This window comes from Duganella sp. SG902, assembly GCF_013376005.1.
GTDB lineage: Bacteria > Pseudomonadota > Gammaproteobacteria > Burkholderiales > Burkholderiaceae_D > Rugamonas.
On record NZ_JABMJK010000010.1, the window covers coordinates 57,672 to 114,437 of the forward strand.

The following is a 56,766-nucleotide window of genomic DNA, read 5'->3' on the forward strand; positions in this document are numbered from 1 at the left end:
GATCGACAGCTATGCGACCCTTGACGGCTTTACGGATGAAACCGGGGTCGTCAACGCCGACATGCCGCGTTCGCGTTGGGACGTCACCTTTTCGGACCTCAAAGAACATACGCTGGTCACAACGGTGGTGCACTACAGCTCGCCGGAAGACGTGCAGAAAGTTATCGATATGGGCATGAAGGAGGGCATGACATCCACCCTCGACCGCCTGGATGAACTGCTGCTCACGCTGCGCACGTGAATCCCCAAGGTCGCTCGATTGTTGCAACTAGTGGAGCGGCCACCATTTCGGCTACCACCCGGGCAACTTCAACCACTTTTTGAAGTGTTGATGGTGACAAATCCTTGGCTACCGCCAGGAATATTCGCGGGTTAAATAGCACTGGGGTCTGCCTGGTGATGTATGCCTCGTTACTTACGACAACAAAAAAATCGGGAGGGCTGCCATCTCGCGCGCGTGCCAACTATTCCACTTCCCAGAGAGGTGCGGAAGCAGGGTCTCCCAGTATTACGTAAGCCTGATAAGTTCGCTCGTAGTTAAACATGGAGGCTGATGTGTTCTATGGATTCCGGCTTTCGCCGGAATGACCGGGGGGCGTTATTCGGTCGTTTGCGCTGTGGCGGCGCCACGGTCGGACCCGGAAACCGGCGCGGACGTGGGAATCTTGCTGCCCCGCAGCAACGTTGATAAATGCTCAAAACAACAACAGCCGCTTCCGCGGCCGTTGTTGTCTTGGTGTTGCAGGATTGGTACTAGTTGTCGCGGATGCTCCACGCGCGGTTGATGCTCAGCGCCGCCAGCGAGCTGACCGCGCCCGACAGCAGGTACAGACCGGCATACGCCAGGCCGAAGTGCGAGGACACGCCCAGCGCCACCAACGGCGCGAAACCGGCGCCCACCAGCCACGCCAGATCGGAGGTCAGCGCCGCGCCGGTGTAGCGGAAGTGCTGCGGGAAGTTGGAGGTCACCGCGCCGGCGGCCTGGCCGTACGACAGCCCCAGCAACGAGAAGCCGATCAGGATGAAGGCGTCCTGGCCATGCTCGCCGCCATCGATCAGGAACGGCACGAACAGGCTGAAAATACCAATCATGGTGGCCAAAGTGCCCAGCGTGCGGCGGCGGCCGACGCGGTCCGCCACGTAGCCGGAGATGATGATGCCGACCGCCATCAGCGCCACGCCCACCATCTGCACCTGCAGGAAGCCCGCCAGCGAGCGCTGCGAGGTGAGGGTGATCCACGACAGCGGGAACACGGTCACCAGGTGGAACAGCGCGTAGCTGGCCAGCGCGGCCAGCGCGCCGATGATGACGTTGCGCGACTGCGATTGCAGCAACTCGCCCACCGGAACCGGATCGAGCTGGTGCTCGTCCAGCAGGTGCGAGTATTCATGCGTGGTCACCAGGCGCAGGCGGGCGAACAGCGCCACCACGTTGATGGCGAACGCCACGTAGAACGGATAGCGCCAGCCCCAGTCCAGGAAGTCCAGCGAGTTCAGGTTGGTCAGCATGTAGGCGAACAGGCCGGCGGCGATGACGAAGCCGATCGGCGCGCCCAGCTGGCCCAGCATGGCGTACCAGCCGCGCTTGTGCTCGGGCGCGTTCAGCGCCAGCAGCGACGGCAGGCCGTCCCAGGAGCCGCCCTGGGCAATGCCTTGCCCGATGCGCAAGATGGCCAGAATGACAATCGACCACGTCCCCAGCGAGGCGTAATCGGGCAGGAAGGCGATGCCGGCGGTGGACACGCCCATCACCATCAGCGCCAGCGTGAGCTTGGCTTCCCGCGTGAAGCGGTGCTGAACTGCCATAAACGCCACAGTTCCGATCGGTCGCGCGATAAACGCGAGCGCGAAAATGGCAAAGGCGTATAGTGTCCCGTCAAGTCGGCTTTCGTACGGGAAGAACACGGACGGAAACACCAAGGCCGAGGCAATGGCGTAGACGAAGAAGTCGAAATATTCAGAGGCGCGCCCGATGACCACGCCAATTGCTATTTCCCCGGGAGAGATATGCCCATCCCTGGCGTTGATGCTGCGCGCACCAGGGCTCGTTTGATGATGTTCGTGGACGCCAGCTGCATGGACGTCACTAATAGAAGTCGTGTTAGCCATAGTCTCTTGTCTCGTGTTAGTTGTTATCACAAGGACCGTCCGGCGGGTAGGACAAAGTGTCCAATGGCAAGAACAGTCCTTAGTGAGTACAGTAGCATGTTCCCAATATTCTGTAACGTACATTACCGCATGATTCCTCCTATCGTTCGTCGTGGATTGCTCCTCGCACCGTTAATGTGGCTCGCTGGCTGCGATACGGTCGTGCTCAATCCGTCCGGGGATATCGCAGCGCAGCAGGCACACCTTGTCGTTGTGTCAACCCTGCTGATGCTGTTGATTATCGTACCTGTCATGTTCCTGATCTGTCTGTTCGCTTGGCGCTATAGGAAGTCAAATACCGCCGCCGAATACAAGCCGGACTGGGACCACTCGACCAAGCTCGAGCTGCTGATCTGGGGCGCGCCGCTGCTGATCATCATCGTGCTGGGCCTGATCACCTGGATTTACACCCACCTGCTGGACCCGTACCGTCCGCTGAGCCGCCTGGACGAAAACCGTCCGATCGCCGCCGGCGTCAAGCCGCTGGAAGTACAAGTGGTGTCGATGGACTGGAAGTGGATGTTTATTTACCCAGAGCAAGGCATCGCCACCGTGAACGAGCTGGTCACGCCGATCGACGTGCCGGTGCGCTTCCACATGACCTCGACCTCGGTGATGAACGCCTTCTACATTCCCGCGCTGGCCGGCATGGTCTACACCATGCCGAGCATGGAAACGCAGCTGAACGCGGTCATGAACAAGGTGGGCGTGTACGACGGCTTCTCCGCCAACTACAGCGGCGCCGGCTTCTCGGACATGAAATTCAAGTACCACGGCGTATCGCAGGCGGACTTCGACGCCTGGGTGGCCAAGACCAAGGCCAGCGCCGGCACTCTGAACCGCGCTGAGTTCCTGGCCCTGGACAAGCCGACCATCAAGCACCCGATCATGCACTTCGGCACCGTGGAAAAGGGTATGTACGACCTGATCCTGAACCGTTGCGTGGCCGAAGGCTCGGTCTGCATCAACACCCAGATGCACCAGGATGCCACCCGCATCAAGGCAGCCGCGGCAGCCAAGAAGCTGCCAGAAGACGTGTGCGAACCGACCACCACCGTCGCCGCCACTGCTCAACCTACCCGTAAAGAATGACCATGTCTGATCTGAACCTGACCAATCTGATCATTGGACGGCTCTCGCTGGAAGCAATTCCGTACCACGAGCCCATCCTGATCGGCACCTTCGCCGGTGTGGCGCTGGGCGGCATTGCGCTGCTGTTCGCCATGTTTAAATTCCGCCTGTGGGGCCCGCTGTGGCGCGACTGGATCACCTCCATCGACCACAAGAAAATCGGCATCATGTACATGGTGCTGGGTATCATCATGCTGCTGCGCGGCTTCGCCGACGCGCTGATGATGCGCGCGCAGCAGGCCATCGCTTTCGGCGACAACCCCGGCTTCCTGCCGCCGCACCACTACGACCAGGTGTTCACCGCCCACGGCACCATCATGATCTTCTTCGTGGCGATGCCGCTGGTGACCGGTCTGATGAACTACGTGGTGCCGCTGCAGATCGGCGCGCGCGACGTGTCGTTCCCGTTCCTGAACAACTTCTCGTTCTGGATGACCACCTTTGGCGCCATGCTGACCATGGTGTCGCTGTTCGTCGGCGAATTCGGCAAGACCGGCTGGCTGGCGTTCCCGCCGCTGTCGGGCATCGCCGCCTCGCCGGACGTCGGGGTCGACTATTACATCTGGTCCTTGCAGGTGGCCGGTGTGGGTACAACACTATCCGGTGTCAACCTGATCGCCACCATCGTCAAGATGCGTGCGCCTGGCATGTCGATGATGAAGATGCCAGTGTTCACCTGGACCGCCCTGTGCACCAACGCCCTGATCGTCGCGACCTTCCCGATCCTGACCATCACCCTGGCGCTGCTGTCGCTGGACCGTATCGCCGGCTTCAACTTCTTCACCACCGAACTGGGTGGCAACCCGATGCTGTACGTCAACCTGATCTGGATCTGGGGCCACCCTGAGGTGTACATCCTGATCCTGCCGGTGTTCGGCGTGTTCTCGGAAATCGTCTCGACCTTCTCGGGCAAGCGCCTGTTCGGCTACACCTCGATGGTGTACGCGACCGTCGTGATCACCGTGCTGTCCTACCTGGTATGGCTGCACCACTTCTTCACCATGGGTTCCGGCGCGAGTGTGAATTCGTTCTTCGGCATCACCACCATGATCATCTCGATCCCGACCGGCGCCAAGATCTTCAACTGGCTGTTCACCATGTATAAAGGCCGCATCCGCTTCACCGTGCCGATGATGTGGACCGTGGGCTTCATGCTGACCTTCGTCATCGGCGGCATGACCGGCGTGATGCTGGCCGTGCCTCCAGCCGACTTCGTGCTGCACAACTCGCTGTTCCTGATCGCCCACTTCCACAACGTGATTATCGGCGGCGTGGTGTTCGGCCTGTTCGCGGGCATCAACTACTGGTTCCCGAAAGCCTTCGGCTACAAGCTGAACGAATTCTGGGGCAAGGTCTCGTTCTGGTGCTGGCTGGTGGGCTTCTGGGTCGCCTTCACCCCGCTGTACATCATGGGCTTCATGGGCGTCACCCGCCGCATGAACCACTTCGATGATCCATCGCTGCAGATCTACTTCGTCATCGCCGCCATCGGCGCGCTGATCATCGCCGGCGGTATCGGCGCCTTCATCCTGCAGCTGTTCCTGAGCTGGAAAGACCGCGCCAAACTGCGCGACGTCACCGGCGACCCATGGGATGGCCGCACCCTGGAGTGGGCCACCTCGTCGCCACCGCCTGACTACAACTTCGCCTTCACCCCGGTGGTGCACGACAGCGACAGCTGGGCGGACATGAAGAAGAACAAGTACCAGCGTCCGCTGAAGGGCTTCGTGGACATCCACATGCCGAAGAACACCGGCGCCGGCTTCGTCATCTCGGCCCTGTCGTTCGCCTTCGGCTTCGCCATGGTATGGCAGATGTGGATCCCGGCGGTACTGGCCTTCCTGACCATGCTGGCTGCGATCATCGTCCACACCTTTAACTACAAGCGCGACTACTACATCAAAGCCGATGAAGTGACTCGTACCGAAGACGCCCATACTCGTTTGCTGGAAAGCCATGTCTGAAATTAACGCTAACGGCGCCCTGAGCGCAGATCCAAGCGCGCGTTACTACGTGCGTGACCACCATCCGGAGAACGGCACGCTGCTGGGCTTCTGGATTTACCTGATGAGCGACTGCCTGCTGTTCGCCGGCCTGTTCGCCACCTACGCGGTGCTGGGCCGCAGCTACGCGGGCGGCCCGTCCGGCGCGGAACTGTTCGACCTGCCGCTGGTGGCCCTGAACACGGGCTTCCTGCTGCTGTCGTCGATCACCTATGGCTTCGCCATGATCGCCTCGCAGCGCAAGAACCTGAAAGCCACCATCGCCTGGCTGCTGGTGACCGGCGCGTTCGGCCTGTGCTTCCTGTACCTGGAGGTGTATGAGTTCCTGCACCTGATCCACGAGGGCGCCGGTCCGCAACGCAGCGCGTTCCTGAGCTCGTTCTTCGCGCTGGTCGGCACCCACGGCCTGCACGTGACCTTCGGTACCGTGTGGCTGGTGACCCTGTGCTTCCAGCTGGCCAAGCACGGCCTGACCCATGAAAACAACCGCCGCCTGATGTGCCTGTCGATGTTCTGGCACTTCCTGGACGTGATCTGGATCGGCGTCTTCACCTTTGTCTACCTGATGGGAGTCCTGCCATGAGCGCACCACATAACCGCGACCACCACGGCCACGGCCACGACGATCACGGTCATGGCGATGACGGCCACCACGGCAGCCTGAAGGACTACGCGATCGGTTTCATCCTGTCCGTGATCCTGACCGCGATCCCGTTCTGGCTGGTGATGACCCACCAGTTCGAGAAATCGAGCACCACCGCCATCGTCGTGCTGGCGTTCGCGGCGGTCCAGGTGCTGGTGCACATGGTCTACTTCCTGCACATGAACGGCAAGGCGGAAGGCGGCTGGTCGATGCTGTCGACCGTGTTCACCGTCGTGCTGCTGGTGATCGTGCTGGCTGGCTCGATCTGGGTCATGTACCACATGAACAAGAACATGATGCCTTCCATGGGCAACGATGTTCACAACATGCAAGACATGCAATGATGACGGGCGCGAATAAGCGCCAACGTCCCCGCGCCCTGCGCGTCATCCTGGCCCTCGTGGCCGGGGTGATGTTCGCGGGGTTTTTTGCTTTAGGGACGTGGCAAGTCTTCAGGTTGCAGTGGAAGCTGGCGCTGATCGAGCGCGTGGACCAGCGCGTGCACGGCGCGCCGGTGCCGGCGCCGTCCCGCGCGCAATGGCCGGCATTGAACGCGGAGGCGGACGACTACCGCCGCGTGCGGCTGAGCGGGGTGCTGCTGGACGGTTCGACCACGCAGGTGCTGGCGTCGCTGGAGCGCGGCATCGGCTACTGGGTGGTGACGCCGCTGTGCACGGCGGATGGCATAGTGATGATCAATCGCGGCTTCATCGACGCGGGCGTGGGCGGCTGGAAGCCGCAGCCGGCGCCGGCGATGGCGCCGGCCGACGCTTGCGTCGCCGCGTCCGGGCCGGCGGTGACGTTCAGCGGCCTGCTGCGCATGAGCGAGAAAGCAGGGCGCCTGCGCGCCAACGAACCGGCCCGCAACTACTGGTACACGCGCGACGTGCAGGCGATCGCGCAGGCGCGCGGCCTCGACGCCGCCGCGCTGGCGCCGTATTTCGTCGACGCCGACGCGCCGTCCGCGCGGGCGGCCGGTCCGGTGGCTGGCGTGCAGCCGGTCGGCGGCCTGACGGTGATTTCCTTCGTCAACAACCACTTGGTTTATGCTATCACCTGGTACGCACTGGCCCTGATGGTGGCCGCTGCGACGGTATGGGTCATCCGAGATGCGCGCAAACAGAACTAATCCTTACGACCGTGGCCGGCCCGGCATGCCGGCGATCGAACCGCTGGCGGCGGTGAACGCTTCGGCCGACACCATCACCTCGGCGGCCGGCCACAAAAACATGCAGCAGCTGATCCAGCTGCGCTGGATCGCCGTCATCGGCCAGATCACCACCATCGCCACCGCGTCCATCCTGCTGGGCGTGCAGTTGCCGATGCCGGCCATGCTGAACGTGCTGGCCTGCCTGATCGCGTTCAACGTCGCCAGCATCCTGCGCTGGCAGGAGAACCAGGTGGTGTCCAACAGCGAGCTTTTGCTGGCCTTGACGGTGGACGTGGCCAGCCTGACGGCGCAGCTCTACCTGAGCGGCGGCGCCACCAACCCGTTCGTCTTCCTGTATCTGCTGCACGTGATCCTGGGCGCGGTGCTGCTGGAGACGTGGTCCACCTGGACCATCGTGATCGTCACCGGCATGTGCATCGCCGGCCTGGCGCTGTTCTCGGAGCCGCTGCCGCTGCCGCAGGACCATGCGCTGGGCATCTTCAGCCTGTACGTGCAGGGGATGCTGATCTGCTTTATTCTTGACGCCGCGCTGCTGGTGGTCTTCATCACGCGCATCACGCAGAACATGCGCAGCAGCGCGGCCAAGCTGGCGGATCTGCGCCAGCGGGCGGCGGAGGAAGAGCACATCGTGCGCATGGGTTTATTGGCCTCGGGCGCGGCGCACGAACTGGGAACGCCGCTGGCGACGCTGGCCGTCATCCTGGGCGACTGGAAGCGCATGCCCGAGTTCAAAGGCAATCCCGTGCTGCTGGAGGAGATCGCCGAGATGCAAACGCAGCTCAAGCGCTGCAAGTCCATCGTCAGCGGCATCCTGCTGTCGGCCGGCGAGACGCGTGGCGAATCGTCGGCCGCCACCACCATCAACACCTTTCTGGATGAGGTGGTGGCGGAATGGCGCGTGGGCCGGCCGGTGGTCGAATTCGAGTTTGAAAACCGCATCGCACCGGACCATCCGGTGGTGTCGGACTCCACGCTCAAGCAAATGATCTGCAACGTGCTGGATAACGCGCTGGAGGCATCGCCGCAGTGGCTGCGGATGGAAACCAGCGTCGAAGGCGACACGCTGGTGCTGCAGGTAACGGACAAGGGGACGGGCTTCGATCCGTCTATACTGGCGCAATTCGGCAAGCCATACAACTCCAGCAAGGGACGCCCGGGCGGCGGTCTGGGACTGTTCCTGGTGGTGAACGTGGCGCGCACGCTGGGTGGAGAAGTCACTGCGACCAACCTGTCGCAGGGCGGGGCGATGGTGCGCTTGACGCTGCCGTTGTCCGCGATAGAAATCAAATCGGAACAACAATGACGACTGAAGAAGAACGCGTACTGCTGCTGGTGGAGGACGACGCGGCATTCGCCCGTACATTAGGGCGCTCGTTCGAGCGCCGCGGCTACAAGGTGCTGCTGGCGGAGAACGTGGACGAGGCCAGCGCGCTGCTGGTCGACCACTCGCCCGGCTACGCGGTGGTGGACTTGAAATTGAAGGGCAACTCATCCGGCCTGGCGTGCGTGCAGATGCTGCACGAACACGACGAGGAAATGCTGATCGTGGTGCTGACCGGCTTCGCCAGCATCAACACGGCGGTGGAGGCGATCAAGCTGGGCGCGTGCCAGTATTTGGCCAAGCCATCGAACACCGACGACATCGAAGCCGCGTTCGAGCACGTGGCTGGCGCGGCGGAACTGGAACTGACCACGCGGGCGACGTCGGTGAAGACGCTGGAGTGGGAGCACATCCACGCGGTGCTGGCGGAGACCGACTTCAACATCTCCGAGGCGGCGCGGCGGCTGGGCATGCACCGCCGCACGCTGGCGCGTAAATTGGAAAAGCAGCGCGTCAAATGAGCCAGCAAGGATCCCTGTTCGACTTCGAACCGCCGCCGAAGAACACCGACCGCCTGTTCTTTGCGGTGATGCCGGACCAGGCGGCGGTCGCCTCCATCCGCGCGTTGACGACGGAACTCAAGACGCGGCACGGCATGACAGGCCGGCCGATCGACGAATCGAAACTGCACGCGACCTTGTGCGTGCTGGGCGACTTCGCGGGGATGCCGGATGCGTTGATCAAGAGCGCGTCAAAGGCGGCGGCGCTGGTGGCCGACAGCACGCTGCCGTTCAAGGCCGGCTTCGACACGGTCCAGACCTTCATCACCGGTCCGCGGCACCGTCCGCTGGTGCTGACTGGCGGCGATGGCGTGGTTGGGCTGACAGGCTTCTACAAGAACCTCTCTGGCGCGCTGCTGAAAACGAGCGGCCTGCGCAACCCGCACAGCTACACGCCGCACGTCACGCTGTTGTACGACGACGTCACCTTGGGGCCGCAAAGCGTGGCGCCGATCGAATGGACCGTGCGCGAGCTGGTCCTGCTGCACAGCCACATCGGCCAAGGCCGTCCCTACACCATCCTCGCCCGCTGGTCCTTCTAAAATCCGGGGTCAGGTCCTCCATTTCTACACGGCCTGTGCCGTAACGTGCGTTAGCGCTGAGCTCGTGTAGAAATGGAGGACCTGACCCCGGATTTATGATAGCGTTGTGGTATCGATTTCTGTCGGGGGCATCATGCTTGTCAGGCGTTGTGCTGTGCTGTTCGTGGAACCGCGCGAGGATCTAGATGTCGATTGGGCGGCGCTGTTCGCCGGCAGGGGCGCGATCGGCGCCACGGTGCAGTGGATCGCGCTGGCGCCGCACCTCGGCCAGGAGGTGGTGGTCGATGCCGCCGACCTGCCAGCGCTCGGCGGCGTCAGCCTCACGCTGTGGCAGGAACGGGAGGCTTGCGAGTCGCAATTCGGTGCCGCGACGATCGCCCGCCTGCTGGCCGCCGGCCTGCTGCTGAGCGACGCGCCCGAAGGCGCCGCCCCGCGCGAGCGCGACGAGGTGCTGCGCTCGCAACATTGGCGCCCGCTGTCCGCCACCGTTCATATGTTCAGCCGCTGGGCCGATATGCGGGTCGATAAGGGTATGCAGTTCCCCAGCTTCGAGGAACTGGTCGATAATTACGGCTCGCCGCCCGGACCGACCATCAGTCGCCGCGACGCCGACCAGGCCATCCATCTGCCGCCGCCAGAACGCGCCCGTCTCGACGATACGCTGTTCCACCGTTACACCGGCCGCAACTTCGACCCCGGCGCGGTGCTGCCGCTGGCCACCGCCTCCCGGTTGCTGCAACGCGCCTTCGGCGCGCAGGGCCAGCGCGAGATGGCGCCCGATGCCTATGTGTTGAAGAAGCTGAGTCCCTCCGCCGGCGGCTTGCACCCGACCGAGGTGTATGTGCTGGCGCAGCGCGTGCAGGGTATCGCGCCGGGCTTGTATCACTATCAGCCGGTGCGCCACGCGCTGGAACCGCTGGCGGAAATGGCGCCCGCCGAGACGGAGGAGTTGGCGCTGCGCATGGTGGCCGATCAGGATTGGTTCCAGCCGGCGCCCATGCTGGTGGTGCTGGTCACGCGTGTGGAACGCAATTTCTGGAAGTACCGCAATCACGCCAAGGCTTACCGCGCGGTGCTGCTCGACGCCGGCCATTTGTCGCAGACGTTTTATCTGCTGGCCACGGAGGCGGGCATGCCGGCCTTTGTGACGGCCGCCGTGAATGAGGTGGATATCGAACGGGCGCTGGGACTGGATCCGCTCAAGGATATGGTGGTGGCGGTGTGCGGCTGCGGCCCGGCGTCGGGCCAGCAAAATACGGTGGAACTGCGCTTCGAACCCTGAACACGCGCATTGCGCCGCCCCCGGCGCCGGAAGCGGGAGAGGGTGTTACTTGCGCGCGCGGCGGCGGGACACCAGGCCCATCAGTGCGATGCCGCCCAACAGCATGCCGTAGGTGCTTGGCTCCGGAACCGCCGAGATGGCCGAGTATGCGCGGAAGTTGCTGATGCCGCGCGGCAGGCCGCCGAAGCTGATTTCCGTGTTGGCCGCGACTGGCGTGCTGAAGTGGAACAGCAGTTCGCCCTTGCCGTAGTGGACCGCGAGGTAGCTATAGCTGCCATCAACGGTGAACACGCCGGACTTGGCATCCGCCAGGTTGCCCGAATCGGTCAGCACCAGCGAGCCGGCGCCGGTCGATGGCAGCGAGAATTTCGATTCCAGCAGCGATTCGATGGCAGCTTCGCTCTGGTTGCCAATGTTGGCGCCGTCGTAGACCCATACGGTGCCAGCGGTTACAGGGCCGTAGGTGAAGGTGCCGCTGCCCAGGGTGAAGCTGTTGCCCGGATTGGTCAGTTCCACCCAGCTGGCAGCCTGGGCTGCGGGGGCGAGCATGGCGGATGCTGCGAACGCGACGGCGACGATAGTCTTGGCGTAATACATCTTGACTCCTGATAAGAGTTGATTTGATAACGAATAATACCAAGAGATAACACTCAATGCAAGAAAAATAACTTGATTTTCATTTTTACAAAAAAAGCCCGACCCCACAGGGCCGGGCACTGCTGCCAGGAAGGAGCGCTTAGCGTTGGCCTGACAGGAAAAACGGAATCGCGCCGGCCGCGTTTTCCATTTTGCCCTTGATGGCGTGGCGGCTGGCGGCGATCACTTCCTTGGCCGGCAGGCTGCGGGTGGTCGGGATCTGGCTGGCGTCGAGCTTGATGCCCAGGCCGCCCAGGGCCAGTTGTGGATCCTTCAGGAAACTCTGGCGGAAGCTGTCATCGCCAGCGAGTTTGGATAGCAACAAATCGAGATCTTGTGGGGAATGCGTGGCCATGTCTTGCCCTTTCGTGTTGAGGAGGAGAACGCTGCGTGTGGGGAACGCAACTTCATCCTAAGACATGCACGATACGATCTCAAGGCATTTAAAAACTTGCAGATCGCTAGGGAGTTTGCGCCAGCTCGGTTTCGCGCACCGCGCCTTCCGCCCGCGCGCCCTGCATGACAACTTCGAACGCTTGGGCGAATGCGCGCAGCAGGTCCGCCAGCGCCACCGGCTCCTCTCTGAGGCGGTCCTCCAGCGCGGTTGACGTTTTAAAAAGTTCGTTTGCAGAAATATTACCCGCCGCGCCGCGGATTTTGTGGACCAATTCGGCCGCGCGTAACAATTCGCCGGAGTGGATTGCATCTTGAATCTGTTGCAAACTGGATTCAAAATCGTGGGCGAACAGGCTGAGCAATTGAGACAGCAGGGCGTCGTGGCCGCCCAGCCGTTCCATCGCGGCGTTGATATCGATGCCGGGCCGGGGCACCACCGGCGCGTTGCCGCGCCGTGGCGGCGGCTCGGCCTCGGCCACCGACGCGCGGTGCGGATCGGGCTTGACCCAGGTCGCCAGCACGGCGTACAGGGTGTCCGGGTCGATCGGCTTGGTGACGTAGTCGTTCATGTCCATCTCGAGGCAGCGCTCGCGGTAGCCGGCCACCGCGTGGGCGGTCATGGCGATGATGGGCAGGGCGGCGTGGCGCTGGTCGCTGCGGATCAGGGCCGTGGCCTGGTAGCCGTCCATGTCCGGCATCTGGATATCCATCAGCACCGCGTCGTAGTTGCCGGCGCCGGTCATGCGCGCCGCCTCCTCGCCGCTGCTGGCGAGATCGACGCGCACGCCGGCGCGTTGCAGGATCTCGCTGGCCACCTGTTGGTTGATGGCGTTGTCGTCCACCACCAGCACGTGTGCGCCACGGATGCGCTGCGTCGCCAGCGACGGCGGCGCGCTCATGGTCACGCTTTGCTGGGCGGCCTCCAGCCCCAGCGCGGACAGGATGGCGTTGCGCAGCAGTTGCGGATTGGTCGGCTTGTCGAGGAAGGGCATGCGACGGGTTTGCTCGGCGGTTTCCGAGCTGTGCTCGCGCGCGTAGGCGGTCACCATCAGCACCGCCGGCACGCTCGCCAGTTCCGGATCGGCGGCGATGCGGCGCAGGGTGTCGATGCCGTCGAGGTCCGGCATGTCGGCGTCGATCAGCAGCAGGTCGTAGGAATCGAGCTGCATGGCGGCCACCGCCGCCGCGCCGGAAGCGACGGTGCGCGCCTTCAACCCCATGAGCGACAGCTGGGTCTTGAGCATGTGGCGCGTGGCCTCGCAATCGTCGGCCACCAGCACGCGCTTGCCCTGCGCGGCGATCGGCACCACTGGCAGCACGGCGGTTTGTTCGGCCGCCGCCTGCAGGTGGACGGTGAAACTGAAACCGCTGCCCACGCCCGGTTCACTATCGACTTTGATTTCGCCGCCCATCTTGCGCACCAGCTGCTGCGAGATGGCCAGGCCCAGCCCCGTGCCGCCATACAGCCGCGTGGTGCTGGCGTCGGCCTGCGCGAAGGCCTGGAACAGGCGCGCCTGCTGCTCCTGGCTGATCCCCAGGCCGCTGTCCTCCACCGTGAAGCGCAGCACCAGCGGGCCGCCCGGCGTGACGGTGGGCGTGGCCGCGTCCAGCTCCACCCGCAGTTCGATGTGGCCGCGCGCGGTGAACTTGAGGGCGTTGCCTACCAGGTTGACCAGGATTTGCCCCAGCCGCAACGGGTCGCCCAGCAGGTTGGAGGGCACGTCCGGCGCCGACCAGATCACCAGTTCCAGCCCGCGCTCGGCGGCGCGCCACGAGAACAGGTCGGCGATCTGGTTGAGCGTGTCGGGCAGTTCGAACGGCAGGGCCTCCAGTTCCAGCTTGCCCGATTCGATCTTGGAGAAGTCCAGCACGTCGTTGATGATCTGCAGCAGGCTTTGGCCGGCGCGGCTGATCTTGCGGAAGTAGTCGAGCGGTTGCGCCGGCAGGTCGAGATGGGTGCCCAGGCCGGCGAAGCCGAGGATGGCGTTCATCGGCGTGCGGATCTCGTGGCTGATGTTGGCCAGGAATTCGCTCTTGGCGCGCGTCGCCGCCTCGGCGTTGGTGCGCGCCTGTTCGATCATGCGCATCGAGCGCGCCTTGTGGTAGGCCGAGACGAACGGCTCCTTCAGCGCCTTGAGCAGGTCCAGGTCGCTCTCGGCGAAGGTGGCCTGGTATTGGTAGTTTTCGAAAATGAGGTAGCCCTCGACCTGGCCATCGATCACCACGCGCACCGACAGCAACGCGCACACGTCGCCCGGGAGTGAATGCGGGTGGTGCACTTCGAAGATGTCCGGGGCGATCATGCTGTCCGGCGGCGCGTAGCGCATCTCGGCCTGGCGCAGGTCTAGGCGGTAGGCGTCGGCGGTGGCGTCGATGCGGCCCCACGCGGCGCGCAGGCTCAGTGTGTCGGTGCCTTCCTCGCGCACCAGTGCCAGCGCCGAGTCGATGCCCTTGATGATGGTCGATTCGTGCAGGATGGTGTGCAGCAGGGCGTCGAAGTCGATCTGCTCGTTGATGGACTTGACGATGGCGTTCAGTTTTTCCAGATGCTGGGTGCGCGAGTAGACCAGCGCCTGCAGGGCCTCGCCCCTGCGGTGCAGGTGGCGCACGCGCCAGCGCAGCAGGGCCCACGCCAGCACGCAGGTGATGATGAAGTAGCCCAGCCACGCCCACCAGGTCTGGTGCCACGCCGGCAGCACCACCACGTGCAGCGCCTGTTCATCGGCGTTCCACAGGCCGTCGCGGTTGCTGCCGCGCATGCGCAGCACGTAGTCGCCCGGCGGCAGGTGGCCGTAGGTGATGATGCGGCGCGTGGCGTCGACTTCGATCCAGCGCTGGTCGAAGCCCTCCAGCAGGTAGGTGTAGCGGTTGCGCTGCGGCGCCGAGAAGTCCAGCGCGGCCAGTTCCACTTCAAAGCTCTGGTTATCCGGCCGCAGCACCAGCGTCGGGCCCTCCTTGCCGCTGAGTTCCGCCGGCGTCAGCGGGTGCTGGTCGAGGCGCACGGCGCTGATCACCAGCGGCGGACGATAGGCCCAGTCGCTCAGGCGCCCCGGATACACCACGGCCATGCCGGAGGTGGCGCCGAAGATCAGGTCACGCTCCTGCGTGACGGTGCTGGCGCCGATGAAGAAGGTGCGGAACGCCAGGCCGTCGGCGCGCGTGAGCGCGCGCGCGCGCAGGGTGCCGGAGTCGATGACGGCGATGCTGTCCGAGGTGGCGGCCCAGATGCGGCCCAGCGGGTCCGCCTGCAGCGCCATGATGGTGCCGGCCGACAGGCCGGCGGCGGTGCCCACGCGCTGGAACACCGGCTCGCCCAGCGCGTCGCGCCCGGTCATGACGCAGATGCCGCCGCCGTAGGTCCCGACCCACAGGCGGCCGCGCCGGTCGATCACCAGGGAGCTGATCACCGCCTCGCTCAGCGCGTCCTGCTTGGCCGCGTTGGCCTTGATCTGTTCCACCTTGCCGCTTTCCGGATCGAGGTGGTTCAAGCCGTTGCGGGTGGCGACCCACAGGCTGCCGTCGCCGTCGGCCACCACCGCGTGGATGCGGTTGTCGGTCAGGCCGCCGCCTTCCTGCTGTCCCTGCACGTAGTGCAGGAGCGTGCCGGTGGCCGGGTTGTAGCGCAGCAGCCCCTCGAAAGTGCCGAGCCATAGCTCGCCCTTGCGTACCAGGATGGTGCCGATGCGCGGGTAGGGGTTCTGCTGCGGCAGCGCCACGCGCTTGACGGCGCCGCCATTGCGGCTGGTGCGGTACAGCCCCAGCTGGGTGCCGATCCAGGCCTCGCCGGCGTCCGCCTCGGCCAGCGACAGCACCACGCGGTTGGGCAGGGCGGTGTCGGGATTGTGCGGGTCCGGGCGCAGCGCGGCGCGGCGGGCGCCGTCGCGCGGGACGATGTCGATGCCCTGGTCGGCCAGGCCGATCCAGACCTCGCCGCGGCTGTCGGTCATCAGGGCGGTGACGCCGGCCTCCTGCGCGCCCTCCGCGCCGAACACGGAATCGATGGCTTCGCTGTGCGGGTCGTAGATGTCGACCCCGCGCTCGGTGGTGACCCAGATCATGCCGCTGCGGTCGCGCAGCAGGGCGGCGGTGCGGTCGTTACTGAGGCTGAAGGACACCGCCGGCTGGTGCAGGATGCGCACGCTGCGGCTGCTCTCGGTGCGGTACTCGATCACGCCGCCGCCGTAGGTGCTGGCCCACCAGATGCCGGGCACGGTCTCCATCACCGCCAGCACCATGTTGGCCTGCACGTCCTTGACGCCCTTGAGGGCGACGATGCGGCCGCTGTCGGCCTGCGCCTCGACGATGCCGATGCCGCTTTTCAGCGTGCCGAAGGCGATCTGGCCGCGGCTGTTCTCGCCCAGCGACAGCACGGTGTCGCTCCACGCGCCGGGGCTGTCGCCGTGCACCGGGATGCTGGCGATGGCGCCGCTCGGCCGCAGGCGCGCCAGCCCGGAGGCGGTGCCGATCCACAGGTTGCCGGCGCGGTCCATCAGCAGCGCGCGCACCTGGTTGTCGGGCAGGCCGGGCGTGTCTTCGTGGGTGTAGCGGCGCAGGGTCTTGTGGGCGATGTCGTAGTATTTGAGGCCGTTGGGGGTGCCGATCCACAGGTTGCCCCTGGCGTCGCTGGCGATGGCGCTGACCAGGCCGCGGCTCAATTCCTCGTTGAGGCGGACGAAGCGCTCGGTATGCTTGTCATACATGGCCAGGCCGGCGGCGGCGGTGCCGACCCACAGCCGGCCGCCCACGTCCACGTGCAGGGCCTGGATGAAATCGCCGGGCAGGCTGGCGGTGTTGGCGGCGTCGTGATGGAAGCTGCGCACGCGGTAGCCGTCCCAGCGCGCCAGGCCGCTTTGGGTGCCGATCCAGATAAAGCCGTCGCCGTCCTGCGCCAGCGCCATGCCGACCGGGTGCGGCAGCCCCTGGTCGAGGCCCAGGTGTTCGAACAACGGGGTGGCCAGCTGGTCCCAGCGCTCCGGGCTGGCGAGGGCGGCGCCGCAAACGCCCAGGCAGGCCGCCAGCGTGAAGGCGATGCGGCGCAACCAGCGCAGGGCGATGGTGAGCGTGGCTGCATGGGCGGCTGCGTTGGGGGCGTGATCGTTCAAATCAGGGCGCGCTCCTCTGTCTGGTAATTGAAGGATACGGAAATGCCGACCGAAAGTCCATGACTGGCAACGGGAAATCCACTGCGCTTGTACAATCACCACAAGCTAACCAGAGTAGGTATTGATATGAAACCTGAAGTATTGGTGATGGCGGCCAGCCCTTCGGCCAGCGTGATGGCCCAGTTGGACCAGCATTTTGATTGTCACCACCTGTGGCAGCAGCCGCGCGAGCAGCAGGCCGCCTGGCTGCGGGGCGTCGCCGGCCGCGTGCGCGCCGTGCTGACCACGGGCGCGATCGGCATCGACGCGGCGCTGCTGGCGCAACTGCCCAAGGTGGAAATCGTGGCGGTGAACGGCATCGGCACCGACGCGGTGGACCTGGAGGCCGCGCGCGCGCGTGGTGTTTTTGTCACCAACACGCCCGGCGTGCTGACCGACGACGTGGCCGACCTGGCCCTGACGCTGCTGCTGTCGGCGGCGCGCCGGCTGCCGGCGCTGGACTTCTACGTGCGCACCGGCGGCTGGGAAGCCGGCAAGCCGCTGGCGCCGACGCGCGCGCTGCGCGGCAAGGTGTGCGGCGTGTATGGTTTCGGGCGCATCGGCCAGGCCATCGCGGCGCGGGCGCGGGCCTTCGGCATGGCGGTGCGGTACTTCCAGCCGCGCGCCATCGAGGGCGTCGACGTGCCGCGCGCCGAGTCGCTGCTGGCGTTGGCCGAGGCCAGCGACTATCTGGTGGTGGCGGCGCCCGGCACGCCGGCCACGCGCCACACGGTGAACGCCGAGGTGCTGGCGGCGCTCGGCCCGCAAGGCACGTTGGTCAACGTCGCGCGCGGCTCGCTGGTGGACGAGGAGGCGCTGATCGCCGCGCTGCGCGCGCATACGCTGGGCATGGCGGCGCTGGATGTCTTCGCCGACGAACCACGCGTGCCGGCCGCGCTGCGCGAACTGGAAAACGTGGTGCTGACGCCGCACGTCGGCAGCCTGACGGTGGAAACCCGCCACGCCATGGGCCAGCTGGTGGTTGACAATCTGCTGGCCCATTTCGCCGGCAAGCCGCTGCTCACGCCTGTCGCCTGAGCCGGGCCGGCGAGGTGCTGCTCAGAGCTCGGCGATCGCCGCCTGCGCGGCCGGCAGCGGCAGCTGCGAATGGATTTTGACGCAATTGCGGCCGGCGCGCTTGGCGGCGTACAACGCCTCGTCGGCGCGGCTGTAGGCCAGTTCAAAGCTGGTGCCGACGCTGTTCCAGCTTACGCCCACGCTGGCGGTGATCTGGCGGTCGATGGGCGCGGCGAACACCTGGTCGGCGATGGCGTCGCAGATGCGGATCGCCACCGCGCGCGCCTCTTCCGTGTCCGCCGTCGGCCAGATCACGGAGAATTCCTCGCCGCCCACGCGGCCCACGGCGACGTCTGGACCGAGCAGGGTGCGCAGGCAGCTCACCACCGTCTTGATGACGGCGTCGCCGGCCGGGTGGCCGAAGTCGTCGTTGATCCACTTGAAGTGGTCGATGTCCAGCACGATCAGCGCCATGTCGACGCGGCGCAGGCAGGCCGTGGCCTTGTCGATGACGGCGGCGCGGTTGAGCGCACCGCTGAGCGGATCGTGGGTGGCGCGATACTCCAGCTGCTGCGCCAGTTCGTGCAACTGGCGGTTCATCTGGTTCATGTCCAGCTCCGCGCGGTCGCTGCGGCGGATCAGGCGGCGGCTTTCGCGCATCAGACGCTCGTAGTGGATGATCAACTCGGCCAGCGCGGCGCGCGCGTCGGCGCGCGGATCGGCGTGCGCCGCCCTGGCGTTGGCCAGCGCGGCGCTTTCCAGCGCAAACAGGTCGGCTTCCGCCATGGGGTTCATCAGTTGCTCACCGCGTGATCGTGGAAATCGAGGGCGCCGAAATCGTCCTGCAGTTCCTGGCCGAATTCGAGGATGGTGTCGTCGTCCTCGTCGTGGTACCAGTTCAGGCGCACCTGGTTGCCGGCCATGGCGGCGTTGTTCAGCGCCTCGAAAAAGGTGAACAGCATCTTGGTGCTGGAGCTGTTGAAGTAGGCCAGCGAGACGTTGACGGTGATCGCGGCGTCCTTGCAGCCCTCCAGCCAGGCCCGCACGCGCGCGATCACCGGCCCGTAGAAGGCGGCCGCGTTCTCCGGATAGGATTCGCCCTTGATCGACAACGTGTGCTGGTCGAAGCGGAAGTCGATTTCCGGCGAGGTCGGCGAGGCGGCGATAAACAGTGGTTCCATGGTCGTTCTCAATATTTGTTCAGATGATCGCTTTGATGCAGAAGATGGTGGCGTCCGGATTGTTGGGATCCCTGACGAACTCGAACTCCAGCGGCTCGCTGGCGTCGCGCGCCATGGTCAGGAAGCCGAGACCAGCGCCTTTGCTGTCGGCCGGCGTCTCGTCGCGCAGCGCTTTCTTGTAGGCCGACCTGATCTCTTCCATGGTCATGGTGTGCAGCGGTTCCAGGCGGCTGCTGATGCGCTCCACATTGGCGCTGTCGACCGGATTGGCGCACAGCAGGAAGAAGCTGTCGCCCTTCATGCCGATGCAGAAGGAGCCGCGGCGGATCTGGTTCTCGGCCTGCTCGTCGGGCGTCAGCGTGTCGGACGAGTAGTGCATGATGTTCTGCGACATTTCGACGAACGACGAGAAGATGCGGCGGCGCGTAGGCCCGGCCGCGCCGGCGACGTCAAGGCGCGCCTTGATGGTCTCGGAGATGGCCGCCACCACGTGCTGCGAGAAGTAGCCCACGTAGAAAAAGATGATGTGGCGCTTACGGGCCACGTCAAAGAAGTCGTTGAATTCTTCGTACAACAAAACGTTTTCCTCTCAGGGACGCAAACAGAAAAAGGTGAGGTCGTCGCGGCGCGGCTGTGCGCCTTGCCACGCCTGGTAGTCGTCCAGCATCGCTTGCGCGACGTGGCGCGCGCACTCGGTGCGTTTGGCCAGCAGCACATCGCGCATGCGGCGCTTGCCGTAGGCGATGTCCCTGGCGCCGCCGATCTGGTCGATCAGGCCGTCGGTGGTCAGGAACAGCAGGCTGCCTTCCGGGATGGCGATGGTCTTGTTGGTCCACTGGTAGTCCAGCGGCGTATCGGTGTAGCCGACGCCCATGCGTTCGCCGTCCACGGTTTGCACGGCTTGCTGCTCGGGATCCAGCTGGAACAGCGCCAGCTTGGCGCCGGCGAAGCGCAGCTGGCGGGCGGCGTGGTCGAACCACAGGAAGGCCGCGTCCATGCCGTCGTTGGATTCGGTGTGGCCGTGGCCTTCGACCTGTCCCAACATGCCCTTGACGCCACGGTTCACTTCCGCGATCAAACGGGCCGGATCGCGCGGGCCCAGTTGCTGCAAGGCCTGCGACAAGGTGGACGATGAAATCAGCGTCATGAACGCGCCTGGCACGCCATGGCCGGTGCAGTCGGCGATGGCGGCGAACCAGCCGTCCTCGTACCTGGCGAAGTGATAGAAATCGCCGCCGACAACGTTGCGCGGCTGCCATTCGAGGTGGGCATCGTCCAGCGTGTCGGACAGGGCCAGGTTGGACGGCCGCAGCAGCGAGCGCTGGATCACGCTGGCGTAGTCGATGCTGTGCATGATCTGGCGGTTTTTCTCGGCCTGCATATTGGCCACCACGTTCATCAGCTGCAGGCCGAAGCCGACACCGGCCAGCGTGCCGTCCCTGGTCACGATGAAGCCGTCGGCAAGCGCCTTTTCACCCGATTCGACGGCGCGGAAGGTCAGCGCCTCGATGCTCATGTTGGCGTCGACGATCAACGGCTCCTTGTCCATGAAGGCGATGCAGCTCTTTTTCCCGTACAGCTCGTGATAAAACGGCTTGGACATCTGCGACATGAAGATGTTACGGCTGATGAGGCCTATCGGACGGCCCATCTCGATCACGGGCAAGCTCATCAGGTCGCGGCGCTCGGTGAACAGTTCAAGCACGGCGAAGTTGGTGGTGTCGGACAAGACCGAGACCGTCTCCACGCACAGGTCGGCGGCGACGGACAGGCGAAACCGGGGCAGGTGCAAACGAGAGGCATTGAACTCCACGGAAGGGAACCTTTTATCAACACAGAGCGACACATGCTAGTAGGAAATTGTTACCCCTTCATTACATCTTAACGGGAAGAAAATACTGTTGTCGTAATTGCCTTGCGGTAACACCACTGTCACATTCCGTGTGTACATTGGAGAGATTCGTGCATGAGGCACTTTTCTTTTTTATCTAAGGGTCATGAAACTTCCTCAATTGAATACGGGTATGCGGGTGGTGGCGTCGTTCGCGGCGCTGATGCTGGTGATGGCGTGCATGTCGGGGGTGTCGCTGTGGCGCTTGCAGTCGGCCAATGACACGGCGTCCAGCCTGGTCAACGAAAAACTGGCGCGGCAGCAGCTGACCTCGGAACTGCTGGGTGTGACCGAGTTAAACGGCTTGCGCGCGATGTCGATCGGGCGCAGCGACAGCCTGGAAGTGTCGGACATCTTCCAGGCGCAACTGACGGCCGGCGAAAAGGTGGCCGCCGAGATGGAGCGCAAGCTGGCGGCGATGCCGGCCCCCACGGACGAGGCGGCATTGCTGCGTGTGGTGGAGGAAAAGAAATCCGCCTTCCTGGCCCTGCGTGCCGACCTGTTCAAATTCAAGGACGGCGGCCGCATCCAGGAAGTGGGCGACCTGCTGGACAACAAGTGGCCGGGCGTGTTCAAGGCCTACACCGGCGCGCTGGAGCAACTGCTCGCGTTTCAGACGCGGGAGGCCAGGGCGCTGGCCGAGCGGTCGGCCCGGCAGTTCGAAGGCAGCCGCGCGTTGCTGATCGGCCTCGGCGTGGGCACGCTGGCGCTCGGCGCGGCGCTGGCGTGGACGCTGACGCGCAGCATCGTCGTGCCGCTGACGCGCGCGGTGGCGCTGGCCGAGCAGGTGGCCAGCGGCGAGCTGCACGTGGCGATCGAGCACGGCCGCGGCGATGAGATCGGCAAGCTGTTCGACGCGCTGTCGCACATGACCGGGCGCCTGTCCGATACCGTCGGCCGCGTGCGCGACGGCGCGGTGGCGATCGACGCCGCCTCGCGTGAAATCGCCAGCGGCAATATGGACCTGTCGCGCCGCACCGAACATCAGGCTGGCGCGCTGGAAGAGACGGCTTCAGCGATGGAGGAACTGACGGCCGCCGTGAAGCAAAACAGCGGCAACGCGCGCCAGGCCAACCAGCTGGCGATGTCGGCGTCGGACGTGGCGGGCAAGGGCGGGGCGGTGGTGACGGAGGTGGTGAGGACCATGGCCAGCATCAACGAGTACGCGCACAAGATCGTCGACATCACCAGCGTGATTGACGGCATCGCGTTCCAGACCAACATCCTGGCCTTGAACGCGGCGGTGGAAGCGGCGCGCGCCGGCGAGCAGGGACGCGGCTTCGCGGTGGTGGCGGGGGAGGTGCGCAACCTGGCGCAGCGCTCGGCGGAAGCGGCGAAGGAAATCAAGAAACTGATCAACGACTCGGCCGAGCGTGTGGCGAGCGGCAGCGAACTGGCGGAAACCGCGGGCGCCACGATGGATGAAATCGTGGTCAGCGTGCAGAAGGTCACCGCCATCATTGGCGCCATCAGCGCCGCAAGCAGCGAGCAGGAGCACGGCATCGAACAAGTCAATGCCGCCATCAGCGACATGGACGGCGTCACGCAGCAGAATGTGGCCCTGGTCGAAGAAGCCGCCGCCGCAGCGGCCGCGATGCAATCGCAAGCGCGTGCGCTGGCCGAACTGGTGGGTTCCTTCAAAACCGAACCGGCGCGCGTCCACAGCATGCGACCTCATCATTCGGGGTCAGCTCTGACAATCGGACATTTGGCCGGCTCTATGGAACTTATCAAAAATATTTAGTTCCCATTTGTCTGAATGTCAGAGCTGACCCCGACTTTGAACCCGACTTTGGCTAGGCGATGGTGTCGACCACGCCACCGTCCACCCTCAGCGCGGCGCCGGTGGTGGCCGAGGCCTGCGGCGAGCAGACGTAGACCACCAGATTGGCCACTTCCTCCGGCGTCGCCACGCGCTGGATGATGGAGGTGGCGCGATGCGCCTTGACGAAGGCGTTGGCCTCGCGTTCGGCCGCCGCGTAGTCCTCGCCCGGCGCCACCAGGTCCTGCACGCCCTCCGACAAGGTCGGTCCGGGCAGCACGGCGTTCACCGTGATGCCGGTGCCCGCCACGGTCTTGGCCAGGCCGCGCGAGATGGCCAGGTTGCCGGTCTTGGTGAAGCCGTAATGCACCATGTCGGCCGGAATGTTCAATCCGGACTCCGACGAAATGAACACGATGCGGCCCCAGTTCTTCTGCCGCATGCCGGGCAGGTAGGCACGGCTGGCGCGCACACCGGACATGATGTTGATCTCGAAGAAGCGGGTCCACTCTTCATCGGGAATCTCGCTGAACGGCTGCAGCTTGAAGATGCCGAGATTGTTGACCAGGATGTCCGCCACCGGCTCGGCTTTTTGCAGGATGGCGAAACCGTCCGCATTGCCGAGGTCCGCCGCCACGCCGCGCACCTGCGCGCCGGGCACGCGGTCGCGCAGCCGCGCCAGCGCCTGGTCGACGTCGGCCTGCTTGCGGCCCGTGATGACCACGGTGGCGCCAGCGCCGGCCAGGCCCGCCGCGATGGCGTAGCCGATGCCGCGCGTGGAGCCGGTCACGATGGCGGTCTTGCCTTTCAAATCGATATGCATGACGTTTCCTTTCGGGTTGGAGGAATAAGCATCCATCCTATCCGAAATGGCCGGCACGATAATCCGCCTTACGGCTGATACGTTTTCTACCCTAGCGAGTCTGGATCGAGGCCTGCAGCGAAATCGCCCGCGGCGCCATCGGCAGGTCGAACGGCAGGTTCAGGCCCGGTGCCGGACTGGGTTCGCGCACGTCGGTGTTGAAGGCGTTGCGCAGCGCCAGTGTGTAGTTCCACTGGTTGCGCCCATTGCGCGTGCCCAGCGTCAGGTCCAGCGTGGTGTAGTCGTGCAGCGCCGGACGCAGGTCGCCGAAGGCGCGCTTGCGGCCCGCCACCCAGTTCACTTGGGCGCTCGACTGGTAGCCGCTGGCAAACGCCCACTCGGCGCGGCCGTACAGGTGCTGGCGCGGCGCGTAGCCGGCGTCGGTGTGCGTGGCCTCGTCGATGGAGCGCTGCCACGCGTAGTTGCCGGTCAGGCGCACGTCGCGGTTCAGCGTCCAGGTCGATTCCACCTCCACGCCATGGCCGTTCTGGTTGCCGGTGTTGGCGTAGGTGGCGCCGGTGCCCGCCAGCGCGTTCGGCACGGTGCGGATGATGTCTTTCATGTGATAACGATACAGCGTCAGGTTGACCGTCGCATCGGTATCGGCCTGCCACGCGAACGACAGTTCGGTGGTGGTGTTGCGCTCCGGCTTGAGGTTGGGGTTCCCCAGCGCCACCGGATTGGTGATGCCATAGCTTTCCGCGAAGGCCGGCGCGCGGAAGGCGCGGCCGTACAGCAGCTTGGCCGTGAGGTCGAAGCTGGCGTCCCACACCACCGCCATGCGCGGGTTGGTGGTGCCGCCGAAATCAGAGTACTGGTCGTGGCGCACGCCGGCGGTCAGCATCCAGTCCTTGGCGAAATTCCATTCGTCCTGCAGGTAGGTGTAGTCGATCTGGCGCCGCTGCGGACGCAGGAACGGCGTGGTGTTGGTGGTTTCCACCACCGCCGGCAGCGGGATCGGCGTGCCGTTGGCGGCATAGTTGAAGTTGCGGTATTCGCGCGTGCGATACAGGTTGATGTCGTCATGGCCCACGCCCACGCGCAGGTGGTGGCCGCGCAGGCCCGTGTAGTCGGCGTAGGCGGAGAAGCGATAGGCGCGTTCCGAGGTTTCCGGCGCGGCGATCATCCCTTCCGGGAAAGCGCCGGTCGGCAGCACCAGGCCAGGCGGCAGCAGCCGATACAGGGTGGACATGTCCTGCGAATAGGTTTGCGCGCTGAGGCTCGCGCCCAGGCCAAGGTCGCGCGTCACTTGCGGTTCGGCCCAGGTCAGGCTGGCGGTGGCGCGGTCGCTTTCCTGGCGGCCCACCGGGTCGAGCGCGGAGGCGATGCCGGCGCCGCTGCCCATGTCAAAACGGCGCTTGTAGCCGAAGCGCGCGCGCCATTGACCGTAGATCAGGTCCAGGTTGGCGTCGATGGCCTTCAGCTGGTTGTTCAATTGGCCCGGCGCCAGCGACGCGTGGGTGTGGAACAGTGTGTCGTTGCGGGTTTGCGCATCGGCTTCGATGGTGCGGTGGAAGCCGTCGGTGCCGCCGACGCGCAGATAGGCCGCCACCTCCACCGCGCCGATCTTGCCGCCGTGCTGCACCCAGCCGTCGTAGGTGCTGAAGGAGCCGGCGCGCACGCCGATCTCGGTGCCGGCGGTCTCGCTCGCGCCCTTGGTGATGATGTTGATCACGCCGGAGTAGGCGTCCGACCCGTACAGCGCCGAGCCGGGGCCGCGGATGATCTCGATGCGGGCGATGTGCTCGACCGGGTAGCCGCCCCAGATATTGCCCTTGTTGCCGACGTAGGCCGTGGTGATCGGCACGCCGTTCTGCAGCATCAGGATCTGCGGCGTGTAGGCGCTGACGATGCCGCGCACCACGTACAGCGGCGAGTAGCTGTTGGGCGTGCGGTTGACGTGGATGCCGGCCACGCTTTCAAGTATTTGATCCAGATCGGTCGCGCCCATGGCGGCGATGTCGGCCGCCGTGATCACCGACGCCACGGCCGGCGCGCGGCGCAGCGTCTGCAGGTTGCCGGTGGCGATGCTGACGCTGTCGCCGGCGCCATAGACCAGCGCCAGTTCATCGTCTTCCGCGACCGGCGCGGCCTGCGCGGCGATCAAGGGGAGGGTGAGTGCCGCAGCACACAGCCGTTGGGCGCCCGACTTGTTCAAGATGCTGACTCCGTATTTGTTTTTTTCATGAGGCGTCGCGCCAGGTCCTCGAACTGGTCGGCTGGAATGGCGGGACTCAGGTGATAGCCTTGCATCAGGTCACATTCACGGCCCGCAAGATAGGCCAGTTGCGCGTCGGTCTCCACGCCTTCCGCCACCACCTCCAGCCGCAGGCTGTGGGCCAGCGCGATGATGGCGCTGACGATGGCGCCGTCGTCCGGATCCTGCGGCAGGTCCTGCACGAAGGAGCGGTCGATCTTGATGATGTCGACCGGGAAGCGCTTCAGGTAGGACAGCGACGAGTAACCGGTGCCGAAATCGTCGATCGACAGGCGCACCCCGAGGTCGCGCAGGCGATGCAGCGCGGCCAGCGTGTCCTGGGCGTTTTCCATCAGCGTGCTCTCGGTGATCTCCAGTTCCAGCAGGTGCGGCGGCAGGTTGGTGTCGGCCAGCACCGCCTCCACCGAGGCGGCGAAGTCCTTTTGCAGCAGCTGGCGCACCGACAGGTTGACCGCCACTCGCATCTGCGGCAGGCCGGCGCGGATGAATTGCTGCAGCTGGGAGCAGGCGGTGCGCAGCACCCAGTCGCCAAGCTGGTTGATGATGCCGGTTTCCTCGGCCAGCGGGATGAAGTCGGCCGGCGGGATCATGCCGCGCGTTGGATGGCGCCAGCGCACCAGCGCCTCCATGCCGATGATGCGGCCGTCGTGCAGGCTGGCCTGCGGCTGGTAGTGCACTTCCAGCTGGTGCTGCTGCTCCATGGCGCGCCGCAGGTCGCTCTCCAGCCGCACGTGCTCGGAGATCGAATGCTCCATCGACGATTCGTAGAACTGGAAGCCGGTGTTGGTGCGCTTGGCGCGGTACATGGCGCTGTCGGCGTGCTTGACCAGGTTGGCGACGTCGCTGCCGTCGTGCGGGAACATGGCGATGCCCACGCTGGCGGTGACGAAGATGTCATGGCCGTCGATCGGGAAGGGCGCCGACAGGGCGCGCACGATGTTGTGGGCGGCGGTGGCCGCGGCGGCCGGGCTGTCCAGCTCATTGAGCACGACGGTGAATTCGTCGCCGCCCAGGCGCGCCACCGAGTCCGCCGAACGCACGGTCTGGCGCACGCGCTGCGCCACCGCTTGCAGCAGGCGGTCGCCGATGGCGTGACCAAGGTTGTCGTTGACGTATTTGAAGCGGTCCAGGTCCATGAACAGCACCGCCACCTGCTGGCCGGCGCTGCGCGCGTGGTCGATGCTCTTGCCCAGCAGTTCAAAGAACAGGGTGCGGTTGGGCAGGTTGGTCAGCACGTCGTTGTAGGCCAGGTGGCGGATGCGCTTCTCGGCGCGATTGGCCTCGATGATGCGGCGCACGCGCTGCGACAGCACGGCGTAGTGGATCGGCTTGGGAATGTAGTCGCTGGCGCCGGCGGCGAACGCCCGCTCCACCGAGGAGTTGTCCTGCAGAGCGGTGATCATCAGCACCGGGATGTCGGCGCCGTTCGGCAGTTCCTGCATGCGCGCGCAGGCGGTGAAGCCGTCCATCACCGGCATCATGGCGTCCATCAGGATCACGTCCGGCTGGAAGGTCGCCAGCATCGACAGCGCCTGCTGGCCGTTCGAGGCTTCCTCCACCCGGAAGCCGTCGCGCTGGAGGGTGTGGCGCAGCGTGCTGCGGGTGCTGCGGTCGTCGTCCACCACCAGCACCTGCGGCGTGTCTTCGCTCAGGTACAGGTCCCCCGGCTCGGTGTAGCTCAGTTCCGCGCGCAGGAAGGCGGCGACGGCCTGGTATTGGTCGTTCAGGGGCGCCAGCAGCGGCAGGATGCGTTCCGGCTGGCCGGCGGCCGCCAGTTGCTCCGCCTGCAGCGCCAGTTGCGCCAGCGCCTCGGCGCCGAAATTGCCGGACGATCCCTTGAGCGCGTGGGCGCGGTTGCGCGCGGTCTCCATATCGCCGTTGCGCACCGCCTGCGCCAGTTCGTCGAGGCAGATCGGCGTGTCTTCGAGATACGGCGTGACGGCGTGCGGCAGCGAGTCGCCCAGCACTTCGCGCAGCTTGTCGAAGATGTCGAGATCGAGCGGCGCCGGCCCGGCGGCGCGGCGCGCCGGCGGCGTGACGGTGAGCGAGGTGGCCGCCGGCGCGCCGGCCGGACCGGAAATCGCGCCCTGGCCGCCGTTCGGCAGCCACTTCTCCAGCTTGTGGCGCAGTTCGACCAGTGTGATCGGTTTGGCCAGGTAATCGTCCATGCCGGCGGCCAGGCATTTTTCGGCGTCGCCGATCTGGGTGTTGGCGGTCATGGCGATCAGCGGCGTGCGGCGGCCCAGCGCCTGCTCGGCAAGGCGGATGTGGGCCGTGGCTTCGTAGCCGTCCATCTCGGGCATGCTGCAATCCATCAGGATCAGATCGAAGCGGTCGCGCTGGGCCGCGCGCACGGCTTCCAGCCCGTCGGCGGCAAATTCGCACACGCAGCCGTTCATGTTCAGCATGCCGGCGGCCACCATTTGATTGGTGCGGTTGTCCTCGGCGATCAACACGCGGTACTGGCGCGCCGGCAGGGGGCGGGGCGGCGCGTGCGGCACGGTGGCCGCCGCGATCTGCTCCGCCTGGAGCGCCTGCGCGGGTTGCACCGGCGCGCCGCGCGATGGCACCGAGAAGCTGAACGTGGTGCCGCTGCCGGCCACGCTATGCACCTTGATTTCGCCGCCCAGCAGCTCCACCAGCTGCTTGCAGATGGCCAGACCCAGACCGGTACCGCCATAGCGGCGCGTGGTGCTCGGATCCGACTGCATATACGCTTCGAACAGGCGGCGCTGCACCTCGTCGCTCATGCCGACGCCGGTGTCGCGCACTTCAAAGCCGAGCACCAACGGTTCGCTCCCCACCGCTGCGACCTGGATCAGCACCTCGCCGCGTTCGGTGAACTTGACGGCGTTGCCGGTCAGGTTGATGAGGATCTGGCGCAGGCGCAGGGAGTCGCCGATCACGCGGTCCGGCACGCCGTCCGTCACCGCCCAGCTCACGGCCACGCCTTTTTGCTGCGCCGGGCGGGCCACCAGCTCGGTCACTTCCGACAGCAGCGCCGCCAGGCTGAACTCCGCCTCTTCCAATGTCAGCTTGCCGGCCTCCATCTTGGAGAAGTCGAGGATGTTGTTAATCAGCGCGATCAGCGTGCGCGAGGAATTCCACGCGACGTCGACGAACTCCTGCTGGCGCTGGGTCAGGCGGGTTTCCTTCAGCATGTCCAGCATGCCGACCACGCCGTTGAGCGGGGTGCGCACCTCGTGGCTGACGGTGGCCGCGAACTGCGCCTTCATCTGCGCCATGTTGACGGCGGCGTCGCGCGATTCCTTCAACTCCGCCTCGCGCTGTTCCAGCACGTTCATCATCTGGTTGAAGGCCTGGCCCATCTCGATCAGGTCGCGCGGACCGGCGGGCGTGGCGCGCATGCCGGATTCGCCGGCTTCCGCGCGCCGCATCAGCCGCGAGAGCGCGTTGAGTGGATTGAGCATGTGGCGCGTGAGCAGGCGCGCCAGCACCAGCAGGATCACGGCGAACGAAAGCGTCAGCCCCAGGTTGCCCAACAACAGCGACCAGGTGAGCTTGTTCAGCGTGGCCTTGGACAGCTGCACGTGCACATAGCCGAGCAGCTGCTGTTGATGCTCCTGCAGTTCAAACGGCGATTGCTCGGCCTGGCCGCCGTACACCGGCGCCATGAATACCCAGCCGTCCGCGTTTTCCCCGGCCATGCCGGCCTGCGGCGACGGCACCTCGTTGAAAATCCTGGGATCGAGCTTGGCGCCGCCCTGCGCGCGCGACAGCAGCACGTTGCGGCGCGCGTCCATGATCTGCAGCCCGGCCACGTCCGGGAAGGCCAGCGTGGCGTTGACCACGTCGCGCGCGTTTTCCGGCGAGTGGAACAGCAGCGCGAGCGTGCTTTGGCGCGCCAGGCTGTCGGCGATGCGCTGGCCCTGGCCGACGAAGTGGTCGCGCATGCGCGAATTGGCGGCCCAGGCGTTCATCAGTGCCGAGAACACCGCCAGCCCCAGGATCGCGGCGGAGACGATGAGGGTGAGCTGTCGCTGAAATCCGGTGCGGCGTAAGAATTGACGGAACATATTCATCGCGCTCAGGGTTGTGGGTACACGAAATCGAAGCTGCGCTGCTGCAGCGCGCCCAGATTCAGTCCGATGTGGCTTGCCGTGCGCAGGTTGATCGCGGTCTGCAGTTCGCGCAGCGGCACCAGCGGTCGGCGCCGCACGTCGCCGTTGATCACGCCCATGGCCGACGCGGCCAGCGTGCGGCCCAGTTCCACGTTGTCCGGCACCATGGCGAACAGCGCGCCTTTCTTCACGTGCAGCACGTTGCTGGAGAACAGCGGCAGGTTGTTGTTCCACGACTCGCGCAGCACCAGCGGCAGGATCGTGCTTTCCTCCACCGTGGTGCTGTCGTGCGGCAGCCAGACGGCGTCGTGGCGGTTGTCGGCGCTGGCGATCAACTGGCTATACAGCTTGGCCGCGCTGGCCAGGTCCACCGCCACATGGGCCGACAGCTCCAGGTTCTGCGCCTTGGCCGCCTCGCGCGCCAGCTTGATCAGCCAGTCCGACTTGGCCGGGTTGTACACCACCACGATGCGGCGCAGCTCGGGCAGCAGCGCGCGCAGGCGCGAGAACAGCATGGCCGGATCGGGTGTCATGCTGATGCCCATGACGTTCTCGGATTCGGACAGCAGCAGCACGCCGCCGGCCAGCACCGAGATCTCGCGGTCGAAACCGGCGGTGGCGTTGAGGCCCTGGCGGCCCAGCGCGATGACCACCTTGGTGCCGCTGCGTTTGAGGGTGTTATTGAGTTCGACGGTATCGACCTTGGGATCGACCGGATAGCTGCGCACCTTGAGCTTGATGCGGTCTTCTATGCCCTGGATCATGGCCAGGAAGGCGGAACGGAACGGTTCTTCCACGTTCGGATACACCACCGCGATGCTGCCCTTGTTGAGCGAGGCCTGCACCTCGGGGCGGCGCAACTGGTCCTCCAGTTGCGCGAGCGTGACGGGGCGCACGTCCGGACGCAGCGGCGCGGGAATGGTGACCACGTCCAGTGGTTCGATCAGCATACCGGTCTCAGCGGCAGTGGCTGCGATCGCACTGAACTGCAACACCGAACCGGTGGCCTGCGCGGCGCCGGCCAAGATGAGCAGCACAGCGGCGGCAAACAGGGCGTTTATTATCTTTTTCATCATGCTAACGTTACTGCACCGACAGGCGGACAGCGCCGTTAGGATGCTTTCATAGTATAAGTCGAGTCTTTGCTAAATCGGAAACTAAATCGGACACAGATCGTTGTTGGCTGGCGACAATTAACGGCCGCGATAGCTTGCGCAAATATTGCTGATGAAAGCGCTTCCACATGATAAAGTAAGGGGCATATCCTCCTATAAGCCATCATGTCCGCCTCCAGAACGCCGATTCGCACGCCGCCCATGTTCAATCTTGCGTGGCCGTTGCTGGTCGAACTGGGGTTGGCGATCGTCGCCAGCGTGGTCGGCACGGCGCTGGCCTCGCGCATTTCGGACGCGGCGGGCGGCGCCTTCGCCATCGCCAGCCAGGTCTCGGCGGCGCTGTTCATCCTGTTCCGCATCATCGGCGCCGGCGTCAGCGTGGTGGTCACGCAAAGTCTCGGCGGCGGCCAGCGCGCGGCGGCCAACAAGGTGGCTTGCGCGGTGGTGGGGGCCAGCACCTGGCTGGGCGCCGTCACCGGCCTGATCGCGATGGCCGGCGCCACGCCTTTGCTGCATCTGCTGAATACCCCGGCCGAAGTATTCCCGCTGGCGGCGCCGTTCCTGGTGGCGCTGGGGCCGGCCATGCTGTTCGATGCGTGGAACGCCTCCATGGCCGGCGTGATGCGCGCCCACCTGCGCACGCGCGACACGCTGGTGGTGCTGATCATCATGCACGTCACCCATCTGTTGCTGGCATTGCCGCTGATGTACGGCTGGGGGCCATTGCCGGCATTGGGCTTGCCCGGTTTCGCCATCGCGCTGACTGTCAGCCGCATGGTTGGCCTGGCGCTGCACCTGCTGATGTGGCGCGAGCATCTGCACATCACGCTGGCCCGCGACGATTGGTGGCGCCTGCCGCGGCGCGAACTGGCGGCCGTGCTGCATATCGGCTTGCCCGGCGCGGCCGAGAACATCGCCTGGCGCCTGGCCTTCATGGTCAGCGTGGCGACGGCGGCGGAACTGGGCGCCAGGGCGCTCGCCACCCAGGCCTACGTGCTGCAGTTGATGGGCGGCGTGATGATGTTCAGTATCGCTACCGGGCTGGCGGTGGAGATCGTGGTCGGATACCTGATCGGCGCCGGCGAATTGCGCGAGGCGCACCGCGTGGTCAGGCGCTCGCTGGCGCGCGGCCTGGTGGTGTGCGTGCTGATCGCGGCGGCGGCCGCGCTGTCGGGCCGCTGGCTATTGGGCTGGTTCACCCAGGACGAGGAAATTCTCGCCGCCGGCGCCACGCTGTTGTGGATCACCGTGGTGCTGGAGCCGGGGCGCACCTTCAACCTGGTGGTGATCAACGCGCTGCGCGCGGCCGGCGACGCGCGCTTCCCGGTGATGGCCGGCGCCTTCTCGATGCTGTTCGTGCTGGCCGGCGGCAGCTGGCTGCTGGGCGTGGTGCTGGGCTGGGGATTGCCAGGCGTGTGGATCGCCTACGCCGCCGATGAATGGATTCGTGGCCTCATCATGTGGCGGCGTTGGCAAACCCACGCCTGGGTGCCGCATGCGCGCAGTTCACGCAAGCGGCTGCGGCCCGCCATCGTGGTCGAGGGCTAGGCGCCGTTACCGCTCAGCGGTGGAAATCGACCTGGAAACGCACCGGGCCGACCAGCCGGACTTCGTGCTCGACCTGCGGTTCGACCACGCCATCGTGGCCCGGTGTGAGCAGCACTTCCTCGGCCGGCACACGCGCGTCGGTGATGCGGTATAACAGGCTGCCCTCGAGGATGCGGATGCGGCCCCATACGCCAGCGGCGGTGGTATGGCCGCGTAGCAGGGCTGCGGGGATGCTGTCTTCGGTGAAGACGGCGGTGCTTTTGTACTGCGTGGCGGTGGCGGGAATGGTTTTCATCGCGGTTTGTCCTGGTTACGCGACCTTCACTTCGCCAAAGAAGCCATATTGCAGGCTGGCGGCGACGCTGCGGGCGACAGTGTCGAATTCGGCGGCGTCGGCGGACGCGAACAGCCGGGTGGTGGTGGCGCGGAACAGCTGCAGCCACCGGCGGAAATGCTCAGGCTCGATGCCGCCGAACGCGATCGAGTCGGGATCCAATGGCAAGGGAGATGATGGCATGATGGCCTCCTTGAAGATTCATGTGAAATACTACATTAAACGGGCGGCCGGTTCAAGCGGCAGACGCTTAGCGGCCAGCGGCCGTCTTCAGGGGAGACGGAAGGTTGCGGGCGATCACGCGCAGCATTTCCTCGACGTCTATCGGCTTGGCGATGAAGTCGTTCATGCCGCAAGCGAGGCATTGTTCGCGCTCGGAGGCCATCACCCCGGCGGTCATGGCCAGGACCGGCAGTCGCAGTCCCAGCTCGGTGCGGATCTTAGTGGTTGCTTCAAAGCCGTCCATCTCCGGCATCTGCACGTCCATCAGCACCAGATCGTAGCGGTGGGCGTCGGTACTCAGGCGTTCGACCGCCTCGCGGCCATTGCCGACCGCCTCGATCACGGCGCCGGCGTGGGCGAGCATGCTGGTGGCCACCAACTGGTTGACCGGATTATCCTCCACCAGCAGCAGGCGCACGCCATCCAGCCGCTGGCCGCCGCTGTCGGCATCGGCGGCGGTGGTCGGGCCCACGGCCTCGCGCGCGCTGGCCTGCGCCTGCTGCAGCGTTTCGGCGAGGCGGGTGCCGGTGACAGGCTTGAGCAGCACCGCATCCGCTGTCTGCGCGCCGTCGGTGTGCAGCAGCTTGCCCTGGCCGAAGGCGCTGATCATCAGGATCACCGGCAGCCGGCGGATCGCGGCATCGGCGCGGATGGCCTGCATGGTGGCCAGGCCGTTCATGCCCGGCATGTCCCAATCGACCAGCACCGCGTCATAATGCACGGCCGGATTGCGCAGCAGCGCCAGACCATGCTCGCCGTCGTTGGCGCGGTCGCAGGTCCAGCCGCGCGCGCTGATGCTGCGGCACAGGTAGTCGGCGCTGGTCTGGTCGTCGTCGATCACCAGCAGGTGCTGCACCGGGCCGATGGCCGGCGCGCTCTCGGTGTACGGTTGCAGCGGCACGCTGAGTATGAACTCGCTGCCGGCGCCGGGCGTGCTGCGCACGTCGATGGCGCCGCCCATCAGCGCGGCGATGCGGCGCGAAATCGCCAGCCCCAGGCCGGTGCCGCCAAAGCGGCGCGTCATCGACGCGTCGGCCTGGGAGAACGGCGCGAACAACTGCGCCACGCGATCGGGGTCGATGCCGATGCCGCTGTCGCGCACCGTGAAGCGCAGGGTCGCCGGCGGCGCCGCCAGTTCCACCAGCACCGACACCGATCCCTTTTCGGTGAACTTGATGGCGTTGCCGACCAGGTTGATCAGCACCTGCTGCAAGCGGTGGCCGTCGCCGACCAGCGCCTGCGGCACGTCCGGTTCCACGCCGATGGCCAGTTCCAGGTCCTTCTCGCCGGCGTTGACGGTCATGATGGTGGCGATCGCCTCCAGCATGGCGGACAGCTGGAACGGCGCCGGCGCCAGCTCCATGCGGCCCGCCTCGATCTTGGAGAAATCCAGCACGTCGTTCAGGATGCTGAGCAGGGAATTGCCCGACGAACGTATCATTTCCACGTACTTGAGCTGCTCGTTGGACAGCGAGGTGGTGCTGAGCAGGTGCGTCATGCCCAGCACCGCGTTCAGCGGGGTGCGGATCTCGTGGCTCATGTTGGCCACGAACTCGCTCTTGGCGCGGCTGGCCGCTTCGGCCTGGTCGCGCGCGGCGATCAGCGAGCTTTCCGACTGGCGCAGCGCGCCGGTCATCTGCCGCGCCAACGCGGTGGCGTAGGCCTGGCGCGCGCTCAGCGCGCGCACCACGCCGAAGAACAGCAGGCTGATAATCACGCCGGCCAGCAGCACGATGTGCGACTTCTGCCGGTCGATGGCGTTCTCGAACGCCGGCTCGGACGAGAAGCGCAGCGTCCATTGATGGCGCAGCAGTTCCAGCGGCATGGTGCGCAGGTAGGGATTGGGGTACTGGCGCGTATCGGCCGGTTCGCGCTCGCTGGCATACAGCAGCGCGCCCGGGGACGGGCGGGCGCCGTCGAATATCTCCAGCCGCACGGTGCGGTCGGCGGGGCCGAGCAGGTCCTGCATCAATTCGTCGGCGCGGATCGGGCTGTAGGCGAAGCCCTGCAGCGCGGCCATGCGCTGTTCGGGAGTGGCGTCCGGCTTCAACTGCGCCTGCTTGCGGTAGATCGGGAAGTAGATCAGGAAGCCGGGCAGGCCGGCCTTCAATTCGTCCTGCACCAGCACCACCTTGGAGGTCATCGCCGGCACGCCGCTGCGGCCGGCCCGCAGCAGGGCCTCGCGGCGGGCCGGCTCGGACATCATGTCATAGCCGAAGGCGCGCAGGTTGCGGCCGGCGAACGGCTCCAGATAGGTGACCACCGCCGACATGCCGACGTCGCCGGCGTCCTGCTGGTTGCTCCAGATGCGGAAGTCTTCATAACCCTGGATGCGCAGGTCTTTTTCCATCGCGGCGCGCTGGTCGGCATGCAGGAAGGTGGCGTAACCAAGACCCATCACGCCCGGGAAGTTGTTGCGCAGGTCCATGCCCTCGGTGAAATCGCGCCATTGGTCGCGGCTGTGCTCCTGCTGCGTCTTGAACAAGGCCTGGGCGCCGCGCAAGCCCGATTCGTAGAGCGTCATGCGGCGGCTGATGCGTTTGGCGATGTCGGCGCACTCGGTGTCGAACTGCTCCTGCGCGCGGCGCTCGGTGCTGGCCGCCAGCAGGTGCCACACCGCCACCGTCAGGCCGACGCCGATCAGCAGCGTGCCCCATTGCGCCGCGCTGTAGCTGGCGGCGTCGCCGGCGCGCTTGCGTTCATTGGCGTCCGCGCACAGCACCATGGCGATCAGGCTGCACAACATGATGAAGGTGGACAGCGAGATCAGGGCGTCGTTCAGGGTGCCGACCGCGAACGGGCCGCGTCCATTGATGGTGCCGAACACCGCGCTGATCGCCGCGATGATGCACACCATGCTGGCGCCGCGCAGGCCGTGGCGGTGCGAGGACCAGGCGATCGCCAGCACGAACAGATAGGGCAGCCATCCGAGGCCGTCGTCGTAGGAGTAGCGGCGGCCGAACACGACCAGCGACAGCAGCAACAGCAACAGCAGCGACAACATGATCTCCAGCGCGCCGCGCCAGCTCCAGCGCGGCCGCCGGCGGATGCACCACACCAGGATCGCCGGCCCCACCAGCAGCACGCCGGTGGTGTCGCCGACCCACCATGTGAGCGCGATGGTGCCATAGGCGGCGGCCGGCGCAAGGCCGCTGTGGACCAGCGTGGTGCTGCCCACGCCGGCGCTGACGGCGCACATGGCCATCGCCACCAGCGCGAATTTGTAGACGTTCTGCTGCTGGCCGATCGGCTGTTTGATGTCGAAATAGCGGCGCACCAGCCACACGCCGGCCAGCGCCTCCAGCGTATTGCCGCTGGCGATCAGCAGCGAGGCCAGGCCCACGGTGCCGTTCAAAGGCAGGCCGTTGCCGAGGAAGGTGGTGGTGTTGGCGATCAGCGCGCCGAGGAAGACGGCCGGCCAGGCGCGATAGCCCATCAGCAGCAGCGCCGCGAAGGCGATGCCGGATGGCGGCCAGACCGGGGTGGCGTTGGTGTGGTCGAACGCCAGCAGCAGGCTGGCGTGGGCGATCAGGGCATAGCACAGCGTGAGAAGCGTCAACGCGCGCATGGCGGATTCTTGGGGTTGTCAACGATGAACCACTATAGCGTAAATATTGCCATAATGGTTTGGCATTCAGGTCGCCGGCAGGGTATATTTTGGCATCCTGTTCATTGTGAGCTTATCTTGTCTCTCCCTTCCAACGATGCCATGATTGTCGCCTTGTCGGTGGTATTCGCTGCATTGGTCGGGCTGTTTTCCCTGGTCAGCAACGCCCGCCAGAAGGCCGGGCGCGATGCCGCGCTGCTGCGCTCCAACGAGAGCGACCGGCGGGCGCGCATGCTGGCCGACACGCTGCCGCTGCTGATCGCCTACATCGACCACGACCTGCGCTACCGTTTCGCCAACGCCCATTACCGCGCCCAATGGGGATTGGACCCGCAGGACATGCTGGGCAAGAGCGTCAGCGAAGTGTTCGGCCCCGCCGCCGAGCCCTGGCTGGGCGACTTGCGGGCCGCGCTGGAGGGGCGTCGCTTGCATTACGAACGCGACTTCCAGGGGCCGGACGGCGTGCACCATTTTCTGGTCGACCTGGTGCCGGACATGGACGGCGGCGGCAAGGTGCTGGGCTTTTACCTGACCGCGATGAACATCACGGACCGCAAGAACAGCGAGCAGCGCGCGGAGGCGGCCAGCCGCGCCAAGAGCGAGTTCGTGGCGAATATGAGTCACGAGATCCGCACGCCGATGAACGCGGTGCTGGGGGTGGCGCATCTGCTGGAGAACACGCCGCTGAGCGCGACGCAGCAGGAATACGTGGGCATGATACGGTCTTCCGGCCAGGTGCTGCTGGGGATCCTGAACGATGTGCTGGACTTTTCCAAGATCGAGGCCGGGCGCATGGAGCTGGCGCCGGCGGCGTTCCGTCCGCGCGAGCTGCTTGATTCGATATCGAACGTGATGACGCTGAACGCCGGTGCGCGCGGCATCGGCCTGTCGATCGCCGCCGACGCGCAGGTGCCCGAGGTGCTGATTGGCGACGCCATGCGCTTGCAGCAGATCCTCATCAACCTGGTGGGCAACGCCATCAAATTTACCGAGCGCGGTGGCGTGACGGTGCGGGTGGCGCTGGCGTCGCCGCCGCAGGGTGGTTCCGCCAGCCTGCGCTTCTCGGTCCGGGACACCGGCATCGGCATGGACAGCCAGCAGTTGAGCCGTTTGTTCTCCGCCTTCAGCCAGGCCGACGCCTCGACCACGCGCCGCTTCGGCGGCACCGGGCTGGGATTGGCGATCTGCCGCCGGCTGGCGGAGCTGATGGGCGGCGACATCACGGTGCGCAGCATGCAGGGCGCCGGCAGCGAGTTTCTGGTGACGCTGCCATTCGCCGTCGCTCCCGCGGATGCCGTGGTCGAACCGCCGGAGTGGCATAGCGTGCCGCCCCAGGGCTGGCTGTCGGAACCGCCACGGACGCCGGCCGCGCCGCCGGAGCCAGCGGCGAAGCCCGAACTCGACATGCCGCGCCTTCAGGGCGTGCGCCTGCTGCTGGTGGAGGATCATCCGCTCAACCAGGTGGTGGCGTGCGGCATGCTGGAACAGGCCGGCGCCCGCGTGGAGGTGGCCGAGAACGGCCAACTTGCGGTGGAGCGCCTGCGCGAGCGCGCGGCGGACTACGACATCGTGCTGATGGACGTGCAGATGCCGGTGATGGACGGCTTTGAGGCGACGCGCCGGGTGCGCCACGAGCTGGGCCTGAAGTTGCCGATACTGGCCATGACCGCCGGCGTGATGCAGTCGGAGCGTGATCAATGCTTCGCCGCCGGCATGGACGATTTCATCGCCAAACCAGTCGACGTGGAGCAAATGCTGGACATCATTTCGCGCCACTGGCAGGCACTTCGCGCCGTTTAGGCGCAATTCGTCGCAAGGCCGCGCGTGGCCGCGCCGTGCTGGATAAAGTGGCATCACACTTCATCCACACAGGAGCCCAGCATGTCCAAATTGATTCTCGCCGCACTGCTTGCCGCCGCCGCACCGGTGTTTGCCGCCGACCTGACCATCAACGTCGATGGCGTGGCCAGCGCCGATGGCCAGGTGATGGTCGCCATCTACGACTCCGCCGACACTTTCCCCACCAAACCTGTACGCGCGCTGGCCGTGCCCGCGCATGCGGGCAAGGTGCAACTGGTAGCGGCCGGGCTGCAGGCAGGCGACTACGCCTTCGCGCTGTATCACGACGCCAATGGCAATGGCAAGCTGGATCGCAATCCGGTCGGCATGCCGACCGAGGACTACGCCTTCAGCAACAACGCCATGGGCAAGCGCGGCGCGCCACGCTTTGACGATGCGCGCGTATCGCTCCCGGCCGACGGCGCCGCCACCAGCGTCAGCCTGCGTTGATCGGAGCCGCCATGATCAACCGCCGCCAATTTATCGGTCTTGCCGCCGCCGGCCTGGCGCCGCTTCCCGCGTTCGCCGCCTTCGCCGATAGTGTGATCTCAGCGCCGGGGCAGCTCGCGGGCGAGGCCGCGGTGCTGGGCCGCTTGCCGGCCGACCTTCGGGGTGTGTTCTACCGTAACGGGCCGGGACGCTATGAACTGGGCGGCGAACGCTATCACCACTTGTTCGATGGCGACGGCTTTGCCCAGCGCTGGCAAATCGCCGACGGCAGGGTAAGCCACGCCGGCCGCTTCGTCGCCACGCAAAAGTTCGAGGAGGAGAGCAAGGCGGGGCGCTTTCTGTATCCGGCCTTCGGCACCTATATCGGCCGCAAGAGCGCGAAGAACAATGACACCGTCAACGTCGCCAACACCAATCTGTTGCCATTCAACGGCGGCCTGTACGCGCTGTGGGAAGGCGGCTCGGCCACCGAGCTCGATCCGCGGACACTGGCCACGCGCGGCATCAAGACCTGGCGCAAGGATCTGAAGGCCATGCCGTTTTCCGCCCATCCCAAGACGGACCCGGACGGCGGCCTGTGGAATTTCGGGAACCTGCCCGGCGCCGATCAACTGATCATCTACCGCCTCAACGCCAGCGGCGAGGTGGCGCGCACCGCCATGATCCCGGTGCCGCAACTGAACATGGTGCACGACTTCGTGGTCAGCGGCCGCCACTTGATTTTCCTGCTCGCGCCGTACGATATGCGCCCGGCGCCGGAGCGCAGCCTGGCCGAAAGCCTGCGCTGGCGCGGCGACCAGCGTCCGCTGCGGGCGGTGGTGGTGGCCAAGGACACGCTGGCGCTGCGCCAGGTATTCGAGCTGCCCGCACGTTCGGTGTTCCATCTCGGGAATGCCTATGAGGACGGCGCCTGCACCCGGCTCGACGCCGTGCTGCACGAGGGCGATGCCTTGATCAAGACCGCGCTGCCGGCGCATGAGCAAATCCGTCCGCTGCGCGACAACCAGAGCAGCACGGTGCAAATCACGCTCGATTACGCCAGCGGCCAGGCGCGCGAGGCGCGCTTGTTCGGCGTCAGCGAATTCCCGCGCGTGGCGCCGCAAGTGGTGTCGTCGCGCCACCGCAAGCTGCTGATGCTGGGCGCCAGCGGCCGCGAACTGACACTGGACAGCGTCAACCTGATCGACACCGACAGCGGCAAGGTGGACGGCTACGCCTTCGGGGCCGGCTGGGAGGTGGAGGAGCATGTGCTGGTGCCGCGACGCGGCGCCCGCTCGGAGACCGACGGCTACGTGGTCGGCGTGGCGCAGGATCGCCGTCATGGCCAGACCGTGCTGACGGTGTTTGATGCGCACAACATCAAGGCCGGTCCGATGGCGTTGGCGCGCCTCCCATATCGCGCTCCGCTTTGCTTTCATGGTAACTTTCTGGCGACATGAAAAAATCACACGATATTCCCCCGCTGTCCCATCCGCTGGAGCTGATACCCTTGTTCCGCCGCTGGCCGCGCTCCACGCCGCGCGACGTGCTGTACACCGTCATCTGGAGCAGCGGCATGGGCCTGATGTTTGCCGCGCTGGAGATCGTGGTGCTGCGCCAGAACGCGCTGGCGGCGCAAAACATCTGGCCCTTGCTGCTGATGTCCAATCTGATCGGCGCCATGATCCACGCGGGCACCGTACTGTCCAACCGCTTCCTGCATGGCTGGCCGCGCCGGGCGCGGGGACTGCCGCGCGTGTTATTCAGCATGGTGCTGATGGGCGTCAGCGTGCCGCTGGGGATCGCGCTGGGGAACCTGATCTGGCGCGGCGCCAATCCTGTCCACGTGCTGTCCGACCGCAGCGTGCAGGCCGAGGGCCTGGTGATCGGCGCTTGCGTGGCGGTGCTGCTTTACCTGGTGCGTCTGGCCGCCGACCGGCGCGCGGCCAAGGCGGTGGAAGAGGCGCGGCAAAAGGAATTCCTCGCTTCCAGCGCGCGCATGCTGGCGGAAGCGCGCCTGCGCGCCTTGCAGGCGCAGATCGAACCCCACTTCTTGTATAACACGCTGGCCAACGTGGTGAGCCTGATCGGCCCGCGCCCGGCGCAGGCGCAGCACATGCTGGAACGCTTCATCGATTATCTGCGCGCCAGCCTGGCCGCCAGCCGCAGCGAGGAGGTCACGCTGGGATCGGAGACCCGGCTGATCGCGGCCTACCTCGACGTGCTGGCGGTGCGCATGGGCGAGCGGCTGCGCTATCGCATCGACCTGCCGGACGAGCTGCGCCAGTTCCGGATCGCGCCGATGCTGCTGCAGCCGGTGGTGGAAAACGCCATCGCGCATGGGCTGGAGCCGAAAGTGGAGGGCGGCGAGATTGCGCTCAGCGCGCGGGTGGAGGGCGAGTACGTCGCCGTGCGCATCAGCGATACCGGCGTGGGCCTGAACGAGGCGGCGCCGCGCAAGCCCGGCGGCGGCGTCGGCCTGAGTAACCTGCGCGAACGCCTGCGCAGTTTGTACGGCGCCGGCGCCAAGGTAGAATTATTGGAAAATCAACCCTGCGGCATGACGGTGCGCCTCATGCTGCCTTTGAATGAGAGTCCGACATCGATACCATCCGCGCCCTGATCGCAGACGACGAAGCCCATCTGCGTGAATACCTTGAAAACCAGCTGAAGACCGTTTGGCCGGCGCTGCGCGTGGTGGCGCGCGCCGCCAATGGAATCGAGGCGCTCAGCATGATCGACAGCGAAGCGCCGGACGTGGCCTTCCTCGATATCCGCATGCCCGGGCTGACCGGGCTGGATGTGGCGGCGCGTCTGGCCGACAGCCCCAAGCCGCCGCACATCGTGTTCGTCACCGCCTACGACCAGTATGCGGTGGAGGCGTTTGAACACTCGGCGGTCGATTATTTGCTCAAGCCAGCGAGCCTGGAACGATTGGAGAAAACCGTCGCCAAGCTGAAGACGCGCCTGGCCAAGCCGGCGGAGGCGGTACCGGCGGCGGCCCTGCAGGCCTTGCTGGCGCAGCTTGCCGTGCCAGCGGCGCCAGTGCCGGCGGCCGCGCCCCTGCAATGGATACGCGCCACGCATGGCGACGAAACACGCCTGATCCCGATCGACGACGTGATCTACTTCCAGAGCAACGACAAGTACACCAGCGTGTTCGTGGCGGACGGGGAGAGCCTGATCCGCACGCCGATCAGCAAGCTGCGCGAGCAGCTCGACGAGCAGCAATTCTGGCAGATACACCGCAGCGTGATCGTCGCCGCGCGCCATGTGGCGGGCACGCGGCAGGACTTTCGCGGACGCTTGATGGTGCAGCTGAAAGGCCGCCCGGAACAGCTGGTCGTCAGCCGCAACTACGTCGATCTGTTCCGGGGGATGTGATTAGCGCCTGACGACCGGCTTGACCTTGGCGGCGGCGGCCTTGGCGTTGACGCGCGCGGTTTCCACGTCGTCGGCGGTGGCCAGCGCCACGCCCATGCGGCGGCGGGCGAACGATTCCGGCTTGCCGAACAGGCGGATATCGGCGTTCGGCACACGCAGCGCATCGGCCACGCCTTCGAAAGCGATGCCCGCCGCCTCGTGCTGGCCGTAGATCACCGCCGACGCACCCGGCGCCTTCAGCGCGACGTTGACCGGCAGGCCGAGGATGGCCTTGGCGTGCAGTTCGAATTCGCTTTGCACCTGGGTGGCCATGGTGACCATGCCGGTATCGTGCGGGCGCGGGCTCACTTCCGAGAACCACACCATGTCGTCCTTGACGAACAACTCCACGCCGAACAGGCCCAGGCCGCCCAGATCGCCGGTCACCTTGGCGGCGATATCGCGCGCGCGTTCCAGCGCCACCGGGTCCATGCGGCATGGCTGCCACGATTCCACATAGTCGCCGTGCACCTGCACGTGGCCGATCGGATCGCAGAACTGCGTGACCACTTTGCCGTCGGCGCCCAGCGAGCGCACGGTCAGCAGGGTGATCTCGTAATCGAAGTCGATGAAGCCCTCAACGATGACGCGGCCCGAATCCACGCGGCTGCCGGCGGCGGCGTAGTCCCACGCGGCTTTCACGTCGGCGGCCGAATCGACCTTCGACTGGCCCTTGCCCGACGACGACATCACCGGCTTGACCACGCAAGGGAAGCCCACGGCGGCGGCGCCGGCCTGCAGTTCTTCCAGGCTGCTGGCGAAACGGTAAGGCGACGTGGCCAGGCCCAGGGTCTCGGCGGCCAGGCGGCGGATGCCTTCGCGGTTCATGGTCAGCTGCGCCGCGCGCGCGGTGGGGATGCAGGTGATCTTGCCGGCGGCTTCCAGCTCCGCCAGTTTGTCCGTGGCGATGGCTTCGATTTCCGGCACCACGAGGTCCGGCTTCTCCTGCTCGATCAGCGCGGCCAGCGCGGCGCCGTCGGTCATGTTGATGACGTGGGCGCGGTGCGCCACCTGGTGGCCAGGCGCATTCGGATAACGGTCGACCGCGATCACTTCCACGCCCAGGCGCTGCAGCGCGATGATGACTTCCTTGCCGAGTTCACCGGAGCCGAGCAGCATGACTTTGGTGGCGGTGGGGGACAGGGGCGTACCGAGAGTGCGTGGAGTGTTCATAGTGTATGTTGAAGTTAGAAGGAGTAAACCAGCGTTACCGAGGTCTGGGTATCGGTGTTCTTTTTATCGGCGGGCACGTTGGTGTCGTTGCGGATGTTGTAGGCCGCCTTCATCTGCATCGTGCTGTTGATCTTCGTGAGGATCGCCGTTTCAGCGATCGAGTGGATGTTTGAGGTGCCGCGTTCCACGCTGACGTTCTGGCGGAACTGGGCGTTGTCGCTCAGCTTCCATTTCAGGATGGCCGCGCCACGGATGGTCATGCCGTTTTCGACATTACCCTCGGAACGTACGCCGCGGAAGTAGCCCGGACCGATTTCCACGTCCAGCGTGTGAGTGTCCGACTGGTAGGTCTGGGTGCCGTAACCAATGCCGATGGTCGAGTAGCGCGTGTACGCGCCGAAGCGGTCGTCGACGTGGGTGGCCAGCGCAAATAGCTTGCCGTGGTCGTCGTGCAGCAGCTTGTAGCCGGCCTTCGCGGACAGCGAGTAGCGCTGGGCGGAACGCTCGCGGACTTTGTCGCCGTTGTCATCGGTGACTTCCTCGTCCTTGAAGTAGCCGGCGAGGATGTATTCATTGCTCCACTTCTCGGTTTCCTGCTTGGAGTCGATTTTGCCGGTGACGGAGGTACCGACCGTGTTACCCGAAGTGGAGATGGCGCCCAGTTCCGCGGAAGTGTTCCAGCCGTGGGCATTGACTGGGTCTATCGAGTCGGCGGCAGCGGCGCAACCGCTGGCCAAAGCAAGCGCGGAGAAAATGAAAAGAGATTTCATGGGCATGCGGGTTGCTGAAAGAAGGCGATATTGTACTCGACATTGAGCGAAGATGCCGCATCATAGAGGTGCGGGGCCGCACAGACGAAGCGCGCGCCCGGGTGGATCATGATGTCACTTATCAAAGGGGCATCGATCATGAAACTCATCCTGTGCGCGGCATTGGCCGTGATGAGCGGCGCGGCCGGCGCCGCCGTGAATAAATGCGTGGACCAGGAAGGCCGCGTGCTCTACACGGATGCGGACTGCCCGCAGGCGGCGACGCAGCAGGAGGAAACGGCCGAGGCGCGCATTGCGCCACCGGTCCTGCCGCCCGTGCTCACGCCCGCGCCACGCAGCCGCTGGGCCGACTTGCCGCGACCTTTGGTGCGCAAGGCCAACGTCGACACGGCGACGCTCAAGGCCGCGTACCAAAGCATGCTGCTGGAGGATGAGCTGCACAAGTCGCGCCGCTTGCTCAGTTACCGTTGACGTAATCTTCCAACCCCGCGGCCAGCGCGGTGTAGACAGCGGCACAGGCGGGATTGGCGCGCAGGTTTTCGTGCATGGCGAGCCAGGTGTCCAGTGGTATCGTCAACAGGTCGGGAATGATGCGCACCAGCGCGGGGTCGCGTTGCGCCAGCCGCACCTGGCAGATGCCGATGCCAAGTCCCGCGCGGATCGAGGACAGATGAACCAGGTCGCTGTCGCTGCGCACCGCGTAGTTGCCGCCCTCCAGCGCCGCCAGCAGCGGCATGATGCCGCGTGCGCGCGTGCTTTCGCGGTCGATGCCGATCAGCGCGTGCCGCGCCAGTTCCTGCCACGTGTGCGGTGTGCCATGGCGTTCAAGATAGTCGCGGTGCGCGTGAAAACCCAGTTCGATATTGCCGATACGGCGCGCCACCAGCACATCCTGTTGCGGGCGCTGCATGCGCACGGCGATATCGGCGTCACGGCGCAGCAGGTTTTCGATGCGGTTGGAGACCGCCAGTTCGATGGTGATGCCGGGATGGGTGTCCCGCAGCCGCGCCAGTATCGGCGGCAGCACCTCCACGCTGACCACCTCGCTCGCGGTCACGCGCACCGCGCCTGTCAGTTGGGCGTCCGCGCCACGGCCGATACCGGAAGCGGCACGCAGCAGCGCCGAGGAGGCCGATGCCAGCGTCTCGGCGTACGGCTGAAGCGCATGGGCGGCATCGGTGGCGATGAAACCGGCCTGCGAGCGGGTGAACAACGACAGGCCAAGCGCCTGCTCCAGCGCATCGATGTGACGGCCGACGGTCGGCTGTGTGAGTCCGAGTGCACGCGCCGCGCCGGACAGCGAGCCTTCCCGCAGCACGGACAGGAAAGAACGATACAGATCCCAGTTTGGTTCGGTGGAGGTCATACGAAATTGTATAGCGCCTATGCGAGTTTCGCTAATTTTCTTTTAGTTCGCGCCGGGCGACACTGCATCCATCGACACTCACTCAGGGAGAACAACATGGAAGCACTGGTTTTGGGCGCAACGGGCGGTATCGGCGGCGAAGTGGCGCGTTTGCTGGTGGCGCGCGGCTGGAAAGTGAAGGCCTTGCACCGTTCGCAAAAACACGGCGAAGGCCTGCACTGGATCACAGGGGACGCCATGAACCGGGACGATGTGGTGCGCGCCGCGGCGGGCGTGCAATTGATCGTGCACGCGGTGAATCCGCCGGGTTATCGCAACTGGGGCTCGCTGGTGCTGCCGATGATCGACAACACCATCGCCGCCGCCCGTGCATCCGGCGCGCGCATCCTGCTGCCGGGGACCGTGTATAACTATGGCCCCGACGTGCTGCCGCATATACACGAGGATGCGCCGCAGCGGCCGGTCACCCGCAAAGGCGCGATTCGCGTTGAGATGGAGCGGCGCCTGAAGGACAGCGGCCTGCCGGTGCTGATTGTGCGGGCGGGGGACTTTTTCGGCCCGAAAGCCGGCAACAGCTGGTTCGCGCAAGGACTGGTCAAGCCAGGCAAGCCGGTGACCGCCATCAGCAATCCGGCCGCGCCGGGCGTGGGACATCAATGGGCCTATCTGCCGGACGTGGCGCAGACCATGCTGCGCCTGGTCGAGCGCGGCGACCAGCTGCCATTGTTTGCACGCTATCAGATGCAAGGCCATTGGGATGCGGACGGTACGCAAATGGTGGCGGCGATTGCGCGCGCGGCAGGCAATCCGCAGCTGCGGGCGGGCGCTTTCCCGTGGTGGCTGACCTGGGTGGCGGCGCCGTTCGTGCCGGTGTTCCGGGAACTGCGCGAGATGCGCTACCTGTGGCGCCAGCCGGTGCGCATGTCCAACGCGCGCCTGCTGGCGGTGTTGGGGAGCGAACCGCATACGCCGCTGGACGTCGCGGTCCGCCATACCCTGGAAGGATTGGGCTGCCTTACATCCGGGGTTCGCCCGTCTTACTGTTAACCGCGATGGTGTTGCCCGGCGGCGTGCTCATTTGCACGCGGTGCTGCACACCGCGATAGTTATAGGTCACGTCCCAGTATTCCGGGCGCGGGTTGCTGACATTTTCGCAGCGGCGCACATCGCGCGAGTAGCTGTTGTTCTGGTTGGCGACGTTGTTGCCGATGGCGGCGCCGGCGATCGCACCGCCGGCCGTGGCGACGTCGCGTCCGGTGCCGCCGCCGACCTGATGGCCGAGGATGCCGCCGATAAGCGCACCGGCGATCACACCGCCGGCATTGGGGCGTGATGGTTCGTTGACCTGTTGGCGTTCGACCCAGCAGCGCTGCTCGGGCGTACCGACCACGGCGCGCACGTCGCTGACCGGCACTTCGACTATCCGTTCGCTCGGGCGGCGGCGCCATTCATAGCTTGGCTGCGCCAGTGGCGGCGGCGCCTCGTTGTCGTAGCGGTCGCGCGCCTTGATCGGACGCACCGAGGAGATGCGGTTGTTCAGGCCCATGCCGCGCAGCGTATCGTAACTGCCGCGGCGCAGGACCATGCACTGGCCGCGGAAGTTGGCGTCCTCGCAGACCTCCCATTGGCCGCGGTCGACCACCACCGAGGAAGCGCGGTCGTTGAAGCCGATGCGCGAAAGGTCGCGCACCTGGCCGTTGGCGGTGTAGGCGCGTCCGCGCCAGCCGTCCGCCTCGTAGAAAGTGATTTGCGCGTAAGGCTGCGCGGCCATGCCCATGGCGGCAGCGGCCACGGCGATCTTCATAGTCTTGTTCATTGTCTTCTCCTGATGGGATGAAGCTTGAGCCTAGACCAGGATGGCGCGGACCTCTGTACGCTTTCGCACTATGTCAGGGTTCGACCGAATGGGCGCGTTTCAGGCAGCGCAGCACGAAGGTCGAGCGGCTATGCTTGAGGCCCGGCAGCTTGTACAGCTTCTTGCGCAGGAATTCCTCGTAGCCCGCCGTGCCGGCGACCGCCACCTTGATCAGGTAATCGTAGTCGCCGGTGAGCAGGTAGGCTTCCATCACCTCCGGCAGCGTGGCCAGCGCCTGGCCGAATTTTTCAAAGATCTCGTCGTCGTGGCGGTCCAGCGTGACCTCGATGATGACGGTGTCCGGGTAGCCCAGCGCGGTCTGGCTGATGAGCGCCGTATAGCCCTCGATCATGCCGCCTTCCTCCAGCGCGCGCACGCGGTTCCAGCACGGCGTGGTGGACAAGCCGACCTTTTCGGCCAGTTTGGTATTACTCAGGCGGCCGTCATTGCGCAGCTCGCGCAGGATGCGGCGATCGGTTTCGTCGATTTCCATCAGGATGAAATTCCAGTAAATTGATTCGATATGGAAGAATCTACTACATTTTCGCGAAATCGGCACACATTCAGGAAGCCTATTTTTCGCTTTTGTGGCTATCCTGTTCATATGGATACCACACAAAAAAGCTACCGATTTTGCATCGAGCCGGATGCCGCCATCGCCACGCTGGAAGCGTCGTTGCAGGTGGTGCGCCGCCTGAATATTGAGCTGCGCGCCTTGCGCACCACCGCCATGCCATACGGGATGGAGGTGCAGATGCGCCTTGCGGCCGAAGAGGAAGATATTCTGACGCTATGCCGCATGCGGCTGCACAACCTGATCGGCGTGCTGCCGATCAGGGAAATGCCGGCGTCAGGCCGCGACGTAGCTGTACTTGATCAGGAAAACCACGGCGATCACCCACACCACCGGCTTGACCTGGCGCGCCTGGCCGGTCGCCAGTTTCAGGCCAGCATAGGTGATGAAGCCGAACGCGATACCGTGCGCGATCGAGTAGGTGAACGGGATCACCAGCGCGGTGATGGCGGCCGGCACGCTCTCGGTGGTGTCGCTCCAGTCCACGTCGATGAAGTCGCGTAGCATCAGGCAGGCGACGAACAGCAGCGCCGGGGCGGTGGCGTAGGCCGGCACCACGCCGGCGATCGGCGCGAAGAAGAGGGCGGCGAGGAACAGCGCGGCCACCACCAGCGCGGTGAGGCCGGTGCGGCCGCCGGCCTGCACGCCGGCCGCGCTTTCGAGGTAGGCCGTGGTGCTGGATGTGCCCAGTACCGAGCCGGCCACGATGGCGCAGCTGTCGGCCAGCAGCGCCTTGTTCAGGCGCTCCATGCGGCCGTTCACCAGCAGGCCGGCGCGCGAGGCCACTCCCATCAGGGTGCCGGTGGCGTCGAACAGTTCAACCAGGAAGAACACCAGCACCACGTTGAACAGTCCCAGATTCAGCGCGCCCGGCAGGTCGAGATGGAACAGCGTCGGAGAGATTGACGGCGGCAGCGACATGAAGCCGTGGAAGGTGTTCCCGCCGAAGAAAAAGCTCAGGACCGTCACGCTGACGATGCCGATCAACAGCGCGCCCGGCACTTTCAGGCGGTCCAGCGTCACAATCAACAGGAAGCCGAAGATCGCCATGATGGTGTGCGGGTTGTGCATGTCGCCGACCCGCACCAGTGTCTCGGGATTGGCCACCACCAGGCCGGCGCTCTTCATGGCGATCAGCGCCAGAAACAGGCCCAGGCCGACGGTGATGGCGACCCGCAGCGAGTGCGGTATGCCGTTGACGATCTGCTCTCGCACCTTGAACAGGCTGACCACGATGAACAGGCAGCCGGAGATGAACACCGCGCCCAGCGCCGACTGCCACGGCACGCCCATGCCCAGCACCACGGCGTAGGCGAAGTAGGCGTTGAGGCCCATGCCGGGCGCCATGCCGATCGGGTAGTTGGCGTACAGGCCCATGATGATGGTGCCCAGCGCCGCCGCGAGGCAGGTGGCGACGAACACGGCGTCCTTGGGCACGCCGGCGTCGCCGAGGATGGCGGGGTTGACGAAGATGATATACGCCATCGTCAGGAAGGTGGTCACGCCCGCCACGACTTCGGTGCGGACGTTGCTGCCGTGCTCGGAGAGCCTGAAAAATTGGTTAAGTGACGGCATGCGCACGCTCCTCCAAATACGTCGAGGGCGAAGAATAGCACGGATGGACGCAACATTTGATGGTGTCAAAAGCATAAAAAGATGTGATAATGCAAAAATAGTTGTCCAATTTCCCCGGGTCTTCACCATGGAACTTCAGCCTAAACAAGAGGGCCGCACGGTTGTGCTGAGCCCCGCCGGCCGCATCGATCACACCCACGCCGATGCCTTCAAGCTGGCACTGGACCCGCATCTGGCGGACTGCCGCAAGGATGGCGCGCCGCTGGTCATCGATTTTTCCGATGTCAGCTACATCAGCAGCATCGGCCTGCGCGCCCTGATGGTGGCGATCAAGCAGGTCAAGCCGCAGGGCGGACGCATGGTGCTGGCGGCGCTGCAGCCGCTGGTGCTGGAGGTGTTCACCATCAGCCGCTTCGACATGCTGTTCGAGATTTTTCCTGACCGCGCGGCCGCGCTGGCGGCGGTGGGGTCATGAAAGCGCGCATCTGGGGAGCACGCGGTTCGCTGCCGGTGGCGCTCACGCACAAGCAGGTCCGCGCCAAGCTGGTGACCGCGCTGGAAGGCGCCATCGGCCGCGATCTCGATACCCCGCAAAAGGTGGCGGACTATATCGACCATGATCTCGGTTTCGAAGTTCACGGCACGTATGGCGGCAACTCCAGTTGCGTGGAAGTGGAGGCGTGGGACACCGACGCGATTCATGAACACATCGTCTTTGACCTGGGCTCGGGCGCGCGTCCGCTGGCGGGCGCCAAGCTGGCCAAATACGGCCCGGCCAAGCCGCAGACCTATCACGTGTTCATGTCGCACCTGCACTGGGACCACATCATGGGGTTCCCGTTCTTCACGCCGGCGTACATCCCGGGCAACCGCATCATTATCTACGGCTGCCACAAGGAGCTGGAGACGGCCTTCCGCCGCCAGCAGGAGCCGATCAGTTTTCCGGTGGCCTTCCACCAGCTGGGCGCCACCATCGAATTCGTGCCGATGGAGCCGGGCGTGCCCCTGCGGGTGCGCGACGTCACCATCACGGCCAAGCTGCAGCTGCACGCCGGCGACTCGTATGGTTACCGCCTCGAACATGGCGGCAAGACGCTGATCTACAGCACCGACTCCGAGCACAAGCTGGATAACGCCGCCGAGCGCGTGGCCTTCGTCGATTTCTTCCGCGATGCCGACCTGGTGATCTTCGACGCCATGTATTCGCTGGCCGATTCGATTTCGGTGAAGGCCGACTGGGGCCACTCCAGCAACGTGGTGGGCGTGGAGCTGTGCCAGCTGGCCGGCGTGCGCAAGCTTTGCCTGTTCCACCACGAGCCGATTTATGACGACGCGCAGATCTCGCGCGTGCTGGCGGAAACGCGCCGCTATGCCGAGATCACCGGCGAAGCGCCGCTCGACATCGTGTCCGCATACGACGGCATGGAAATCAAGCTGTAAGCGCCGCCATGCCGCGTCGTTTGCTCATTCGCGCCTGGAGCGGCGTACGCGCCGGGCAGGGCAGGCCTTTGGCCCTGCTGCTGGCCGTGGCGCTGGCCTTGCTGCTGGCGCGCGGCGGCGACGGGCCGCTGCCGGCCTTGCGCCTGGCGCTGTTCGACACCTATCAAGTCCAGTTGCCGCGCCAGCGGCTATCCGGGCCGGTCCACATCATCAACATCGATGAAGCCTCGTTGAGCGAATTTGGCCAGTGGCCATGGCCGCGCACCGTGTTCCGCGCGCTGCTGGCGCGCATCGCGGAGCAGCGCCCGCTGGCGATCGGCCTCGATATCCTGATGCCGGAGCCGGACAACACCTCGCCCGAGGCGCTGGCGGCCCGGCTGCCGGATGGACGCCTGCGCGACGAGTTGGCGCGCCTGCCGTCGCACGACGCGCTGTTGGCCGAGCAAATGCGGCGCGCCCCGATCGTGCTTGGTACGGCGGGCTTCATGCACGCGGAGGCCGGCACCAGCGACGCCTTGCGCGTCTGGCCGATGCGCGTGCATGGCGCGACCGGCGGCGCGTTGCCAGTGATGCGCTTCCCGCAGGCGATGTCCAGCCTGCCGATGCTGCAGGCGGCGGCGCGCGGACAGGGCCTGTTGTCGGCCAATCTGGAAAAGGGCATCGTGCGGCGCGCGCCGCTGGTGGGTGCGGTCGGCGACACGCTGGTGCCATCGCTGTCGATGGAATTGCTGCGCGTCGCCACCGGCGCGCCGGCCCTGGAGATCGAGGCCGACGCCGAAGGCGTGCGCAGTGTGTCGGTTGGCGACCTGCGCGTGCCCACGTTGCCGGACGGCGCGGTATGGGTCAATTTCTCGGCGCCGGCCATGGACCGCTACATCTCGGCGCTGGACGTGATGCGCGGCCGGGTTGATCCCGCCGCGCTGCAGGACAAGATCGTCATCGTCGCCATGACCGGCCTTGGCCTGAGCGACTACAAGACCAATGCGCGCGGCGATCTGCTGCCCGGGGTCGACACGCACGCGCAGATGATCGAGAGCTTCTTTGACGGCGCCTTCCTGCGACGCCCGCAGTGGATGCGCTGGGCCGAGGTGGCGGCGTTCGCGGCCTGCGGCCTGCTCACCATCTGGCTGCTGCCGCGTCAGCGCCTGCGCGTCGGCGTGCCGATGGCGCTGTTGCTGGGCGCCGCGTTGTTTGCCACCGGCGCCGTGCTGTTCACGCGCGCCGGGCTGCTGTTCGACGCCGCCGGCGTGGCGCTGGCGTACGTGGCGATCTGCCTCAGCCTCCTGACCAGCATGCTGGCCGCCGCCGTGCGGGACCGCAAGCTGTCCGAGCGCGCCTTGCAGGCCGCGCGCGAGACCGCCGCCCGCACCGCCGGCGAATTGAATGCCGCACGCCGCATCCAGATGGCGTCCCTGCCGCGGGCCGCCAGCGCCTTTCCCGGCGAGCGCCGTTTCGAGCTGGATGCCTTGCTGGAGCCGGCGCGGGAAGTGGGCGGCGACCTGTACGACTTCTTCATGCTGGACCAGGACCGCGTGTTCTTCATGGTCGGCGACGTGTCGGGCAAGGGGCTGCCGGCCAGCTTGTTCATGGTGGTGGCCAAGGCGCTATCGCGCAGCATCGCCTTGCGCGGCCAAGCCGACATGGGCGTCATCATGAACGACGCCAACCGGGAGCTGGTGCGCGAGAACCCCGAGATGCTGTTCGTGACCAGCGTGGCGGGCATATTGGACGCGTCCAGCGGCGAGGTTTTCCTGTGCAACGCCGGCCATGACGCGCCGCGCCGCATTACCGCCGACGGCCGTGTCGAGCTGCTGCGGGCCGCCGACGGTCCGCCTCTGTGCGTGATGGATGATTTCGAATACCCGGTCCAGCACTACCAACTGCACGCGGGCGAAAGCCTGTGCCTGACCACCGACGGCATCAGCGAGGCGATGAACGCGGCAGGGGAGTTGTACGGCAACGAGCGGCTGAATGGCTTGCTGGCGGGCGTGGCGAGCACCGCGCCGGCCGCCGTGGTGCAAGCGGTGCGCGATGATGTGCGCCGCCACGTGGACGGCGCCGAGGCTTCGGACGACTTGACGCTGCTGGTATTACGCTGGAACGGCGCGGCTTAACGGACGCGGATTTCGACGCGGCGGTTGCGCGGTTCGTCGACGCCGTCGGCGGTCTGGATCAGCAATTCACGTTCGCCGCGCGCCTGCACCGCGATCTGTTCCGGGGCGATGCCGGCTTCCACCAGGATGCGCTTGACCGTTTCGGCGCGCTTGAGCGACAGCGCGTCGTTGTATTCGCGCTTGGCCACCGTGTCGGTATGGCCGATCACGATGATTTCCGGCGCCGGGCGCGCGGCCAGCTGCGCCTTCACCTGCGCCAGCTGCGCCGCCGATTCCGGCGTCAGGTTGTCGGTATCGGTCACGAAATAGACGATGAACACGGCGGCGCGCTGCGGCAGCGTGTCCAGCAGGGCGCCGTAGCGGTTTTTGATCTCTGCGCTGTCGCCGATGGTGGCGACGGCGCCACGGCTGTCGACGGCGGCGGTCTGGTACGGCTTGTCCAGCACCGTCTCCTTGCCGACCGAGGTGATGATCACGGCGCTCGGCTTGCCGTCCTGGTTAGGCAGCAAGGTGATTTGCTCGGTCGGTCCGCGTTGTAGTTGCGAGACAGCGGCCAACAGGCACACGGCCCAAAGCAGCAGGGCCATGGCTTAATCCCCATCCTTGACGTCGATGACAAACTCGGTGCCGCGCACGCCCAGGATCGAGGTCGGGGTGCGGAACTGCACCGCGCCCGGCGACTGTTTGGACAGCTTGCCTGAGATGACGCCCAGCGTGCCTTTCTTCACCGTGGCGTCCAGCGTGCCCTCGTGCGAAGTCGGATCGAAGGCGTACTTCTCCAGCCACACGTTGCTGTTCGGCCCCACCGCCAGCAGCGTTTCGTCGCGCAGCGTGATGCCCACGCTGCCGTCGGCGCCGGTGACCACGCGGTCGCTGGCCATCAGCGCGGCGCCGGCCCTGGCGGGCGTTTTCTGGCCTTCGCGCTCGATGGCGGCGCTGCCCTTGGCGGTTTTGATCATGCCGGCCGGGAGTTCGGCGGCGTTCGCCAGCAGCGCGAGGGAGGCTGCCAGCATCGTTATTATTGTTTTCACGGTTCTTCTCCTAACGAAAGCATTCCGATAATATGCTCGAATGGACAAAAAAGAAACCGGTATCGCACATCTGCTGCGTTTTCCGGCACGACTCGACGCGGTTCCCGGCGCCATGGCCTTCGCCGCCATGGCGTTGACCAAGGCTGGCCTGCCGCCTGGCGTGGTGGCGCGCGCGGAGTTGATATTGGAAGAGCTGCTGCGCAACAGCATCCTGCACGGCTACGGCGGCGACAGCGCCCACGACGTCTGGGTCGGCGTGCGCGGCACGGTGCTGTGCTACGAGGACGCGGCGCCGCCTTTCAATCCGCTGACCGAAGGCCCGCCGCCGCCCGATCCATCGCTGCCGCCGGACCAACTCCAGGTGGGCGGCGTCGGCCTGCTGCTGATCCGCCAGCTGGGCGCCGCCGTGGCCTATACCCACAGCGCGGGGCGCAACCGCATCGAGATCGCCTTACAATAACGTCCGCAAGATCATCAACCACAGGACCACGCATGACCGAGTTTTCCACCGATATCTACACCGAACCACACCCGATCGACGTCAACACCCTGAACAACCTTGGGCCGCTGGCGCCGATGGCCGGCATCTGGAAGGGCGAGCGCGGTCTCGATATCAAGCCCAAGGCCGATGGCGCGCGCAAGCAGGCCTACGTCGAGCGCATCGAGCTGTACCCGATCGACCCGGTCACCAACGGCCCGCAACTGTTCTACGGCCTGCGCTACCTGATCATCGTGAACAAGCCGGATAACGTGAAGACCTACCACGAGCAGGTCGGCTACTGGCTGTGGGAGCCGAAGACCAAGACCGTGATCCAGACCCTGGGCATCCCGCGCGGCCAGATCGCCATGGCGTCGGCCGTGGTGGAGCCGGACGCCAAGGAGTTCGAACTGGTGGCGCGGCTGGATTCCGACACCTACGGCATCCGTTCCAATCCTTTCCTGGAATACGGCTTCAAGACGGTGGAGTACCGCATCAAGGTCACCATCAACGACGACGGCACCTGGGGCTATGAGGAAGACACCGTGATGCTGCTGCGCGGCGAGGAAGAGTTCCACCACGTCGACCGCAACCTGCTGCACCGCGTGGCCGATCCGCTGCCCAACCCGCTGGCCAGCGGCGTGCCCGCCTGATCGATGTTGCGGGCGCTCCTGTGGGATAACGACGGTGTGCTGGTCGATACCGAACAGCTGTTTTACGAGGCCAACCGCGACCTGTTCCGCCCATTGGGGCTGGAGCTCACCGCGCAGCACTTCTTCGACTGGTACCTGGCCGATAATTGCGGCGCATGGCACCTGCTGGAGCCGCCCCTGTCGGCGGCGCAGGCCGAGGCATATCGCTCGGAGCGCAACCGCCAATACGCGGCCAGGCTCGCGTCCGAACACATACCGGCCATCGACGGCGTGGCCGAGACGCTGGCGGCGCTGGCGCCGCGCGTGCGCATGGGCGTGGTCACCAGCGCCAATGCCGACCATTTCGACATCATTCATCAGCGCCTGCCGTTGCGGCCTTACTTCGAGTTCGTGCTGACGCATGAGACCTACACACACAGCAAGCCGTCGCCGGAGCCGTATTTGCTGGGCCTTGAACGCATGGGCGTGCGTGCCGACGAAGCGCTGGTGATCGAGGATTCGCCGCGCGGCTTGCAAGCCGCGACAGCGGCCGGCATCCGCTGCGTCATCCTGCGCAACGCGCTGACGCGGCATCACGATTTTCCTGGCGCCTGGCGCGTGGTCGACACCATGGCCGAGGTGCGGGCGGCGGTGGAATCGCTGCTATGAGCCACATCCATCTTTGCTGGGAGCTGGGCGGCGGGCTGGGACACGCGGGGCGCCTGAAAATGCTGGCGCAGGCGCTGCTGGCGCGCGGCCACCGCGTGACCATGAGCTTGCGCGACCTGATGCAAAGCCACGCCTTGCTGGCCGACCTGGACGTGCCCAAGCTGCAGGCGCCGGTGTGGCTGCACGACGCCGTGGGGCTGCCGCCGTCCGGCAACCTGGCCGAGATCCTGTTCAACTGCGGCTACCTGGAACCATCCGCGCTGCGCGGGATGGTGGCGGGCTGGCGCGATCTCTACACCGTGCTGCGGCCCGACCTGGTGGTGGGCGACTTCGCGCCGACCGCGTTGCTGGCGGCACGCAGCATGGGCTTGCGCTGCGCCGCGATCGGCAATGGTTTTTACATGCCGCCCGCAGGACAGCCCCTGCCGGCGTGGCGCGAGGCGCCGGCGGGGCGGCTGGCGAATTCCGAGGCGCGCATGCTGGCGACTGCCAACGCGGTGCTGACCGGGCTCGGCGCGCCGCCATACGCGCAGGCGGCGCAGGCGTTCCTGGGCGACATGTCGCTGCTGTGCACATGGCCGGAAC

General features: G+C 65.8%; 51 protein-coding genes (2 of these 51 running past the window's edge). 27 read left to right on the forward strand and 24 right to left on the reverse strand.

From position 1 onward, the window contains the following. Positions 1-241, forward strand: the final stretch of a protein-coding gene (locus tag FHW83_RS20380) for an SRPBCC domain-containing protein (RefSeq protein WP_176648185.1). The gene continues 263 nt to the left of window position 1, outside the view; only the last 241 of its 504 coding nucleotides appear in the window; its start codon lies off the left edge, out of view; the stop codon is at positions 239-241. Positions 242-753: 512 nt separating this feature from the next. Here FHW83_RS20380 and FHW83_RS20385 read toward each other — a convergent pair. After that, a complete protein-coding gene (locus FHW83_RS20385; protein WP_176648186.1) occupies positions 754-2,109 on the reverse strand; it encodes an MFS transporter in 1,356 nt (451 codons plus the stop codon). Positions 2,110-2,238: 129 nt separating this feature from the next. Between FHW83_RS20385 and cyoA the strand changes: the two genes are divergently transcribed. From cyoA to FHW83_RS20430, 9 genes are all read left to right on the forward strand, one after another. Then, positions 2,239-3,240: a ubiquinol oxidase subunit II gene (gene cyoA, locus FHW83_RS20390; protein WP_176648187.1), complete on the forward strand. Its 1,002-nt coding sequence runs from the start codon at positions 2,239-2,241 to the stop codon at positions 3,238-3,240. Then, complete coding sequence (cyoB, locus tag FHW83_RS20395) at positions 3,237-5,243, forward strand: cytochrome o ubiquinol oxidase subunit I (protein WP_373997242.1); 2,007 nt, start codon at positions 3,237-3,239, stop codon at positions 5,241-5,243. The genes cyoA and cyoB overlap by 4 nt, the downstream gene beginning before the upstream one ends. Beyond that, positions 5,236-5,865: a cytochrome o ubiquinol oxidase subunit III gene (cyoC, locus tag FHW83_RS20400; protein WP_176648189.1), complete on the forward strand. Its 630-nt coding sequence runs from the start codon at positions 5,236-5,238 to the stop codon at positions 5,863-5,865. The genes cyoB and cyoC overlap by 8 nt, the downstream gene beginning before the upstream one ends. Then, positions 5,862-6,269: a cytochrome o ubiquinol oxidase subunit IV gene (cyoD, locus tag FHW83_RS20405; protein WP_176648190.1), complete on the forward strand. Its 408-nt coding sequence runs from the start codon at positions 5,862-5,864 to the stop codon at positions 6,267-6,269. Before cyoC ends, cyoD begins: the two co-directional genes overlap by 4 nt. After that, complete coding sequence (locus FHW83_RS20410; protein WP_176648191.1) at positions 6,266-7,054, forward strand: SURF1 family protein; 789 nt, start codon at positions 6,266-6,268, stop codon at positions 7,052-7,054. Before cyoD ends, FHW83_RS20410 begins: the two co-directional genes overlap by 4 nt. 25 nt (positions 7,055-7,079) lie before the next feature. Next, positions 7,080-8,399, forward strand: coding sequence for an ATP-binding protein (locus tag FHW83_RS20415; protein ID WP_176648192.1), 1,320 nt, complete (start codon positions 7,080-7,082; stop codon positions 8,397-8,399). Further along, positions 8,396-8,938, forward strand: coding sequence for a response regulator transcription factor (locus tag FHW83_RS20420; protein ID WP_176648193.1), 543 nt, complete (start codon positions 8,396-8,398; stop codon positions 8,936-8,938). Before FHW83_RS20415 ends, FHW83_RS20420 begins: the two co-directional genes overlap by 4 nt. Further along, positions 8,935-9,519, forward strand: a complete 585-nt coding sequence (locus FHW83_RS20425; protein WP_176648194.1) for a 2'-5' RNA ligase family protein — start codon at positions 8,935-8,937, stop codon at positions 9,517-9,519. Before FHW83_RS20420 ends, FHW83_RS20425 begins: the two co-directional genes overlap by 4 nt. A 133-nt stretch (positions 9,520-9,652) precedes the next feature. Then, the gene (locus FHW83_RS20430) at positions 9,653-10,801 is read left to right on the forward strand and encodes a putative peptide maturation dehydrogenase (protein ID WP_176648195.1); all 1,149 of its coding nucleotides are present in this window, start codon (positions 9,653-9,655) and stop codon (positions 10,799-10,801) included. Between the two features lie 45 nt (positions 10,802-10,846). Here the strand turns inward: FHW83_RS20430 and FHW83_RS30830 are convergent, their stop codons facing one another. The 3 genes from FHW83_RS30830 to FHW83_RS20445 all read right to left on the reverse strand — a co-directional run bounded on the left by FHW83_RS30830 (position 10,847) and on the right by FHW83_RS20445 (position 16,935). After that, the gene (locus tag FHW83_RS30830; protein WP_229224281.1) at positions 10,847-11,398 is read right to left on the reverse strand and encodes a PEP-CTERM sorting domain-containing protein; all 552 of its coding nucleotides are present in this window, start codon (positions 11,396-11,398) and stop codon (positions 10,847-10,849) included. A 139-nt stretch (positions 11,399-11,537) separates the two neighbouring features. Beyond that, the gene (locus FHW83_RS20440; protein WP_176648196.1) at positions 11,538-11,792 is read right to left on the reverse strand and encodes an NHLP-related RiPP peptide; all 255 of its coding nucleotides are present in this window, start codon (positions 11,790-11,792) and stop codon (positions 11,538-11,540) included. 106 nt (positions 11,793-11,898) lie between these two features. Continuing rightward, positions 11,899-16,935: a response regulator gene (locus tag FHW83_RS20445; protein ID WP_229224282.1), complete on the reverse strand. Its 5,037-nt coding sequence runs from the start codon at positions 16,933-16,935 to the stop codon at positions 11,899-11,901. A 126-nt stretch (positions 16,936-17,061) separates the two neighbouring features. On the opposite strand from FHW83_RS20445, the gene FHW83_RS20450 reads away from it, so the two are divergent. Further along, a complete protein-coding gene (locus tag FHW83_RS20450) occupies positions 17,062-18,012 on the forward strand; it encodes a 2-hydroxyacid dehydrogenase (protein WP_176648197.1) in 951 nt (316 codons plus the stop codon). 21 nt (positions 18,013-18,033) lie between these two features. Here the strand turns inward: FHW83_RS20450 and FHW83_RS20455 are convergent, their stop codons facing one another. The 4 genes from FHW83_RS20455 to FHW83_RS20470 are packed head-to-tail and all read right to left on the reverse strand — an operon-like array spanning position 18,034 to position 20,964. Next, positions 18,034-18,777: a GGDEF domain-containing protein gene (locus FHW83_RS20455; protein WP_176648367.1), complete on the reverse strand. Its 744-nt coding sequence runs from the start codon at positions 18,775-18,777 to the stop codon at positions 18,034-18,036. An 8-nt stretch (positions 18,778-18,785) separates the two neighbouring features. Beyond that, positions 18,786-19,172: a DUF1987 domain-containing protein gene (locus FHW83_RS20460; RefSeq protein WP_176648198.1), complete on the reverse strand. Its 387-nt coding sequence runs from the start codon at positions 19,170-19,172 to the stop codon at positions 18,786-18,788. Between the two features lie 19 nt (positions 19,173-19,191). After that, positions 19,192-19,749 (reverse strand): SiaB family protein kinase, encoded by a 558-nt coding sequence (locus tag FHW83_RS20465; RefSeq protein ID WP_176648199.1) that lies wholly within the window; start codon positions 19,747-19,749, stop codon positions 19,192-19,194. Positions 19,750-19,761: 12 nt separating this feature from the next. Beyond that, on the reverse strand, positions 19,762-20,964 hold the full coding sequence (locus FHW83_RS20470) for a SpoIIE family protein phosphatase (protein ID WP_218106373.1): 1,203 nt from the start codon (positions 20,962-20,964) through the stop codon (positions 19,762-19,764). 205 nt (positions 20,965-21,169) lie between these two features. Between FHW83_RS20470 and FHW83_RS20475 the strand changes: the two genes are divergently transcribed. Beyond that, positions 21,170-22,807 carry a methyl-accepting chemotaxis protein gene (locus tag FHW83_RS20475; protein ID WP_176648201.1) on the forward strand — a complete coding sequence of 546 codons (1,638 nt, stop codon included), beginning with the start codon at positions 21,170-21,172 and terminating at the stop codon, positions 22,805-22,807. Positions 22,808-22,859: 52 nt separating this feature from the next. Here FHW83_RS20475 and FHW83_RS20480 read toward each other — a convergent pair whose 3' ends face one another. From FHW83_RS20480 to FHW83_RS20495, 4 genes are all read right to left on the reverse strand, one after another. Then, on the reverse strand, positions 22,860-23,648 hold the full coding sequence (locus tag FHW83_RS20480) for an SDR family NAD(P)-dependent oxidoreductase (protein ID WP_176648202.1): 789 nt from the start codon (positions 23,646-23,648) through the stop codon (positions 22,860-22,862). Positions 23,649-23,739: 91 nt separating this feature from the next. Beyond that, positions 23,740-25,845, reverse strand: coding sequence for a TonB-dependent siderophore receptor (locus FHW83_RS20485; RefSeq protein ID WP_176648203.1), 2,106 nt, complete (start codon positions 25,843-25,845; stop codon positions 23,740-23,742). Beyond that, positions 25,842-29,942, reverse strand: a complete 4,101-nt coding sequence (locus tag FHW83_RS20490; protein WP_176648204.1) for an EAL domain-containing protein — start codon at positions 29,940-29,942, stop codon at positions 25,842-25,844. Before FHW83_RS20490 ends, FHW83_RS20485 begins: the two co-directional genes overlap by 4 nt. A gap of 11 nt (positions 29,943-29,953) precedes the next feature. Further along, positions 29,954-31,060, reverse strand: coding sequence for an ABC transporter substrate-binding protein (locus FHW83_RS20495; RefSeq protein ID WP_229224283.1), 1,107 nt, complete (start codon positions 31,058-31,060; stop codon positions 29,954-29,956). Between the two features lie 207 nt (positions 31,061-31,267). Between FHW83_RS20495 and FHW83_RS20500 the strand changes: the two genes are divergently transcribed. Further along, positions 31,268-32,650 carry an MATE family efflux transporter gene (locus FHW83_RS20500; protein ID WP_176648206.1) on the forward strand — a complete coding sequence of 461 codons (1,383 nt, stop codon included), beginning with the start codon at positions 31,268-31,270 and terminating at the stop codon, positions 32,648-32,650. A 13-nt stretch (positions 32,651-32,663) separates the two neighbouring features. On the opposite strand, the gene FHW83_RS20505 is transcribed toward FHW83_RS20500, so the two are convergent. From FHW83_RS20505 to FHW83_RS20515, 3 genes are all read right to left on the reverse strand, one after another. Next, complete coding sequence (locus tag FHW83_RS20505) at positions 32,664-32,945, reverse strand: DUF1971 domain-containing protein (RefSeq protein ID WP_176648207.1); 282 nt, start codon at positions 32,943-32,945, stop codon at positions 32,664-32,666. 15 nt (positions 32,946-32,960) lie between these two features. Then, positions 32,961-33,167: a hypothetical protein gene (locus tag FHW83_RS20510; protein WP_229224284.1), complete on the reverse strand. Its 207-nt coding sequence runs from the start codon at positions 33,165-33,167 to the stop codon at positions 32,961-32,963. Positions 33,168-33,234: 67 nt separating this feature from the next. Next, the gene (locus FHW83_RS20515; RefSeq protein ID WP_176648208.1) at positions 33,235-36,774 is read right to left on the reverse strand and encodes a CHASE domain-containing protein; all 3,540 of its coding nucleotides are present in this window, start codon (positions 36,772-36,774) and stop codon (positions 33,235-33,237) included. Between the two features lie 117 nt (positions 36,775-36,891). Here FHW83_RS20515 and FHW83_RS20520 point away from each other — a divergent pair, with 117 nt between their 5' ends. The 5 genes from FHW83_RS20520 to FHW83_RS20540 all read left to right on the forward strand — a co-directional run bounded on the left by FHW83_RS20520 (position 36,892) and on the right by FHW83_RS20540 (position 42,465). After that, positions 36,892-38,613, forward strand: a complete 1,722-nt coding sequence (locus FHW83_RS20520; RefSeq protein ID WP_229224285.1) for an ATP-binding protein — start codon at positions 36,892-36,894, stop codon at positions 38,611-38,613. A gap of 81 nt (positions 38,614-38,694) precedes the next feature. Continuing rightward, the gene (locus FHW83_RS20525; RefSeq protein WP_176648210.1) at positions 38,695-39,102 is read left to right on the forward strand and encodes a DUF2141 domain-containing protein; all 408 of its coding nucleotides are present in this window, start codon (positions 38,695-38,697) and stop codon (positions 39,100-39,102) included. Positions 39,103-39,113: 11 nt separating this feature from the next. Then, positions 39,114-40,541, forward strand: coding sequence for a carotenoid oxygenase family protein (locus FHW83_RS20530; RefSeq protein WP_176648211.1), 1,428 nt, complete (start codon positions 39,114-39,116; stop codon positions 40,539-40,541). Further along, positions 40,538-41,704 (forward strand): sensor histidine kinase, encoded by a 1,167-nt coding sequence (locus FHW83_RS20535; protein ID WP_176648212.1) that lies wholly within the window; start codon positions 40,538-40,540, stop codon positions 41,702-41,704. The genes FHW83_RS20530 and FHW83_RS20535 overlap by 4 nt, the downstream gene beginning before the upstream one ends. Before the next feature lie 20 nt (positions 41,705-41,724). Beyond that, on the forward strand, positions 41,725-42,465 hold the full coding sequence (locus FHW83_RS20540; protein WP_229224291.1) for a LytTR family DNA-binding domain-containing protein: 741 nt from the start codon (positions 41,725-41,727) through the stop codon (positions 42,463-42,465). Here FHW83_RS20540 and purT read toward each other — a convergent pair whose 3' ends face one another. The 3 genes from purT to FHW83_RS20555 are packed head-to-tail and all read right to left on the reverse strand — an operon-like array spanning position 42,466 to position 44,587. Beyond that, positions 42,466-43,677 (reverse strand): formate-dependent phosphoribosylglycinamide formyltransferase, encoded by a 1,212-nt coding sequence (gene purT / locus FHW83_RS20545; protein ID WP_176648213.1) that lies wholly within the window; start codon positions 43,675-43,677, stop codon positions 42,466-42,468. A 14-nt stretch (positions 43,678-43,691) separates the two neighbouring features. Then, positions 43,692-44,447, reverse strand: a complete 756-nt coding sequence (locus FHW83_RS20550) for a YdiY family protein (RefSeq protein ID WP_176648214.1) — start codon at positions 44,445-44,447, stop codon at positions 43,692-43,694. Then, positions 44,444-44,587: a hypothetical protein gene (locus FHW83_RS20555; protein WP_176648215.1), complete on the reverse strand. Its 144-nt coding sequence runs from the start codon at positions 44,585-44,587 to the stop codon at positions 44,444-44,446. The genes FHW83_RS20550 and FHW83_RS20555 overlap by 4 nt, the downstream gene beginning before the upstream one ends. Between FHW83_RS20555 and FHW83_RS20560 the strand changes: the two genes are divergently transcribed. Further along, the gene (locus FHW83_RS20560; RefSeq protein WP_176648216.1) at positions 44,586-44,918 is read left to right on the forward strand and encodes a DUF4124 domain-containing protein; all 333 of its coding nucleotides are present in this window, start codon (positions 44,586-44,588) and stop codon (positions 44,916-44,918) included. The genes FHW83_RS20555 and FHW83_RS20560 overlap by 2 nt on opposite strands. Here the strand turns inward: FHW83_RS20560 and FHW83_RS20565 are convergent. Beyond that, entirely contained in the window at positions 44,905-45,813 is a 909-nt protein-coding gene (locus FHW83_RS20565) for a LysR family transcriptional regulator (RefSeq protein ID WP_176648217.1), read from the reverse strand. The genes FHW83_RS20560 and FHW83_RS20565 overlap by 14 nt on opposite strands. A 96-nt stretch (positions 45,814-45,909) precedes the next feature. Between FHW83_RS20565 and FHW83_RS20570 the strand changes: the two genes are divergently transcribed. Beyond that, a complete protein-coding gene (locus FHW83_RS20570) occupies positions 45,910-46,860 on the forward strand; it encodes an NAD(P)H-binding protein (protein WP_176648218.1) in 951 nt (316 codons plus the stop codon). Here the strand turns inward: FHW83_RS20570 and FHW83_RS31165 are convergent. The 3 genes from FHW83_RS31165 to FHW83_RS20585 all read right to left on the reverse strand — a co-directional run bounded on the left by FHW83_RS31165 (position 46,829) and on the right by FHW83_RS20585 (position 49,817). Then, positions 46,829-47,629 (reverse strand): beta/gamma crystallin-related protein, encoded by an 801-nt coding sequence (locus FHW83_RS31165; RefSeq protein ID WP_176648219.1) that lies wholly within the window; start codon positions 47,627-47,629, stop codon positions 46,829-46,831. The genes FHW83_RS20570 and FHW83_RS31165 overlap by 32 nt on opposite strands. A 73-nt stretch (positions 47,630-47,702) precedes the next feature. Continuing rightward, entirely contained in the window at positions 47,703-48,161 is a 459-nt protein-coding gene (locus FHW83_RS20580) for an Lrp/AsnC family transcriptional regulator (RefSeq protein WP_176648220.1), read from the reverse strand. A gap of 357 nt (positions 48,162-48,518) precedes the next feature. After that, positions 48,519-49,817 (reverse strand): NCS2 family permease, encoded by a 1,299-nt coding sequence (locus tag FHW83_RS20585; RefSeq protein ID WP_176648221.1) that lies wholly within the window; start codon positions 49,815-49,817, stop codon positions 48,519-48,521. 127 nt (positions 49,818-49,944) lie between these two features. Here FHW83_RS20585 and FHW83_RS20590 point away from each other — a divergent pair, with 127 nt between their 5' ends. From FHW83_RS20590 to FHW83_RS20600, 3 genes are read left to right on the forward strand one after another with little or no spacing between them, the layout of a single operon-like run. Further along, on the forward strand, positions 49,945-50,292 hold the full coding sequence (locus FHW83_RS20590; RefSeq protein ID WP_176648222.1) for an STAS domain-containing protein: 348 nt from the start codon (positions 49,945-49,947) through the stop codon (positions 50,290-50,292). Then, entirely contained in the window at positions 50,289-51,257 is a 969-nt protein-coding gene (locus FHW83_RS20595; RefSeq protein WP_176648223.1) for an MBL fold metallo-hydrolase, read from the forward strand. Before FHW83_RS20590 ends, FHW83_RS20595 begins: the two co-directional genes overlap by 4 nt. 8 nt (positions 51,258-51,265) lie before the next feature. Then, positions 51,266-53,371, forward strand: a complete 2,106-nt coding sequence (locus FHW83_RS20600; protein WP_176648224.1) for a CHASE2 domain-containing protein — start codon at positions 51,266-51,268, stop codon at positions 53,369-53,371. On the opposite strand, the gene FHW83_RS20605 is transcribed toward FHW83_RS20600, so the two are convergent. Then, the gene (locus tag FHW83_RS20605) at positions 53,368-53,958 is read right to left on the reverse strand and encodes an OmpA family protein (RefSeq protein WP_176648225.1); all 591 of its coding nucleotides are present in this window, start codon (positions 53,956-53,958) and stop codon (positions 53,368-53,370) included. The two genes, FHW83_RS20600 and FHW83_RS20605, sit on opposite strands and share 4 nt — an antisense overlap. A 3-nt stretch (positions 53,959-53,961) precedes the next feature. Next, a complete protein-coding gene (locus FHW83_RS20610; protein ID WP_373997243.1) occupies positions 53,962-54,402 on the reverse strand; it encodes a FecR domain-containing protein in 441 nt (146 codons plus the stop codon). Positions 54,403-54,442: 40 nt separating this feature from the next. On the opposite strand from FHW83_RS20610, the gene FHW83_RS20615 reads away from it, so the two are divergent. The 4 genes in view from FHW83_RS20615 to FHW83_RS20630 are tightly spaced (at most 32 nt apart) and all read left to right on the forward strand, a layout consistent with a single transcriptional unit that may run on beyond the window. Further along, positions 54,443-54,862 carry an ATP-binding protein gene (locus FHW83_RS20615; protein WP_176648226.1) on the forward strand — a complete coding sequence of 140 codons (420 nt, stop codon included), beginning with the start codon at positions 54,443-54,445 and terminating at the stop codon, positions 54,860-54,862. A 32-nt stretch (positions 54,863-54,894) separates the two neighbouring features. Next, positions 54,895-55,533 (forward strand): FABP family protein, encoded by a 639-nt coding sequence (locus FHW83_RS20620; RefSeq protein WP_176648227.1) that lies wholly within the window; start codon positions 54,895-54,897, stop codon positions 55,531-55,533. 3 nt (positions 55,534-55,536) lie between these two features. Next, positions 55,537-56,181 carry an HAD family phosphatase gene (locus FHW83_RS20625; protein ID WP_176648228.1) on the forward strand — a complete coding sequence of 215 codons (645 nt, stop codon included), beginning with the start codon at positions 55,537-55,539 and terminating at the stop codon, positions 56,179-56,181. Next, positions 56,178-56,766, forward strand: partial view of a glycosyltransferase gene (locus tag FHW83_RS20630; RefSeq protein ID WP_176648229.1) — the 5' end (the start) only. It continues 593 nt past the right edge of the window; the window shows 589 of its 1,182 coding nt (coding positions 1-589); it begins with the start codon at positions 56,178-56,180; the stop codon falls past the right edge of the window. Before FHW83_RS20625 ends, FHW83_RS20630 begins: the two co-directional genes overlap by 4 nt.

Excerpts from the sequence above, each read along its gene's own strand:
- cyoD (WP_176648190.1), top strand. The coding sequence starts at position 5,862 with ATGAGCGCACCACATAACCGCGACCACCACGGCCACGGCCACGACGAT.
- FHW83_RS20530 (WP_176648211.1), top strand. The coding sequence starts at position 39,114 with ATGATCAACCGCCGCCAATTTATCGGTCTTGCCGCCGCCGGCCTGGCG.
- cyoB (WP_373997242.1), top strand. The coding sequence starts at position 3,237 with ATGACCATGTCTGATCTGAACCTGACCAATCTGATCATTGGACGGCTC.
- FHW83_RS20500 (WP_176648206.1), top strand. The coding sequence starts at position 31,268 with ATGTCCGCCTCCAGAACGCCGATTCGCACGCCGCCCATGTTCAATCTT.
- FHW83_RS20410 (WP_176648191.1), top strand. The coding sequence starts at position 6,266 with ATGATGACGGGCGCGAATAAGCGCCAACGTCCCCGCGCCCTGCGCGTC.
- FHW83_RS20515 (WP_176648208.1), bottom strand. The coding sequence starts at position 36,774 with ATGCGCGCGTTGACGCTTCTCACGCTGTGCTATGCCCTGATCGCCCAC.
- FHW83_RS20560 (WP_176648216.1), top strand. The coding sequence starts at position 44,586 with ATGAAACTCATCCTGTGCGCGGCATTGGCCGTGATGAGCGGCGCGGCC.
- FHW83_RS20525 (WP_176648210.1), top strand. The coding sequence starts at position 38,695 with ATGTCCAAATTGATTCTCGCCGCACTGCTTGCCGCCGCCGCACCGGTG.
- FHW83_RS20495 (WP_229224283.1), bottom strand. The coding sequence starts at position 31,060 with ATGAAAAAGATAATAAACGCCCTGTTTGCCGCCGCTGTGCTGCTCATC.
- FHW83_RS20385 (WP_176648186.1), bottom strand. The coding sequence starts at position 2,109 with ATGGCTAACACGACTTCTATTAGTGACGTCCATGCAGCTGGCGTCCAC.
- FHW83_RS20475 (WP_176648201.1), top strand. The coding sequence starts at position 21,170 with ATGAAACTTCCTCAATTGAATACGGGTATGCGGGTGGTGGCGTCGTTC.
- FHW83_RS20450 (WP_176648197.1), top strand. The coding sequence starts at position 17,062 with ATGAAACCTGAAGTATTGGTGATGGCGGCCAGCCCTTCGGCCAGCGTG.
- FHW83_RS20535 (WP_176648212.1), top strand. The coding sequence starts at position 40,538 with ATGAAAAAATCACACGATATTCCCCCGCTGTCCCATCCGCTGGAGCTG.
- FHW83_RS20420 (WP_176648193.1), top strand. The coding sequence starts at position 8,396 with ATGACGACTGAAGAAGAACGCGTACTGCTGCTGGTGGAGGACGACGCG.
- FHW83_RS20480 (WP_176648202.1), bottom strand. The coding sequence starts at position 23,648 with ATGCATATCGATTTGAAAGGCAAGACCGCCATCGTGACCGGCTCCACG.
- FHW83_RS20615 (WP_176648226.1), top strand. The coding sequence starts at position 54,443 with ATGGACAAAAAAGAAACCGGTATCGCACATCTGCTGCGTTTTCCGGCA.
- FHW83_RS20605 (WP_176648225.1), bottom strand. The coding sequence starts at position 53,958 with ATGGCCCTGCTGCTTTGGGCCGTGTGCCTGTTGGCCGCTGTCTCGCAA.
- FHW83_RS20580 (WP_176648220.1), bottom strand. The coding sequence starts at position 48,161 with ATGGAAATCGACGAAACCGATCGCCGCATCCTGCGCGAGCTGCGCAAT.
- FHW83_RS20440 (WP_176648196.1), bottom strand. The coding sequence starts at position 11,792 with ATGGCCACGCATTCCCCACAAGATCTCGATTTGTTGCTATCCAAACTC.
- FHW83_RS30830 (WP_229224281.1), bottom strand. The coding sequence starts at position 11,398 with ATGTATTACGCCAAGACTATCGTCGCCGTCGCGTTCGCAGCATCCGCC.
- FHW83_RS20425 (WP_176648194.1), top strand. The coding sequence starts at position 8,935 with ATGAGCCAGCAAGGATCCCTGTTCGACTTCGAACCGCCGCCGAAGAAC.
- FHW83_RS20585 (WP_176648221.1), bottom strand. The coding sequence starts at position 49,817 with ATGCCGTCACTTAACCAATTTTTCAGGCTCTCCGAGCACGGCAGCAAC.
- FHW83_RS20505 (WP_176648207.1), bottom strand. The coding sequence starts at position 32,945 with ATGAAAACCATTCCCGCCACCGCCACGCAGTACAAAAGCACCGCCGTC.
- FHW83_RS20430 (WP_176648195.1), top strand. The coding sequence starts at position 9,653 with ATGCTTGTCAGGCGTTGTGCTGTGCTGTTCGTGGAACCGCGCGAGGAT.
- FHW83_RS20555 (WP_176648215.1), bottom strand. The coding sequence starts at position 44,587 with ATGATCGATGCCCCTTTGATAAGTGACATCATGATCCACCCGGGCGCG.
- FHW83_RS20490 (WP_176648204.1), bottom strand. The coding sequence starts at position 29,942 with ATGTTCCGTCAATTCTTACGCCGCACCGGATTTCAGCGACAGCTCACC.
- FHW83_RS20415 (WP_176648192.1), top strand. The coding sequence starts at position 7,080 with ATGCCGGCGATCGAACCGCTGGCGGCGGTGAACGCTTCGGCCGACACC.
- FHW83_RS20600 (WP_176648224.1), top strand. The coding sequence starts at position 51,266 with ATGCCGCGTCGTTTGCTCATTCGCGCCTGGAGCGGCGTACGCGCCGGG.
- FHW83_RS20595 (WP_176648223.1), top strand. The coding sequence starts at position 50,289 with ATGAAAGCGCGCATCTGGGGAGCACGCGGTTCGCTGCCGGTGGCGCTC.
- FHW83_RS20620 (WP_176648227.1), top strand. The coding sequence starts at position 54,895 with ATGACCGAGTTTTCCACCGATATCTACACCGAACCACACCCGATCGAC.
- FHW83_RS20565 (WP_176648217.1), bottom strand. The coding sequence starts at position 45,813 with ATGACCTCCACCGAACCAAACTGGGATCTGTATCGTTCTTTCCTGTCC.
- FHW83_RS20455 (WP_176648367.1), bottom strand. The coding sequence starts at position 18,777 with ATGGCGGAAGCCGACCTGTTTGCGCTGGAAAGCGCCGCGCTGGCCAAC.
- FHW83_RS20625 (WP_176648228.1), top strand. The coding sequence starts at position 55,537 with ATGTTGCGGGCGCTCCTGTGGGATAACGACGGTGTGCTGGTCGATACC.
- FHW83_RS20460 (WP_176648198.1), bottom strand. The coding sequence starts at position 19,172 with ATGGAACCACTGTTTATCGCCGCCTCGCCGACCTCGCCGGAAATCGAC.
- FHW83_RS20590 (WP_176648222.1), top strand. The coding sequence starts at position 49,945 with ATGGAACTTCAGCCTAAACAAGAGGGCCGCACGGTTGTGCTGAGCCCC.
- FHW83_RS20510 (WP_229224284.1), bottom strand. The coding sequence starts at position 33,167 with ATGCCATCATCTCCCTTGCCATTGGATCCCGACTCGATCGCGTTCGGC.
- purT (WP_176648213.1), bottom strand. The coding sequence starts at position 43,677 with ATGAACACTCCACGCACTCTCGGTACGCCCCTGTCCCCCACCGCCACC.
- FHW83_RS20570 (WP_176648218.1), top strand. The coding sequence starts at position 45,910 with ATGGAAGCACTGGTTTTGGGCGCAACGGGCGGTATCGGCGGCGAAGTG.
- FHW83_RS31165 (WP_176648219.1), bottom strand. The coding sequence starts at position 47,629 with ATGAACAAGACTATGAAGATCGCCGTGGCCGCTGCCGCCATGGGCATG.
- FHW83_RS20550 (WP_176648214.1), bottom strand. The coding sequence starts at position 44,447 with ATGAAATCTCTTTTCATTTTCTCCGCGCTTGCTTTGGCCAGCGGTTGC.
- cyoC (WP_176648189.1), top strand. The coding sequence starts at position 5,236 with ATGTCTGAAATTAACGCTAACGGCGCCCTGAGCGCAGATCCAAGCGCG.
- cyoA (WP_176648187.1), top strand. The coding sequence starts at position 2,239 with ATGATTCCTCCTATCGTTCGTCGTGGATTGCTCCTCGCACCGTTAATG.